Genomic DNA, 46,065 nt, shown 5'->3' on the forward strand with positions numbered 1-46,065 from the left:
CGACGCTTTTCTATACAATGTGCGCCATATTTGGTTATGGGACAGAATATGAAACTGATAATCGGAAACAAAGCCTATTCCAGCTGGTCGATGCGCGGCTGGCTTGCCTGTAAGCAGTCGGGCCTGTCCTTCGAAGAGCTCACCGTGCCATTGTTCGGCGACGATTGGGATCATGTCCGCGAAAGCGAGAATTTCGCCCCGTCGGGCGGTAAAGTGCCGATATTATGGGATGGCGAGACCGTGGTCTGGGATAGTCTGGCGATTATCGACTGGCTAGCGGACAAGACTCACCGGGACCGCTTCTGGCCGAAAGACGAAACCGCACGCGGCATGGCTCGGTCGATGGCTGCGGAAATGCATTCCGGCTTCATGGCGTTGCGTCGGCAGTGCCCGATGAACACTCGGAAAATTTACGAAGGCCTTGCCATTAGCGACGATGTCAAAGCGGACGCTGCCCGGATCATCGAGCTCTGGGCCCAGGCGCGTGCGCGCTTCGGTGGCGGCGGGCCGTTTCTATTCGGCACCTATGGCGCTGCGGATATCATGTATGCGCCTGTCGTTTCGCGGTTCCAGACTTATGGCTTCCGTCTCCCCGGCTTCGCCACCAGCTATATGCAGACCATTCTCGACCATGAATGGACCGCCCAATGGATGGAAGCAGCCGAGGAAGAACCATGGGTGATCGAACGCCTCGAACAACCGGAAAACGCAAAAAACTGATCGGCTGCCAATGACCCGAGCTACGATATTAGACTATGCCAAAAAGTTGATCGCCCAGCCTAGTATCACTCCGGCTACCGGCAGCGTGTTTGACGAGATGGAAGCGATGCTCGAGCCGCTCGGCTTCGAGATATCGCGGTTCATTGCCGGTGATGCACCGGAAGATGCTGAGCTTGGCGGACCAGTCGACAATCTCTTTGCCATCCGCCATGGCGTTCCCGGATCGCGCCATTTTGCCTATGCCGGCCATCTTGACGTTGTCCCGCCCGGTCAGGGCTGGCAGACCGACCCTTTCGTTCCGGAAGAGCGCGGTGACTTGCTCTACGGTCGCGGTGCCGTCGATATGAAAGGCAGTATCGCTGCCTTTGTCGGCGCACTACATCACCTGCCTGATGATCTCGGTACGATCAGCCTGATCATCACCGGCGATGAAGAAGGACCTGCCCGTTTCGGCACCGTCGCGATCATGGACCTGATGGCCGAGCGCGGTCTCACTCCCGACCTCTGTCTTGTCGGCGAGCCCACATCGGTCAATCGGCTCGGCGACATGATGAAAATCGGTCGGCGCGGTTCGGTCAATATGTGGATCACGGTGAACGGCATGCAGGGCCATGTTGCCTATCCGCATAATGCCGACAATCCGATCACCAAGCTCGGCAAGATTCTCAGCGAAATTGACTCGCTGCAGCTCGACGAGGGGACCGACTGGTTCCAGCCGAGCAATATCGAATTTACCGACCTCCACGTTGGCAATCCGGCGCATAATGTCATTCCGGCAAAGGCAGAAGGCCGCCTGTCGATACGGTTCAACGATCACCACAGCGGCGAAAGTCTCAGCGCGATGGTCAAGGAGATCGTCGAGCGGCACGGCGGCGAACTGAAGCCGATCATCTCCGGCGAACCGTTCCTGACCCCGCCGGGCGAATTTTCCGACATCGTCGCCGGCGCGATTCGCGAAGTCACCGGGGTCGACCCCGAATTGTCCACGTCAGGCGGGACCTCTGACGCGCGCTTTCTCGCCAAGATTATGCCGGTGGTGGAATTTGGTCTGTGCAATGCGACCATGCACAAGCTCGACGAAGCGGTGGCGATTGATGATTTGGAAAAGCTGGGCGAGATATTTGCGTTGATCGTCGAGCGGGCGCTACACCGATAGAGCCAGCCGCTGCGATCTTCAGCGCGGCCGCCGCAAAATTATATAGAGCGCACCAGCGCCGCCATGGCGAGGATGGGCACGGCGCACGGCGGCGATACGCGATGCATGGCGGGAAGCCGCTAGCCAGTCCGAAATTGCCGCACGGATCGCCCCGCGACCGCCTTCGCGATGCCGCTCATCCGCGCTGCGCGCCTTGCCGGTAATCAGCAATATCGCTCGATGTCCCGCCGCGATGCTGAGTTCCAGCGCGCTATCGAGCCGTCCGTGAGCAGAAGACAGGGTATAGCCATGGAGATCGATCGTGACATCCGGCTGCACGACGCCCTTTGCCAGACGCCGGTCCCATTGTCCGTCGAGACCGTGCTTCTGGGGAACCGCGACCTGCTCCCTTAGCGGGACCGCCTTGCCGGCGACTCCACCAAAGGTCTCCGCCGTGATCGGACCTATCCGCTCGGGAAGCCTCTTCGCCACGGGCAGCGCGTTCACCCGGCTGACCCGCTTCTGGTCCAGCGGTTTGACCGTCTCGATAAATTTCTGCCAGAGCGCCTTTTCACCAGCAGTAAGCGGTCGATCGGACATTTCTATTCGCTAGGGCTTGCCCGGCGCGCGCGCAATTTGCTAACGCTGCCTTTCGGGAGGAAGATCAACGCCTGCCCCCGTGAAGACATGCCGCCGGCAATCTGGGCTGCTTCTTGGCCTGCACCCCAGAATGTATCAAAACGGTTGGCCCCCTTGATCGCCCCGCCGCTGTCCTGCGCAACCCACAGGCCGTCGGCAATATTATGTTCCATGTCGAGAAAGACCGGTGCTCCCAAGGGAACGAACATCCGGTCGGCCGCCACCGATGTCCGCGCCACCACAGGATGGCCCATCGCACCCAGAGGTCCGGGACCGGTCAGTTCGGTAAAGAAAACATAGCTTTTATTCTCGCGCATGATCCGCATGCCTTCCGCAGGATTGGCGCGCAGCCATTCGACAATGCCCTGCATGTTGGTCTTGCCGTCGGCCAGCAGTCCGCGTTCGCGCATCACCTTTCCGATGCCGGTATAGTCATGACCGTTCTGCCCGGCATAGCCGATCCGCATCACCGATCCGTCGGGCAGCGCCAGACGGCCGCTGCCTTGGATTTGCAGAAAGAAGAAATCGATATAATCCCGGGCCCAGGCGATCTCGAGACCTTGGCCAGCGATGGCGCCATCATCGATCGCGGCACGGTCTTCAAAGGGAACCAGCTTGGTCCCGTCTATCTTGCCGCGGACTCGCTTGTCTTTCAGATCTTCGGAGAACAGGCCGAGGTCAACGTCGATCAAGTTGGCAGGTCGGCGGAAGACCGGTATCTGATAATCTCTATTTCTGACTTTGGAGCCAAGAATCTGTGGTTCGAAATAACCGGTGGCAAAGGCTGTGCCGTCAGCGACTTGAACGGATTCGAAATAGCTTGTGAAAAAGCGTAAAGCGTCATTGGTCTGCCAGTTTTTCGCGGCATCGCAGGATAATTGCCAGTCTGCGCCCTGTGTCAGGCCGCTATTGTCCTCGCGCCGGACAAGCGACGAACAGCTGGTGCGAAAGGATTGCAGAGCGGAGCCCGCTTTGGCCTCCGAAATATTGAGCGTTGCGATGTCGGGCCCTGCCGCAATCCCAGCGCCCAGGGCTCGAGTCGTGTCAGTGCCGATTCTGATCAACTGAGCAGGATCAACCGGCTGAAGCGTACGGGTTGGATATTGCTGCGTCGCGAGCTGCGGAGCGGAGACCTCGGAACTTCCGCCCGTGACCCACTCACCCTCTTGCTGGGTAGCGCGACCTTGTGCGGCACCTTGTGGAATGATCGACATGGAACAAGCACTAAGCAGCGTCATTGCGCCAAAAAGCGCCCCGGTTTTCATGATAATATCCCCAACCGGCCGAGAATCAGGCCTCATCGGTCTCGTCGAGCAGCCAATTGGGGTTGGCGCTGGAGAGATCGCGACTGAAGGTCCAGACATCGTGGGTTTCGGCCGCGTCGGATAGCGAGCCGCCGATCAATTCACCCTTCTTGTCTCTGACCACCGAAGCGATATCCGCATCAAATTGCACCGTGATGCTCGCGACAGGCCGACGATATTCCGCTTCGGAAATGCGCGCATTGTCGATCCGCACCAGCTGGTTTTCGAGCACTTCGCCGCGCTTTTCACGCGCGTCGATAACTTCGACGAAACTTTCGTACACATCATCGTCACACAGGAGTCTCAATTCCTCCTTGTCGCCCTTCCAAAAGGCTTCAAGGACCATGCCATAGGCTGCTCGGGCGCCTTCAACGAACCGGCCGACATCGAAATTGCGGTCTGCGGCCAAGATTTCCCGCATTCCGGCTTCGGCGCTGCTGTCATAGACCATCTCAGGCGTACCGGCAGGTGCAGGTACGATGTCCGGAATGTGCGGCTTGGCATCGTCCAGCGGTCGCCGCTCATTCGCGCGCGGCTCAATGCTCCTCGGCGTATGCTCCTGCTCGTGACCGGTGCGTTTGCCGAGCACAGAGTAGAGGCGCAGGCCGAGAAAGGCCGCTACCATTGCCAATATTACAATTTCGATGGTCACTTTAAAATCCAATCTTTTCGAATGCCCTATACATAGGCAGAAAAAGGGCCGGTTTCAAACGGCATTAAAGAAAAAGCCGCTATACCGCAATCGGCCAAACAATTGTACCGATCAAATTGTGAACCAACACTGACATAATCACCGGAGTGTCGAGCTCTGCAACTCCCGATTACTCTTTATATTGCCCTCGGTTCCGTCCCCTGCTAGGCGCGCTGCGAACGGCGTTGCAATATGCGCCAATGGACATGTTTGACTGATTTTCCGAAAGGACAGGCCCGATGGCTGACGAGAATGACAAAAGTGAATCCGAAGGAAATCCCGTCGGAAATGTGACGACTCCCGATCCACTTGCCAATGGCGCAGATACCCAGCCGCAAATCGGTGTGATTTCACAATATGTGAAGGACCTTTCGGTCGAAAACCCGAATGCGCCGGATGTTTACCAGTGGAACGCCCAGCCGCAGATTGATGTTCAGTTTAATATCGGTTCGTCCAAAGTCTCGGACGAAGTCCATGAAGTTGAACTGAAGATCGAAGTCACCGCCAAAGCCGATGAAGGCGTCGCCTTCGCTGTGGAATTGCTCTATTGTGGTCTCTTCGGTTTGCGCAATGTGTCCGAAGAACAAGCCCATCCGTTTCTGTTCGCGGAAGCGCCGCGGCTGTTGTTCCCCTTTGCCCGGGCCATCATCGCCGATGCCGTGCGTGATGCCGGATTCCAGCCATTGCTGCTCGAACCTATTGATTTCACCGCGCTCTATATGCAGCAGCGCGAGCAGATGGCAGCAGAGCAAGCCGGCGAACAACCGGTTGGCAACGCTTAAACCTCCTTGCTAGGATAGCAGGCATGAACCTGCTGAAATCTACCGGAACAATCGCCGGACTGACATTGGTCAGCCGCGTTTTCGGTTTTGTTCGTGATATTTTGCTGGCCCGGATCCTCGGCGCCGGCGCCGCAGCCGACGCCTGGCAACTCGCGTTTCAACTGCCCAATATATTCCGGCGCTTGTTCGCGGAAGGCGCATTTTCAGCTGCCTTCGTGCCATTGTTCAACCGCAAGATGGCAGCTGACGAGCAGCGCACCGCTGCACAGAATTTCACGATTGACGTGCTGTCGGTTTTCGTCCCCATATTGCTGATCTTCACGGCAGTGATGATGATTGCCATGCCTGGTCTGCTCTGGCTAATCGACGATTTCGGGCGCGGCGGGCGATCGAATAGTTTTTCGTTGTCCCTCGCACGGATAACCTTCCCCTATCTCGGTCTGATCAGCATCACGACGCTGTTCGCCGCGATACTCAACTCGCTCAGCCGGTTCGCAGCAGCAGCAGCGGCACCGATCATGCTCAATATCTGCATGATTGCAGCCTTGCTCGCCGCCCATCTGGTGAACGGCGGAGATGACCCGCGCCAGACCGCCTATTTTCTGGCGATTGCCGTATCGACAGCCGGACTGGTGCAGATGCTATGGCTCTATTATTGGGCGCGAAAGACCGGATTTCGCTTTCCGATCAAAATGCCGAAATTCAATGCCGATGTGAAAGAATTGGGCGTGCTTATCCTGCCAGCGGTTTTCGGCGCCGGCATTTATCAGATCAGCCGTTTCCTTGACCTGTTTTTTCTCGGGCGTCTGCCGGAAGGCTCCTTCGTCTATCTAGCGATGGCCGATCGCCTGAATCAATTGCCTCTGGGCATTATCGGCATTGCTCTCGGGACCGCGATATTGCCAGCCCTGTCCCGTTTCATCGCCAAGGATGATCTCGGCGGTGCTCAAAGATTGCAAAGCAATGCCATAGAACTGGCCATGCTGATCACCATACCGGCAGCCATAGCCCTGTTCTTCGCCGCCGGGCCCTTGGTCACTTCTTTCTATGTCGGCGGCAAATTTACCGCCAGCGATGGCGAGACCACCGCCGCCGTTGTCGCCGCCCTTGTCGTTGGCTTGCCCGCCTATGTGCTGGTGAAGGTCCTGATCCCCGGCTTCTTTGCGCGGAGAGATACCAAGACACCGGTCTATACCGCCGGCCTATCCCTGCTGATCAACGTCATACTCAACCTGCTGCTAATCCCTATCTATGGCATCAAGGGCCTCGCCTTTGCCGGTGCGATTGCCGCCTGGTGCAACTGCATAATGCTTTACACCATGCTGCACCGTCGCGGACATTTTCATCTCGAGTGGACACTGTTGCTCCGGATCGGGCGGATTACATTGTCCGCAGCAGGCATGGCGGCGGTGCTGATTTACGCTGCTCCGATTGGCGAAGGGCTCTATACCGGCACGATCTGGCAGCGGGTTGGATCAATCACCGCTCTGGTCAGCGTCGGCGGGCTGGTTTATGCGGCACTGGCATGGCTGACCGGCGCGGTAGACCGTGACAAGATCACCATGCTGACAAAAAAGAAAGCAGCGGAAGACGCTGCAAGCGAAGGAAACCTATAATATGCGGACGGTATCGGGCATCCAGCCTACGGGAAATCTCCATCTCGGTAATTATCTGGGCGCGATCAAAAACTGGGTGAAGATGCAGGACGAGGGTGAGTGCCTGTTCTTCCTCGCCGATCTCCACGCCATCACTGTCCACAACGACCCCACGGAACTTGCGAGGAACTGCCGCGAAATGGTTGCCGCTCTTGTCGCCGCTGGCGTCGATCCGGAGAAATCGATCCTGTTCAATCAGGCCCGCGTGCCGGCCCATCCCGAACTGGCGTGGATGCTGATCTGCAACACCCCGATGGGCTGGCTGGACCGAATGACCCAGTTCAAGGAAAAGTCGGGCAAGCACAAACAGCGCTCCTCGCTTGGCTTGTACGGATATCCCGTGCTGCAGGCGGCGGACGTCCTGATTTATCAGGCCACCCATGTTCCGGTCGGCGAAGACCAGAAGCAGCATCTTGAACTGGCTCGCGACATTGCGTCAAAATTCAATAGCGATACCGGCACCGAAACCTTCACCCTGCCCGAGCCATTTATCGGCAAAACAGCGGCACGGATCATGAGTCTTCGCGATGGCAACGCAAAAATGAGCAAGTCGGACCCGTCCGATCTCAGCCGGATCAACATGAGCGACGATGACGAGACGATTGCGCGGAAGTTGAAGAAGGCGAAGACCGATCCCGAGCCATTGCCGGACAATATGGCTGATCTCGCCGAGCGACCAGAAGCCAAGAATCTGATCGGTATTTACGCCGCACTCGCTGATCAATCGCAAGACGCCGTGCTCGCTGAATATGCGGGCAAGGGATTTGGTGATTTCAAACCAGCCCTGGCCGATCTGGCGGTAAGCAAATTGTCACCGATCCGTCAGCGGTTCGAGGAATTGCGCAAGGACGAGAGCGCGATTGATGCGATTTTACGCAACGGTTCGGAGAAAGCCTCGGCGATGGCACAACCGACGCTGGAGTCCGCTTATGCGGCACTCGGACTGCTGCGCAACTAGCATTTGACCCCGCACCGCCTGTCAGAATCCACGTATTAGACTTGCCTGCATCGTCAAATTCGACCAATGCTAAGCGATGGATATTATCTCGATACGCGGCGGCAACCGGCTGTCTGGCACCATTCCCATTTCAGGCGCAAAAAATAGCGCGCTGACCCTTCTCCCTTGCGCGCTGCTGACCGAAGAACCGGTCACTTTGCGCAACCTGCCGCGGCTAGCCGATGTCGACAGCTTCGGCCATCTGCTCAATCAACTGGGTGTTTCGACCACCATCGAAGGCGCCAGACCGGAAGATTTCGGCCGCGTCATGACGCTCAAGGCCGGCCGGATCACGTCGACCGAAGCCCCTTATGATATTGTCCGCAAGATGCGGGCATCAATCCTGGTGCTCGGGCCGCTGTTGGCGCGCGCTGGCGAATGCCGGGTCTCGCTGCCCGGCGGCTGCGCGATCGGCAACCGGCCGATCGACCTGCATCTCAAGGCTATCGAAGCGCTTGGCGCAACCATCGAAACAACCAGCGGTTATGTGATCGCACGTGTGCCCGATGGCGGATTGCCCGGAGGGGACTTCTCTTTTCCTGTCGTATCGGTCGGAGCCACTGAAAATGCTTTGATGGCAGCGGTTCTGGCAAACGGCACAAGCATCCTCAAAAATGCCGCGCGCGAACCGGAAATTGTCGACCTGTGCAACATGCTGGTCGCGATGGGCTCCGAAATCGAAGGCATTGGTTCTTCTACATTGATCATCCACGGCGTCGATCGCTTGCACGGCTGCACCTATCGGGTGATGTCGGACCGGATCGAAGCGGGCAGTTACGCCTGCGCGGTTGGCATTGCCGGCGGTGAAGTCGATCTTCTGGCCGCCAAGGCCGACGAAATGGAAGCGACACTCGATGCGCTGCGCCATGCTGGCCTGCAAATCGATGTACATGCCAAGGGGATCAAGGTTTCTTCCGATGGCAAGCTCAAACCGCTAACCCTGTCCACCGCTCCCTATCCAGGCCTCGCCACCGATATGCAGGCGCAGTTGATGGCGATGCTATGTCTAGCCGATGGCGCCAGCGTTCTGACCGAGACGATTTTCGAGAACCGCTACATGCACGTGCCCGAACTCAACCGGATGGGCGCAGACATCGAGACCAAGGGCCGCACCGCCGTCGTACGGGGTGTCAAGAAGCTGACAGGCGCGCCAGTGATGGCGACCGATCTGCGCGCCTCGATGAGTCTGGCGATTGCCGGACTGGCAGCAGAAGGGGAAACCCGGCTGCAACGCATCTATCACCTCGATCGCGGCTATGAACGGCTGGAAGAGAAGCTGGCAGCAGTAGGCGCAGATATCGAACGGATCAGCGGCGACTAGAGATACTCTTGCTCGACACTAACGGGTAAGCGCTTGCAGGAGCCAATCTGGCAAAAAAAAAGGTGACCCGATGGGCCACCTTTAAATGCCGGACAATGTGAAATGCGAAATCCGGCGCTATATTTTCAAATCTAGCGACCGTTGCTGGCGACGATATCGACAACCGTCCCGCCATTGGAGCGTTTGTTGAGCGTGATCACATAGGCGCCGTCGTCGCTGCCTCTGGTGCCGCCGAGAACATGTTCTCCGCCGCGCATCAGATATTCGGCGCTGTAGCCGCCGCGCTTGGCCTGGGTATAATAATAATCCACGACGCTCTTCATTGGCGAGGCGGTGGTGAAGCTGACCACGCGAATATCGCACAGCCCGCCTTCAACGCCGGCTGCTTCCTGGACATTGGCTTTCGGATAGACCGGGAATTCCGGTGGCATGCGATTGGCCCAGCCCATGTCGTAGCTGAGTTTCTGGTCGCACGTACCCTTGCCGCGCTTTGCACTCTGCTGTTCCGCTTTCGCGCCCAGCGTCATGCCTTCGCTTCCGGCACAGCTTGTACATTCATCATCCGATGTCATCTGCCGGGGCTTTGGCGCGCTCAGCATTTTGCCGCCCAGCGCTGCCGTTGCTGCAGCCTTGCCACCTTCGCCCGCACCGGCATAAGTAGCACCGGGAGGGACCGATCCATCCGCCGGGCCATTGGCTCCGCGAATAGCATTGCGGTTCGCCTGATCCGTGAGATCGGGGTCGACCAGGATCGCATCTTCCAGCGCATCATTCATCGCCGGATCAGAAGTCAGATTGGCGTCGAGATTGGCTAGCTCTTCTTCGCTGGCTTCATTGCTGCCGCAAGCGGCAAGCGTCAACGGCAACGCGAAAGCTGCTGCCGACAGCAGAAGGGAACGGGAAATGTAAGACATGCGATTTGCTCCTGAATTTGGCAAAACACATGCATCAAAAAGCGTTAATAATCCGTTAGGGAAATTGGTTAATCCGGTGACTATTCGTTAACCCATTGTCCCATTTCGGGATTCTACGCAAAGGTCGCCGGGCCATCAATTTCACCGAACCGGATCAGGCGGGATGTCAGCACCGCTGCCTGGCGATTGAACACCGCTTTCTTATATTCGGGGTCGGTGACCATTTCCAGAAACGCGCCGCTATTGGGATAGCGGGCAATGAAGGAACTGTCCCACTGCTTGTCATCGGGCCCGATCACCATACATTCCATCTGTCCCCGCCAAAGGATTGTGCCACCGACCCGAGTGAATATCGGACCACTGGTCTTGCCATATTCCTCATAGGCGCGCTCACCGGACCAGCCCTTGGCGGCATGGGGGTGATCTGCCTGATATTGTGCCGAACCGTGAAAGCGCAACAGATTGAGCATGTTGATCGGCACATCGCGGGGCAGCGACTTGAATGCGTCAAAGGCTTCCCTTGTGGGGTCAAGATAGCGATCTTCGGACATGGCCTTCTCCTATTGGAACTGCTTTCGATTCTCGAGCCACTGTTCACGGGATTGTCCCCAGTCGTCAACCCGCGCGTCCTGATATGGTGCCGGTAGCTTGGTCGGCCCTCGATTGGTCGAGCCCACCCGCTCGGCCAGTTTGATCGATGCGAGATTGTCGGGATCAATTGTATGACAGATATCGCTCCAGCCCAGTATATCCACCGCATAGTTCATACTCGCCACCGCGGCTTCCAGAGCATAGCCTTTGCCGGCATATTCGGGAGCTATCCCCCAGCCCACTTCCGTTCCCGGCCAGCTGTCGGGATACCACGGACCGATCCGGCCAATCCATTTATCGCTATCTTTGAGGATCAGCGAGAACATCGCATAGCCGCGCACATGCCAGGCACCGACCATCGAGCACAAATCCCGCCAGCTTTCCGCGCGGCCTTTGACGCCGCCGATAAAGGTCATCGTTTCAGAATCGGACTGAAACTTCGCCCACTCCTCGAAATCATCACCATTGGGCGGCCGCAATATCAACCGCTCGGTTTCAATTCTGATGTTATCGATATCCATGACCTTCCCTCCGCAAGCAGCAATCCTACTACCGCGTTTCAAATTTGGAAACGCTTGAAATACAGGTGCGCTATGCTTATAATACAGTCATGGCTAATCTGATCTCAATCTTCATCGGCGTCATTGCCCTCATCCTCTCCTTCATCGGTCTGGTGCCCCTACTCGGCTGGACCAACTGGCTGATCCTGCCGATCGCCGGCATCGGAGCGCTTTTCGGGCTGATCTCGTCGCGCACCAGCGGCATGTATTTCTGCATTATCGTTATGTGCATATGCGCGTTGCGGCTTTGGATTGGCGGCGGCATTATCTGATCCGATTGCCGGATTTTCCCCGGCCATAGGATTTCTTGATTGCCCGCAGGAACCGGTCGGCTTAAGCGCTGAACAATGTCCATTGCGTCATCCACCAGCCGAATCGGTCTCGTTCAGGCGCTGATCGCGTGCGTGTTCTGGGGCCTGATGCCGGTCTATTTCAAGCTGCTGCAAAGCGTAGACGCACTGGAAGTCGTCGCCCACCGGATCATCTGGTCGGTGCCTCTGCTGCTGATCATTCTCTATTTCCGGAAAAACCTTGTCGGTCTGGCCGTGGCACTGGCCAATTCAAAATTGCGCTGGGCGATGCTGGCCAGTTCCTGTCTCATCGCCGCGAACTGGCTAGTCTATGTCTGGGCCGTGCACGAGAATCATATTCTTGCCGCCAGTCTCGGCTATTTTATCAGCCCGCTGCTCAGCGTTTTCCTTGGCAGGATTGTGCTCAAGGAACAAATGTCCCGCAACAAGTGGATTGCCATTGCGATTGCCGCAGCGGGTGTCTCGGTGCTTGCCGTACAAGCGCTGGACACGCTTTGGATCAGTCTCGCACTGGCGGGATCATGGGCCAGCTATGGGCTGGTTCGCAAGATAGCGGACATCGGACCAATAGTCGGGCTGACGGCAGAGACCGGAATATTGTTCCTTCCGTTCACTCTATTTTTGATCTGGCTGACCTTTGACGCGGCGCCGTCCACAACCAGCCTGCATCTCGGCGATGACCGGATAATTGATCTGTTGCTGATCGGCGGCGCAATCGTCACCGCAGTCCCGCTGCTGCTGTTCGCTTCGGCGGTCAAGAAAATGACCCTCGGCGCTATCGGATTGTTAAATTATCTCGCGCCGACGATCCAGTTTCTGGTGGGTGTTTTTGTCTATAACGAGGCACTGACGCCATCACATATCATATGCTTTGCGTTGATCTGGATCAGTCTGGCCTTCTATTCTAGCGACACCTATCTGGCAGGCAAGGCTGCGCGGAAGGCGATTGCCGGTCAGGTCTGAACGATTTTCCAAGCCAGTTCAGAACCGGCATGGAACGGGACCAGTGTCGAGCCTGCGACCGCGAGGCTATCTGGAATCACCAGACTGTTGCGTTCTAGAGTCACCCGACCTTCATTGAGCGGCAAGCCGTAAAAACGGGGTCCATTTTCAGACGCGAAAGCTTCCAGCCGGTCGAGCGCGCCTTCTTCGTCAAACACGGCAGCATAGCTCTCAAGCGCATATGGCGCGTTGAATATCCCGGCGCAGCCACAGGCCGATTCCTTGGCGTGAACCTCGTGCGGCGCGCTGTCGGTACCGAGAAAATATTTCGCAGACCCGGAAGTCGCTGCCTTGCGAAGCGCCAGCCTGTGCAGTTCCCGCTTCGCCACCGGCAGGCAATAGGCATGGGGACGGATCCCACCAGTGAACATGGCATTGCGATTGATATGCAGATGATGCGGGGTGATCGTTGCCCCGACATTCGGGCCGCAGCTGTCGACAAACTGTACCGCTTGCTCGGTGGTGATATGTTCGAACACGACTTTCAAACCGGGCAATTTCCGAATCAGCCCATCCATGATCTGATCAATAAACACCGCTTCGCGATCAAAAATGTCGATATTGCCATCGGTTACTTCGCCGTGCACGAGCAGCGGCATGCCAATATCCTGCATCCGCTCGAGCACCGGCAAGATATGCGCGACATCGGTCACACCGTGGGCACTGTTGGTCGTGGCATTGGCGGGATAAAGTTTCGCGGCGGTAAAAATGCCCTCGGCATGGCCAGCAGCAATATCATCGGCATCCGCATCATCGGTCAGATAACAGGTCATCAACGGTGTAAAACCCGAATCGTCGGGCAGTGCAGCCATGATGCGTTCCCGGTATGCAGCCGCACTGGCGGCGCTGGTTACCGGCGGCGACAGATTGGGCATGACGATCGCCCGGGCAAATTGCCGGGCGGTAAACGGAGCAACCGCTTCCAGCATGGCCCCGTCACGGAGATGCACGTGCCAGTCATCCGGGCGGCGAATAGTAATCGTGTCGGTCATATAGCTCCGCGCAAGGCTTGGTTTTTCGGTTGGTACACCCTACCTAAATGCCATGACCGAAACCAGACTTAATGACCGCGCCGTCATCCGCCTCTCCGCCACAGAGGCGTCCGAAGACATCGGGGAGTTTCTGCAAGGGCTGGTGACTCAAGATACCACGACAGTTGTAGAGGGCGCTCCGCAATGGTCCGCGCTGCTCTCCGCTCAAGGGAAACTACTGTTCGATTTCTTTCTATGGGCTGACGGCGATGACATATTGATCGACTGCGAAAAGGAGCAGGTCGAGGGACTCGTTCGCCGCCTGAAACTTTATCGGCTGCGGCGGAAAATTGAGATTGCCGAAGACGAGTCGGTCTTGGTTCACTGGGCTTTGACAGCCGATGACCGGCCGACTGATCCCCGGCTAGCAGCCTTGGGACACCGCTGGCTGAGTGATAATAGTGCAGGCGACGGTGCCGATGAAGATTATAAAAAGCACCGCCTGTCCCTCAGCGTAACCGAGGGTACGGCTGAACTGGGCAGCGACAAGACATTATGGCTCGAATGCAACGCGGCAGAACTCAACGGCGTCAGTTTCACCAAGGGCTGTTATGTCGGACAGGAAAATACCGCGCGGATGAATTACCGGCAAAAGGTCAATCGGCGGATGGTGGTGGTACCGATTGAGCAGGCCGATGAAAAGCGCCAGCGTATCGCCTATCCCGTATATGGCCTGTCGGTCGAACATCGGCGCGTCGATGATCTGAAAGCGCTCAGCCTACCCGATTGGCTTGCAGCAGCCATCTAGAGTCGCAATGGCCTGACGAGCGCATCGGCCGAATATCAGTTTCTGACAGTCAGCGACAATGCGGCGGGCGCCAGCGATGGCTGGCATGCCCGTCGCCATTATCTTCAAACCAAGGAGATTTTAGGCGAGATCGCCTTCTTCAGCTGGTTGTGGCTTGGGCACACGTTTTTTGCGCGCCGGTTTCTTTTCAACTTCGACATCCGTCGGCCGTGAAATCGCCGGTGGCAAGGCGCTGGCGTCCAGACCATTGCTCTCGCCGTTCTTTTCCGGTGCTTCGCTGCGGGTTGCTACATTTTCAACCTTGCGCGGACGCCGGCTGCGAACCGGTTTTTTCTCTTCAACCGGGTCACTGGTCGCAACATCGTCGCGATCAACATGATCGTTGCGATCGTCCCGCTGTGGACGATTTTGCTGCGACTGCTGAGGACGACTGCGATTACTGTCGCCGTCATTGTCGCTGGAATCGTCCTGGTTATTATTGTTGTTACGATTGTCAGGACGCGATTCTTCGCGCGCGATCCGCTGTTCTTCACGGCGCGCGATTGTATCGGCGTTGACCCGGAAATAATGATCGGCAAATTGGTGATAATATTCGGCCTGGACGCGGTCGCCATTGACCTGCGCGTCCTGCGCCATTTTCTTGAACTTATCGAGCATCTGCGCTGCATTGCCACGCGCGCGGCTGTCGATCCGGTTTTCACGGTCCGATCCGCCACTGCGGTTGCCCTGAGGCCGGTTATTATTGTTATTGGTGTTCCGGCCACGCCCACGGCGGCCAGGTTGACGATTGTTCATCAAAGTTAAGGTATCCTTATACCGTTAATAAACTTGGTCTTTCTCAAGTTATAGCCACACGCTGGTGACGATTGCGCTGCAGACAACCTGTTTGCAGCGGCCCATACAAGACAAATAGTCGCCGAGAACCAGCAATATTATCGAGTTGGGGGCAGGCCAGCGATTTAGGGAAAAAGCCAGAAATCATCTGGGCCTGAGCGAGTCTTAGCGACTCGCCCCGTCAAAACCAAGCCCTTTTTACCGGCGCAAGATTAACAAACGGTCATTGCCGCCTAAATCTTGTTTTAATTCAGAGTGATAACCGTTCTCCGCCGCTAAATCCGAAACCGGATTTGCTTGATCAAAACCGATTTCGAGCAACGCCGTTCCGGCCGGCGAAAGCAGCTTTACGAGCGCGGGAATGATGATCCGATAGTCATCCAGCCCGTCTTCGCCGGCGAACAAGGCTTGATGAGGTTCGAACCCGGCTACATCCTTGGACAATATGGCGCTGGTCGAAACATAAGGTAGATTGGCAAGGATCAGATCAAAGCCGGATCCGGGAGCGTCAGCCCAATTGGTCGCTGTCCAGTCGAGCAGCAAAAACTTGGCGCGTCCGGCCAGTCCGAGCTTATCGGCATTATTGTGAGCAATCTGCAAGGCGGCGGCACTGGCATCGAGACCGAGGCCGTCCGCTTCTGGAAATTCGCTTAGCGCGGCCAGCAATAGCGCTCCGCTACCCGTACCGAGATCCAGGATTCTCTGCGGATGGCGCGATGCGAATGCACGAACCGCTTCCTCGATCAGCAATTCGCTGTCGGGGCGAGGGATCAGGACATCGGGAGTGACCTGAAAGTCGAGGCCCCAGAACTCCTTCTTGCCGATGATATGGGCGACCGGTTCGGACTGCCGGCGGCGTTCGATAAGCGCAGGAAATTCAGCCGGTGCAGCCAGTTCGGGTAATTTGAGCAGCAGCTCCGCTCTCTCGATCTCTAGCGCATGCGCCATCAACAATTCTGCATCAAGCCGGGGGCTGTCGGAAGTTTCGCTAAGTGCCTGTGTTGCTTCGCGCAATGCTACTGCAGCATCACCCATCCAGATTGGCCAGTCGGCTGGCTTCATCTTCTGCGATCAATGCATCGATCATCTCGCCGAGCGCGCTGCCCTCGATGATTTCGGGAAGCTTGTGCAGCGTCAGGTTGATCCGGTGATCGGTGACCCGGCCCTGGGGATAATTATAGGTGCGGATGCGTTCCGAACGGTCACCGGAACCGACCATCGACTTGCGCGCTTCGGCTTCCTCGCTCTGAACTGCGGCCCGCTCCTGTTCATAGAGTCGCGCCGCCAGCACTTTCATCGCCTGCGCCTTGTTCTTGTGCTGCGATTTGCCGTCCTGACATTGCACGACAAGGCCGGTCGGCAAGTGGGTGATCCGAATCGCGCTATCGGTCTTGTTGACATGCTGTCCACCGGCACCGCTCGCCCGATAGGTATCGATGCGCAGGTCTTCGGTGCGGATCTTGATGTCGACTTCTTCGGGTTCAGGCAGAATCGCAACCGTCGCAGCCGACGTATGGATACGCCCGCCGCTCTCGGTTTCCGGAACCCGCTGTACCCGGTGGACGCCGGATTCAAATTTCAGTTTGGCGAACACGCCCTTGCCCTGGATATTGGCGACGACTTCCTTGAACCCGCCGACTTCCGAGGCATTGGCAGAGATCATCTCAACCTTCCAGCCCTGCAATTCGGCGTGGCGACAATACATGCGGAACAGATCGCCGGCAAAAAGCGCTGCCTCGTCGCCGCCGGTACCGGCGCGGATTTCGATCATCGCCGGGCGGTCATCGGCGCTGTCCTTGGGCAGCAATTGCAACGCAAGCTCACGCTCGGCCTTTTCCATCGCTTTCTTAACGCCATCGACTTCATCGGCAGCCATTGCCTTCATCTCGGGATCATCTCCGGCGAGCATCTCGGCCAGCCCCTGCTGCTCGTCGCGCAGGGCTTTGACTTGCAATGCGGCCTGGGCAACCGGCTCGATTTCGGCATATTCCTTGGACACAGCGACAAATTTATCGCTCTCCAGTTCGCCGGACGCCATCATCGCTTGCAGCTCGGCAAATCGCGCTTCGATTTGCGCGATGCGCTGGGGGGTGATCGTGGTCAATCACTCTCTCCCGACGACTTCACATCCTGTTCCAAAGCCAGAAGGTCGGAGTCGAGATCATCAAGATCATCGGAAAATCTCAGGTCCCACATTTTTTCCATGATCTCTGCAACGTCCAACCCGGTCTGCTCGCCGGTCGCGAGATTTTTGAACTGCAACTTGCCGGAGGCCAGCTCGTCCTCGCCGATGATGATCGCTGCCAGAGCGCCTGCCTGATTGGCGCGCGCCATGCGTTTCTTGAACTTTCCGCTGCCAAAAATATCGGCTGAAAACCCGGTTTTGCGTAATTCGTTTGCTACCGACAGCGCCTTGACCGTGGCATCGTCGCCCATCGGCACAATGGCTAGCTCCAGCGAAGCTTCGGGAACCTCGGTCAGCAACATCCCCAGCCGCTCGATACCGGCTGCCCAACCCACAGCGGGAGTCGCAGGGCCACCTAGCGTCTCGATCAAGCCGTCATAGCGTCCGCCAGCCAGCACCGTACCCTGCGCGCCCAGCCGGTCGGTGACAAATTCAAAGGCGGTATGGCGATAATAATCCAATCCGCGCACCAGACGGCTGTTGCGCGTCCATGCCACGCCGCAAGCGTCGAGACCTTCGGTGACTTGCGCGAAAAATTCTTTCGCCTCGGTCGACAGATAGGCGTCGATATCCGGGGCACTATCAGCGATCGGACGGTCCTGCCGTTCCTTGCTGTCGAGAATGCGCAGCGGATTGCGATCGAGCCGGTCCTGACTGTCTTCCGACAGATCCTTGCGATGCGCCTGGAAATGCTCGACCAAAGCGTCGCGCCAAGCATCGCGGCTTTCGGCATCACCCAATGTATTGAGCTGCAGCGTCACACCATCGGCGATACCCAGTTCCTGCAAAAGCTGATCGGCAAAACAAAGCAATTCAACATCCGCCGTGGCTTCGCTCGCGCCGATAATCTCCGCATCGAGCTGGTGAAACTGGCGATAGCGGCCTTTTTGCGGGCGTTCGTAGCGGAATATGGGGCCGTGCGCCGACAGTTTCAGCGGCATATGCTGCTGCCAGCCATTGGTCAGAAAAGCGCGCGAGATGCCGGCGGTATATTCGGGCCGCAGGGTCAGGCTGTCGCCGCCGCGATCCTCGAAACTGTACATTTCCTTCGACACGACATCGGTGGTTTCGCCAAGCGAGCGGGCAAAGACCGCGGTCGGTTCAAACACCGGCATTTCCACGCCTTTGAAACCATATAGCTGCCGAACGCGTTCAAACGTCTCCACAACATGCTGGAACCGTTCCTGCTCTTCGCCAAATATATCCTGGGTGCCGCGCACCGGCTGGGGTGTCTGTATCTTTGCCATGGGAGCGCTTTAGCCAGAGATAAGGCAAAGCGGAAGTGGCTTATTTCCACCAAGCCTCTAGACGAAAGAAGCAAAAACCGCCATTTGGACGCGCTGGTCACTGAAGGGATTTACTGCGCATGCGTCTGGTTGGCTTAATGGGTCTGGTCTTGACCCTCTCCATTTCCGCGACGGCGGCCGCAATGCCGGACAGCCTCAGCAAACCAAGCTATGTTCCGCCGCAGGAGACGATCCCCGCGCCGCAGGATATTGCCTATCCCGGGACCATGACTTTGAAGGTCGATGCTCGCGATCATGAGCAGGGCATATTCCGCGTCGTCCAGACGATACCCGTCACCAAGGCGGGTCGTCTGACCCTGCTTTACCCCGAATGGCTACCCGGCAATCACGCCCCGCGCGGCGAGATCGAGAAGATCGCCGGTCTGGAATTTACCGCTGGCGGAGAGAAGCTGCCGTGGGTCCGCGACGACGTCGATGTTTTTGCCTTTCACCTGACGATTCCTGAAAATATCAGCACGATTACAGCCACCTTCCAGTTTGTTTCGGCCACCAGCAGCAGTCAGGGCCGGATCGTGATGGCCCCGTCGATGCTCAACCTTCGCTGGCATCAGGTTTCACTCTATCCGGCTGGCTATTATGTCCGCCAGATTCCGGTCGTGGCGACGGCCATCTACCCGGATGGCTGGCAGGCAGCCAGCGCGATGCGTCCGAAATCACAGGCCGGCAGCACGATCGTCTATGAAAAGACCGACTATGACACATTGGTCGACAGTCCGGTTTTTGCCGGGCATTATTTTCAGACCCACCCACTGACCAGCCGCGTGCATCTCAATATCGTGTCGGATGATGCGAAATTCCTGGTGGCGGAAAAGCGACATCTCGCTCCGCATATCAAACTGGTCAAGGAAGCCGAGGCCCTGTTCGGCAGCCATCCCTATGACCGCTATGATTTCCTGCTCGCTCTGACCGAAGATATGGGCGGCATTGGCCTGGAGCATCATCGTTCGTCTGAAAATGGCGTGAACCGCGAATATTTCACCGGTTGGGATAGCGGCCCGGGTCGTCGCAACCTGTTGCCGCATGAACTCACCCATGCCTGGAACGGTAAATATCGCCGCCCGCAGGGTATGTGGACTCCCCCGATTTTCGGCAACCGATGCGCGACAATCTTTTGTGGGTCTATGAAGGGCAGACGCAATTTTGGGGTTATGTCCTCGGCGCCCGGTCCGGACTTTATTCGAAACAGGATACCCTGGATGCATTCGCGGCTATCGCTGGCGGAATGGAACAGAGAGTCGGGCGGAGCTGGCGGCCGTTGATCGACACCACCCATGATCCGATCATCGCTGCCCGGCGAGCCAAACCCTGGACGAGCTGGCAGCGGGCCGAAGATTATTATAATGAAGGGCTGCTGATCTGGCTCGAAGCCGACCAGATCATCCGCCGCGAATCGGGCGGAGAAAAGTCGTTAGAAGATTTTGCCCGTGCCTTTTTCGGCGGCAAAAATGGGGACTGGGGCGTGGCGACCTATGAACAGGCGGATGTCATCGCGGCACTCGCGCAGGTCCAGCCCTATGACTGGGACGGGTTCATCGAAAAGCGGGTCCATCGTACCACAGAGGAAGCCCCTAAGGATGGACTGGTCCTCGGCGGTTACCGGCTGGTCTATGTCGATACGCCAAGCGCCTATATTCTGGCCAATGACAAGCGCCGCAAGCAGATTGATCTCAGCCACAGCGGCGGCCTGATCATGGGCAGCAAGGGAACGATAAAATCTGTGATCTGGGATAGTCCGGCGTTCAAGGCCGGTCTGAAGGCTGGTCTCACCATCTCGGCGGTCAACGGCAAGGCCTATAGCGACGAGGCGCTAAAGCAGGCGATCGAGGATAATCGCGGCGGCGAAGGCAAGATCGATATTTTTGCCAAAAATGGTGAAGCCTATCATAATTTTATGGTCGACCATTCGGATGGCCTGCGCTATCCGGCGCTCGAGAAAATCACCGGAGAGGGTGTTGATCAAGAAGGCGGCATAGACCGGCTATTACAGTCAAAAACCAGATAAGGACCTCCTTTTCCATGGACATTAACAAAATCCCGATCGGCGATAACCCGCCGGAAAGCCTGAACGTCGTTATTGAAGTTCCAGTTGGCGGTGAACCGGTCAAATATGAATTTGACAAGGCATCGGGCGCGCTATTCGTCGACCGTATCCTCCACACCCCGATGCGCTATCCGGCCAATTACGGCTTTGTTCCCCATACTTTGTCACCCGATGGTGACCCGCTCGATGCTCTGGTAGTCGCACGTTCGCCCTTCATGCCAGGCTGCGTCGTGCGCTGCCGGCCGATTGCGGTGCTCAATCTCGAAGACGAGCATGGCGGCGATGAAAAATTGCTCTGCGTTCCGATCGACGCGACTTTTCCTTATTATCGCAAAATCGACGAAGGCAATGACCTTCCCGAAATCGTGATGCAGCAGATCGAGCATTTCTTCACCCATTACAAAGATCTCGAACCCGAAAAATGGGTCCGGGTGGGCAAATGGGGCGATGCCGACGAAGCCAAGCGCGTCATACTCGAAGCGATTGAACTGGCGAAATCCAAGAAATGACCATGATTCGGATAATCTTGGGGGTGACGGCGCTTTCGGCCTTGGCCGCGTGCGCGACCCCCGAGACCCGGGTACGCAACGGATTGATGAGCGCCGGACTGTCGGTGCCGATATCCGCCTGCATGGCCGACCGGATGGTCGACCGCCTGTCGCTGGCCCAGCTCAACAAGCTCAACGGTCTTGGCAAGCTCAAGAAACAGAAGCCGGGCGATGTGACCTTCAATGAATTTGTGAAGCGGACCCGCTCGCTTCAGGATGCGAAAATCGTAGGCGTTGTGACCAGCTCAGGCGTTATTTGCGCGGTCAAATAGCCCTCTGATCAAAAATGCCTGCGGGATTTGCGCCTGTTATCCAAGCGAGGGCTGGAATTCCCTATCCAACTATGCTTTAGCCCTCCACAAGACTCACTATTTCCACCAACGAAAGGCATAGCCTCTCTCCCATGAACATTCACGAATATCAGGGCAAGGAACTGCTTGCCAAACACGGCATCGCCGTCCCCGCCGGTTATGCCGCGCTCTCCGTTGAAGAAGCGGTCGCCGCAGCCGAGAAACTTCCCGGACCGCTTTATGTCGTAAAAGCGCAGATCCACGCGGGCGGACGCGGAAAAGGCAAATATATCGAGCTCGGGCCGGATGCCAAAGGCGGCGTGCGGCTATCAAAATCTATCGATGATGTGCGTACCAACGCAGAAGAGATGCTGGGCAATACGCTGGTTACCATCCAGACCGGCGACGCCGGCAAGCAGGTCAACCGGCTCTATGTGACCGACGGCGTTGATATCGAGAAGGAATTCTACCTCTCGATGCTGGTCGACCGGGCCAGCGGCCGTGTCGCAATTGTCGTTTCCACCGAAGGCGGAATGGATATCGAGGAAGTCGCGCACAGCACTCCGGAAAAAATCAAGACAATCACGATTGATCCTGCCCAGGGCTTCATGCCCCATCACGGCCGGACCATAGCTTTTGCACTGGGGCTTGAAGGCGACCTCAACAAGCAGGCACAGAAGCTTGGCAAGAAACTTTATGACGCGTTCATGGCGATGGATTGCGAAATGGTTGAAATCAATCCACTCGTCGTAACCGAAGATCAGCAGCTGATCGTACTCGACACCAAGATGAGCTTCGACGGCAATGCGCTGATGCGCCATCCCGATCTCGCTGCCCTGCGCGACGAGACCGAAGAAGATCCGGCGGAAGTCGAAGCCAGCAAATCCGATCTCGCCTATATCAAGCTCGACGGCAATATCGGCTGCATGGTCAATGGCGCCGGTCTGGCGATGGCAACGATGGATATCATCAAGCTCAATGGCGCCTTTCCTGCCAACTTCCTCGACGTTGGTGGTGGCGCGACCAAGGAAAAGGTCACAGCAGCGTTCAAGATCATCCTCGCCGATCCTGCGGTTGAGGGCATTCTCGTCAACATCTTTGGCGGCATCATGAAATGCGACATCATTGCCGAAGGCATTGTCGCTGCAGCCAAGGAAGTGGAACTAGATGTGCCGCTGGTCGTTAGACTGGAAGGCACCAATGTTGCGAAGGGCAAGGAAATCCTCGCCAACAGCGGTCTGCCTATCGTGTCGGCCGATGATCTCGGCGATGCCGCGAAGAAGATTGTCGCACAGGTTAAAGCAGCAGCCTGAACGGACGGAAACCAAGGCCGTTCGGCCTGAGCCTGTCGAAGGATGATGGAGCGCGCAATTCCGTACTTCGACAAGCTCGGTACGAACGGGCCTGCCCTTGTGGCAAAATTGACGATGCTGCACCGCAGCGCAAAACTTGACGTTTACGTGAACGTAAGCTAATCGGTTAGTGAAATTTAAAAAAGGAAACAGCAATGAAAATCCTGGTGCCCGTAAAACGGGTCATAGATTATAACGTAAAACCGCGGGTCAAATCCGACGGCAGCGGCGTCGATCTCGCCAATGTCAAAATGTCGATGAACCCGTTTGACGAGATTTCTATCGAAGAAGCCATCCGCCTCAAAGAAGCGGGCAAGGCCGAAGAAGTCATCGCCGTTTCGGTTGGCCCGCAAAAGGCGCAGGAAACCCTGCGTACCGCGCTCGCCATGGGCGCAGACCGCGCAATCCTGGTGGTTACCGACGAAGAAGTCGAGCCGCTCGCGGTTGCCAAGATCCTCGCCAAAATCGTTGCCGACGAATCTCCAAAGCTGGTGATCTGCGGCAAGCAGGCGATCGATGATGATTCGAACCAGACCGGCCAGATGCTCGCAGCATTGCTCGGTTGGGGTCAGGGCACATTCGCCAATGAAGTCGATATTGATGGCGAAAGCATCACCGTCAAACGGGAAATCGATGGCGGCCTGCAGACGGTCAAACTGAACCTGCCCGCTGTGGTCACCACCGACCTGCGACTCAACGAACCGCGTTATGCGTCGCTGCCGAACATCATGAAGGCGAAGAAAAAGCCTATGGATGAAAAAACGCCAGCCGATTACGGCGTCGACATTGCGCCGCGTCTGACCACGATCACGGTTACCGAACCTCCGGTTCGTCAGGCCGGTGAAAAGGTCGAAGACGTCGATGCGCTGGTCGCGAAACTCAAAGCTGTGGGAGCGATCTAATGAAAACTCTTGTACTCGTAGAACATGACAACACGAACATGAAGGACGCGACGCTGGCTGTTGTCACCGCCGCGTCGCAACTGGGCGAAGTCCACGCTCTGGTAATCGGCTCCGGCTGTGCCAGTGTCGGCGAACAGGCGGCTAAGGTCGCTGGCGTCGCCACCGTCCATGTCGCCGACGATCCATCGCTCGCCAACCAGCTCGCGGAAAATGCCGCGCCGCTGATCGCCAGCCTGATGGAAACCCATGACGCGTTCCTCGCGCCAGCCACAACCACCGGCAAGAATATCGCCCCGCGCGTCGCAGCCCTGCTCGACGTCATGCAGATCAGCGACATTCTCTCGGTCGAAAGCGAAGACACTTTCACCCGGCCGATCTACGCCGGCAACGCGATTGCTACGGTCAAATCCTCGGATGCCAAGAAAGTCATCACCGTTCGCGGTACGGCTTTTGACAAGGCAGAGACCGAAGGCGGCTCCGGCACCATCGAAGCCGTTGGCGGCGCCAGCGACGCTGGCCTGTCCAGCTTCGTCAGCGAAGAAATCGCCAAGTCCGAACGCCCCGAACTGACCAGCGCAAAAATCATCGTTTCCGGTGGTCGCGCTCTGGGTTCGTCCGAGAAGTTCGAAGAAGTGATCACGCCACTGGCAGACAAGCTCGGTGCCGGCATCGGTGCCTCGCGCGCTGCGGTCGATGCGGGCTATGTCCCGAACGACTATCAGGTCGGCCAGACCGGCAAGATCGTCGCTCCGGAAGTCTATATCGCCATCGGAATCTCCGGCGCGATCCAGCATCTCGCGGGCATGAAAGACAGCAAGATCATCGTCGCGATCAACAAGGACGAAGACGCCCCGATTTTCCAGGTTGCGGATATCGGGCTTGTGGCGGATCTGTTTGATGCGGTGCCGGAGTTGACAAGCAAGGTTTAAACGCCTTCTCCCTAAAGGAATAGGTGACGATCACAAAAAGGGGCGCGGAGAAAAATCTCCGCGCCCCTTTTTGCACTCACACTCATAGAACAGAGAATCGCCTATCATCTTACTCCGTTCGCACCAACACCATCTCAGACGGCTCTTCGCCGGCGCTGCTCAAATAGGTTTCGGCTCGTTTTACGCGACCGGGTTCTGACAAATCAAACGACAAGCTATGTTGATGATTGTCTGTAGGGTTTACCAAATTGGTCGCGTCCCAGAAATCAAAGACTATTTTCGCTGCTCCATCGGGCGTGCTCATTTTCATGCGTGGTTGATTGCCTTGCGGGCAATAGTGGGTTGCAACCACGTCGGCCTTGTCGCGATGGTAAAGCGTGAGCGAATGGGTTTTGCCGCGGCTGACCCAGCGTTCGACCAGCACGCTGTCGTTGGCGGTCAGTTCAAACTCGATATGGAATTTTGAACCATCCTGACCTTCCCGTTTCCAGTTTCCGACAAGCGTGGACATTTCTTCAAAGGAGGAAGGAGCCGGTGCCAAATCCTTTGCAAGCGCAGGGCTGGCAAGTATGATTGTGGCTGTCAGTGCAAGAGCGGTGATTCTCGTGACCATAATAGTCTCCTATACGGTAAAGGATTCCCCACACCCACACGCCCCTTTGGCGTTCGGATTCTCGAACACGAAGCCAGCGGTGAAATCATCTTCCACCCAGTCCATCGTGCTGCCGATCAGGTAGAGCACCGATCCGCCGTCGACGTAGAATAGCCCGCCGGGAGTCACGATCTTCTCGTCGAACGGGACTTCCTCGGTGATATAATCGACCGAATAGGCCAGGCCCGAGCAACCGCGGCGCGGCGTGGATAGCTTCACGCCGATCGCGTCGTCGGGGGCTTTGGCCATCAGATCGGCGATGCGTTGTTCGGCCCCGGGCGTCAGGATGATCGCCGCCGGAATTTCGCGTGTCTTGGTTTTTGTCTCAGTCATTACAACATCCCCAGTTCGAGCTTCGCCTCGTCGCTCATCTTCTGCGGGTCCCATGGCGGGTCCCAGACGAGAATGACTTCGGCATGGCCGACGCCGGGTACGCTGCCGACCTGCAATTCGATTTCGCCGGGCATCGATTCCGCGACTGGGCAGTTCGGCGTGGTCAGCGTCATCGATACGATCGCATGATTGTCAGGGGTAATCTCGACGCCGTAGATCAGGCCGAGATCATAGATATTCACCGGAATTTCCGGATCATAAATGGATTTCAGCGTGTCGATCACCGCTTCATAGAGATCGCCGCCCGCTTCACCGGCCGGTGTCTCGACCGGCTTTTGCGCCAGAAAACCTTCTAGATAATCGCGCTTGCGATTGAGCTTGCTGGCATCGCTTTCCGCTTCGAAAGGCGATGGCGCCATGACCGGAGCCGGTTTTTCCTCAACCTGAACATCCACCGCGTCCTCGACTTTCGCCAGAGGTGGCTTTGCCACGCTGTCGACTTCCTCGACCAAAATTTTGCGTTCTTCGTTCATATCGTCACCTTACCCAAAAATCTTTCTGACCCGCTCAATACCGCGGACCAGCGCCTCGACATCATCTGCATTGCTGTAAATCCCGAAGCTCGCCCGCGCGGTCGCCGGCACCCCGAGATAGTCCATCAAAGGCTGAGCACAATGATGGCCGGCGCGAATGGCAACGCCGCCTTCGTCCAATATAGTGGCAACGTCGTGCGGATGCACGTCGCCGACCGCAAAACTCAATATGCCCATGCTCTGGTCGGGACCGAAGACCCGCACCGAGTTGATCTGGGACAAGGCTTCCCGCGCCATCGCCAGCGTGGCATTTTCGTGGGCCGAGATTACGTCCAGCCCGATACCTTCGACATATTGGATCGCTGCATCGAGCCCGACCACGCCGACAATATGCGGCGTGCCCGCTTCAAAACGTCCCGGTGGCGGCGCATAGGTCGTGCCGTCAAAAGACACGCGATCGATCATCGACCCGCCCCCCTTCCAGGGCGGCATGGCTTCGAGCGTCGCATAAGGCGCCCACAAGGCACCGATGCCGGTGGGGCCGTAAATCTTGTGTCCCGAGAAAACGTAGAAATCGCAACCAAGGTCCTGGACATCGACCGGCAGACGCGGAGCGGCCTGACAGCCGTCGAGCAACAGCTTCGCGCCAACCTTGTGCGCGATTGCCGCCGCCCGTTTTGCGTCGAGCAGAGACCCGAGCACATTGGAGACATGGGCCAACGCAACCAGCTTATGCTGTTCGGTCAGATTGGCTTCGATCCAGTCGAGATCGATCTGGCCATCATCGGTCAACGGCGCGACATCGATCTGCGCGCCGACCCGCTCGGCCAGCATCTGCCACGGCACGATATTCGAATGATGTTCGAGCTGCGACAGCATGATGCGGTCGCCCTTGGTGATAAACTTGTTACCCCAGCTTTCGGCGACCAGATTGATACTGTCGGTCGCGCCGCTGGTGAAGACGATCTCATTCTCGGACGCGGCGTTCAGGAAACCAGCGACCCGCTTGCGCGCGGCTTCAAAAGCGAGTGTCATGTGCGCCGAGCGCTCGTAGACGCCGCGGTGCACGGTCGCATAATCCGGACCATAAGCGCGGGCGATGGCGTCGAGTACCGGCTTGGCCTTCTGGGCTGTGGCTGCGGTGTCGAGATAATGCCAATCGGCGGCTATGCCGGGGAAGTCGGCGCGGTGCGACACAAGGCTCCGTTCGTCCTGAGCTTGTCGAAGGACAGCTTTCGAACGCACGGGTGCTTCGACAGGCTCAGCACGAACGGGAACCGGGTTGCCAGCATCGCTCACGACAAGGCCTCCAACACCTCAAGCGCCTTGCCCTCGATCACGTCCCGCATCGCATCATCATCAACCGACACGAACGCATCGGCGATAAACGCCTGCAGCATCAATTTCTGCGCTGTCACCGGATCAATCCCGCGCGAGGCCATGTAGAACAAAGCCTGCTTGTCGAGTTCACCGACCGTCGCGCCATGGGCGCATTTCACGTCATCGGCGAAAATCTCGAGCTCGGGCTTGGCATTGGCGGTCGCCGTGCGGTCGAGCAGCATCGCCTTGACCGACTGGGCCGCATCGGTTTTCTGTGCGTGCCGGGCAACATTGATCTTGCCGAGGAAGCTGCCCGTCGCTTTGCCTGCCAACACCGAACGCACAACCTGATTGGAGGTCGCATTGGGCTTCGCATGAATGGTTTCGGTGACAATTTCCAGGGTCTGGGAACCAGAACCCAATATCGCGCCACCCAGTTCGAAATGGGAGCCATCGCCTAGCGTCGCCCTGACCTGAATGCGGCCATAGTCGGCATGATGCGCAAGCACATGGAGTTTGAACGTCGCATTGTCGCCAATGGTGACATCGAGATCGACCATGCCAACGCCGTCGATCACAGGCAGTTCGGTGATCTGACGGGACAGGGTCTCGCCAGCCGGAACATTGATCTGCTCCGGTCCAGCCAGTTTCGCCCAGACGGTTTCGAGCGCCTTGAGATCTGCATAGCGCCAACTCTCGTCACGACGCGTAGGGAGCGGAGCGGTCATATTATTTTCCTCCCTGTGCCAAAGGCATGGGGGGCGTCGGGTTGAATTGCTCCCAGCAATTCAAGGTCAATCCGGGGGATTGACCTTCCCCTCGCCGGACCATGCGCAGCATGGTGGAGGGGTAATGCGCGCAATGCCCCTCCGTCACGCCTGCGGCGCGCCACCTCCCCATGTCCTGCGGACACCGGGAGGAAAGATGTTTCAGACAACATCATGCCGCCTCCGCTATCGCTTCATAGCCTTCATTCTCAAGCTGCAGCGCCAGTTCCGGCCCGCCGGTCTTCACAATCCGGCCATTTGCCAGAACGTGGACAAAATCGGGTTTCACTTCGTCGAGCAGGCGTTGATAATGGGTGATCAGCAATACGGCCTTGTCCGGCTTGCGCATGATCGCGTTGATACCCGAACCCACGGTGCGCAGCGCGTCGATGTCGAGGCCGCTGTCGGTCTCGTCGAGGATCGCCAGCTGGGGATCGAGAATGCCCATCTGGACCATCTCGTTGCGCTTCTTCTCGCCGCCGGAAAAGCCGACATTGACCGCCCGTTTGAGCATATCCATGTCCATCTTCAGCAAGGCTGCCTTTTCCTTGGCGAGCTTGATAAACTCTGCGCCATTAAGCGGATCTTCGCCGCGCTTTGCACGCTGCGCATTCAGGCTCTCGCGCAAGAATTGCAGATTGGACACGCCGGGAATTTCTACCGGATACTGGAAGCCGAGGAAGATACCCGCCGCAGCCCGCTCATGCGGCTCGAGCGCGAGCAAATCCTGCCCGTCAAATGTCACGCTGCCAGCGGTCACTTCATACCCGGGCCGTCCACCCAGCGCATAGGCGAGCGTCGACTTGCCCGCGCCATTGGGGCCCATGATCGCATGGATTTCTCCCGCGTTTAATTCGAGCGAAAGCCCCTTGAGGATTTCGGTGTCGCCGACGGTGGCGTGGAGGTTTTCAATTTTTAGCATGTTGTTTCTTTTCAATTACGAATTTTATGGTTGTGCCCTGAACGGGTGCAAGGCCGGAGATCGCCGCGTATCATCCGACCGATCCTTCCAGCGAAATCGCCAGCAATTTCTGCGCTTCGACCGCAAATTCCATCGGCAGCTGTTTCATCACTTCCTTGGCAAAACCATTCACGATCAGGCTCACCGCCGCTTCGCCGTCGAGGCCGCGTTGCTGAGCGTAGAACATCTGGTCGTCGCTGATCTTGCTGGTCGTCGCTTCATGCTCGATCGTTGCGGTCGGATTCTTGACCTCGATATAGGGCACGGTATGGGCGCCGCTCTGGTCGCCGAGTAGCAATGAATCGCACTGGGTGAAATTGCGGACATTCTCCGCGTTCGGCCCCACCCGCACCAGACCGCGATAAGTGTTGTTGCTATGGCCGGCGCTGATCCCCTTCGAGATAATCGTCGAACGGGTGTTCTTGCCGTTATGAATCATCTTCGTGCCGGTATCGGCCTGCTGGTAATTGTTGGTCAGCGCGACCGAGTAGAATTCGCCGACGCTATTCTCGCCGTTCAGGACGCAGCTTGGATATTTCCAGGTCACCGCGCTGCCGGTCTCGACCTGGGTCCAGCTGATCTTGCTGTTCTTGCCCTGGCAGAGGCCGCGCTTGGTGACGAAATTATAAATGCCGCCCTTGCCATTTTCATCGCCGGGATACCAGTTTTGCACGGTCGAATATTTGATTTCCGCGTCGTCCAACGCAACCAGTTCGACCACGGCGGCGTGGAGCTGGTTCTCGTCGCGCATCGGCGCGGTGCAGCCTTCGAGATAGGAGACGTAGCTGCCCTCTTCGGCGATGATCAGCGTGCGCTCGAACTGACCGGTATTCTCCGCATTGATCCGGAAATAGGTGCTGAGCTCCATCGGGCATTTGACGCCCTTCGGGATATAGACAAAGGTCCCGTCGCTGAACACGGCGCAGTTGAGCGTGGCGAAATAATTGTCGCGCATCGGTACGACTTTGCCCAGATATTTCCGGACTAGGTCAGGATATTGCTTGATTGCTTCCGAAATGGAACGGAAAATCACGCCCGCATCTTCAAGTTCCTTGCGGAAGGTGGTCGCAACCGACACGCTGTCAAACACCGCATCCACGGCGACCTTGCGCGCGCCTTCTACGCCCGCGAGAACCTTCTGCTCCTCGATCGGGATACCGAGCTTTTCATAGACCCGCAGGATTTCAGGATCGACCTCGTCGAGCGAACCCAGCTTTTCCTTGGGCTTTGGCTCAGCATAATAATAAGCGTCCTGATAGTCGATCATCGGAATGTCGAGCTTGGCCCAGTCGGGCGATTCCATCTTTTCCCACATCCGGAAGGCCTTGAGACGCCAGTCGAGCATCCACTCGGGTTCACCCTTCTTGTCGGAGATGAAACGCACCGTGTCTTCGGTCAGGCCCTTGGGCGCAAAATCCTGCTCGATATCGGAAGACCAGCCGAATTCGTAGGTGCTCGCCTTGTCGGCCGCTTCCTGCGCCTCGGCATTCATTTCCTTGCGCTCTGCATCATATTCGGCAGTTTTTACTGAATCACTCATAGCATTATCCCGTTCATGTCGAGCGAAGTCGAGACACTTCGCCCGCTATCACCGTCTCTCGACTTCGTGCGAGACGAACGGTGATCCATATTTGTTGAAGGCAGATTCGACAGGCTCGCCAGACTGACATCGTCCAGCGCCTTGCGGATTGTGCGGTTCACAACGCCCCAATGGGGTTTCACGGTGCAGCCGGTTTCCAGCAGGCAATCATGATTGCCGTCGATAGTACAGCTGGTAATCGCCAGTGGGCCTTCGACCGCTTCGACAATATCAGCGAGGCTGATCGATGACGGAGGCCGGGCGAGACGGATGCCGCCGCCAATACCGCGCGTCGATTCGAACAGCCCAGCGGCTGTCAGGCGGCTGACCAACTTTTTTGCCGTTGGCAGCGGGACGCCGGTTTCCTGCGAGAGTTTGGTCGCGTTGAGCTTTCCTTCCGCGAGCAGCGCAGCACCACAATGGCGCGCGGCGGCGGACATCAGGACAACGGCATAGTCGGCAAGGTTGGAAAGACGCATTTTTCTCGAATCATTGGGGGTTAAAATCTAAACAAGACTGATTTAGTCTCATTTATCCAACATTGCAAGAAGTGCGGCGTTTTTTTGAAGAGTGACAGGAGCGATATCAGCCAATCCGGCGAGCCGCAAACATGCTTCCAAGTCTTCCAGTCAGGTGTCCGAAATCAACGGCGCTATCTTACCCTTGAGGCTGCTGCGCTGATCAATCAACCGGGCAGTTTCGCCCTCACCCACCCGCAACTGAGTCGGGGTGACACCGGCGAAAAACTTCACTTCGCGAATCATATGCGATTGATCGTAAAATGCGTCGACCAGCTCGAGCAATTCTTCCTGATTGTCTTCGGCGTAGGCCCGGGCTGCCCGCAAGGCGCGATATTTGCGCGCCAGATATTTGGGCGGCATGCCATATAGCTTGTTCACGGTCCGCAGCACCTGCCGCGAGCTTTGCGTCGATCGTTCCATCAGGCGACTGACCGGTGGTGAGGGTTCTGAAGACAGCCACTCATCTATCATCTTGGTGAACGCGGCGGTTTCCGGTTTCAGGCGCGATTTCAGCGCCCGGTAGATCTTGTCCGCCCAGGCCACCATCTCTTCCGGGGTCTTGCAACCGCGCAGATATTCGAGATTTTTGTCGATTTCGTGGGTAAAAACATCGGCGGCGTTCACCGCCCGGTCGGTATAGTCTGCAGCCGATTTCTTCGTGGAAATGGCCCAGCCAGCGGGCAATATGCCAACACCGAACATCCGGAATGGACCGGTAACATCAAAGTGCATTGATCCTGTCGAAGGCCCCTGGAGCATCACATCCTTGGCGGGGAAACTGCTGCCATTGGCAAAGCCGATGACCGCGCTCCCTTCGAGCAGAAACCTTAATTGTGCTATTGCGGCTCGCTCGTTATCGGCAAAACGTGGCTGGTCCACCTCGAACAGATAATAGACCGAAACCAGATCCCGGACATCTTCGGCAGGCGCAAAATATCTCAGACTAACCAAATTAGGACCCCTTGATCTGTCCCTCCCCAGGTTCAGATAATATATCGATGCTCCTTTATGGTCGGAAAACAAAGGAAAAAAAAGGCCCGACTAAATTAATAGTCAGGCCGATAAGGAAAAGAACTCGTAAACCATCGAATAACGATGGCGAGAGCCCTTCGGGTCGCACAACGCCTATGCACCCGCCACCGCACAGATGAATTGGATAAAAACGACGGATTCGACGCCAGCGTTTGACTTTTCAGGCCATCGCGGTGGATTGTCGCTTATATTCAGCTGCTCGAAGCAATCCAGGCGTCTACCCGCTCTTCCATGATGTCGAGCGGCACCGGACCGCTCTTCAGAACCACGTCATGGAATTCACCCATTGTGAATTTGTCGCCCAATGCCTGCTGCGCCCGTGACCGCAGCTCGAGTATTTTCAACTTTCCGATCATATATGCGGTCGCCTGCCCGGGATAGACAACATAACGCTCGATTGCCTTGCGGATGTCATCTTCGGGATTGGGGGTATTGAGTGTCAGATAATCAATCGCTTCTTCGCGGCTCCAGCGCTTGTGGTGAATACCGGTGTCGACAACCAGCCGGCAGGCCCGCCACAATTCCATGCCGAGGCGGCCAAAGTCGCTGTAGGGATCTTCATAAAAGCCCATGTCCTTGCCGAGTTCTTCGGAATAGAGGCCCCAGCCTTCGGTATAGGCGGTCCATCCACCAAAGCGCCGGAATGGCGGCACATCGCCAAGCTCAGTCTGGATCGTCCGCTGCAAATGGTGACCCGGCAATCCTTCGTGGAAGGCTAAAGCCTCCAGTTCAATCTTCGACATGCTGCGCAGATTGTAGAGATTGACGTAGTAGGTGCCGGGACGTGAACCATCAGGGGCCGGACCATTGTAAAAGGCTTTGCCCGCCGATTTCTCGCGAAACGCCTCTACCGGTTTGATCACCAGCGAAGCCTTGGGGAATGTATTGAAAAATTCGGGCAGCTTCGCTTCCATCGCCGCCAGCTTGAGATCGACATCCGCCAGATAGGCTTCGCGCGTGTCATAATAAAATTCGTCGCTGGTCCGCAGATGCTGGAAGAAGTCCTGCAAATTGCCTTCAAAACCGACATCGGTCATGATTTTGCGCATCAGCCCGTGAATGCGCTCGACATTGTCGAGACCGATCTGGTGAATTTCGTCGGCTGTCAGATTCGTGGTCGTATAGTTGTTCAAACGCTCGGCATAATAAGCCGCGCCATCCTTCAGCCGCCAGATACCGTCGCCATCGACCGCCGTTGCCTGCTGGCGTTCCATTTCGGCGATCAGTTTTTCATAAGCCGGCTTCAGGCTGTTGTTCAACGCCGCTTCGCCGCGGGTTACCAGATCGTTTTTCTCCGCTTCGGAGATATCCAGCGCAGCAACCTTCTTTTTTAGATCTGCAAAGATCGGCGAATCTTCCCCTTCGCCAAATGGCGCGCCGCTGATCACATTTTTGGCATCGGCGATGACATAGGGGAATACCCAGTCGGGCACGATGATGCCGTCCTTCGCCCGTTCAGCGGACTGGACCACGAGAGACTCGATCAACGGACCTGCTCCGCCAAGACGGCTGACATAGGCCTCTGCATCGGCTTTATTGGCCACCCGGTGAATGTTGATCAGAAACGCAGGTATCTGGCTCTGCGCGCCGTTCATCTGGTCGAATATATAACTGTTGCGGCGGAACGGGAAAGCGCTGGCGGATCGCTTCGCTTGTGCCTGGAACAGGCGATAGCTTAACTGGCTGGCTTCGCTCAGTTGGGCGTCACCAAATTGCGCTTCCATATCTGCAAGCGCGGCCTGACCGAGTTTATATTGCTCGACTTCAGCCGCTTCGCTGGGGTCATCCCATTTGCCATAATCAGCGTCCCGGATGCCGCGATAGGATTTGGAAGTCGGAGAATGCGCCAGTTGCTGATCATCATAATCTTTGAAAAACGTAGACAGCTCGGCATCGACGTCTTGCTTCGCCTGGGTAGCAACTTCGCCGGTCTGCGCGAAGCCGGCAGGCGCGATGACGACGCCGCTCAGGGCCAAAGCGGAAACAGCGGTCAGCAACAAATATCTCATCCAAAATATTCCTTCTTCGATATGAATTTCCGTGGTCCTATCACTCCTTTTCGAATTGCACAAATTGACTAATTTGCCACCGAGACACCAATTATTTACATCCCCGGCCGGACTGACGCTACGACGAGCGGGGCTATTGGCCTGCCCCTTGCACCCGAGCCCGAGGAGGGATAGTTTCGGTAAATAAGGATTGGGAGATTCAAGATGCGCAAATCACTGATGTTGGCGGCCTGTACGGCTGCTCTGGCTTTTTCGGGCTGTTCGAAAATCGATAGCGACGACAGCGACGGCGCAAAGGTAGCCAACACCGAATATCCCGAGCAGGTATTCTGGGGTGATACCCATCTCCACACTGACAATAGCATCGACGCTTTTGGTTTTGGCAACAGGCTGAACGCCGAAGCAGCCCTCAGATTTGCCCGCGGCGAAGAAGTCACGGCAACCAAAGGCGCCAAAGCAAAATTGTCCCGGCCGCTCGATTTTCTGGTGATCGCCGACCACAGCGACGCTATGGGCGCCACCAAGGCGATCATGGAAGCCCCGCGCATCGCACTACTCACCAACAAATTCCTGCTCCGCTGGCACGATATGATGAACGAGAGCGACGAGGGGTCCTTACGGGTAACGGCAGAACTCATCGATGGCGCAGCCAAGGGCACATTGCCTTCGTCTCTGACCGATCCGGAAGAATCAAGAGAACGCACAGCGGACCTCTGGGAAAAACATGGCGAAACCGTGGACCAGTATAATGAGCCCGGAAAATTCACAGCCTTCATGGGCTTTGAATATACGTCAATGCCGGATGGCGATAATCTACATCGGGTTGTGATGTTCCGCGACGGTCCGAAAAAAATGGGGGATACCTTGCCTTATGGTGCTCTGGGCTTGCAGGACCCGGATAAGCTCTGGGCCTACATGGCTGCCTATGAGAAAAAAACTGGCGGCAAGGTTCTGGCCATTCCGCACAACAGCAATGTCTCCAACGGCCGGATGTTCGCGATGAACAAATTTGACGGCAGCCCGATTGACGCGGCCTATGTAAAGACCCGTGCGCTGCGCGAACCGATTGTCGAAGTAACCCAGATCAAGGGTGATAGCGAAGCCCATCCCTTTCTCTCGCCAAATGATGAATTCGCAGATTTCGGTGTAGCCGGCTGGGACAAATGCAATTTGAGCTGCACCAAGGAAATGCCGCCTGAAAGCTATGGTGGCAGCTACGTTCGCGAAGCACTGAAGCGCGGTCTGGAACTGACCCTTTCTGTCGGTGCCAATCCCTTCAAATTCGGTATGATTGGTTCGACCGACAGCCATACCTCGCTAGCCACAGCGGACGAGAATAATTTCTTCGGCAAGCACAGCGGCAATGAAGCGAACAACAAGAATCGCGGGCTCGAACCGCAAAATCTTGGCACTCGCGAAGGCCGGTTCGGCTGGCATTATCTGTCGAGTGGCTATGCTGCGGTCTGGGCGACCAGCAACACGCGCGAGGCCATATTCGACGCGATGATGCGCCGCGAAGTCTATGCGACAACCGGTCCGCGGATGCAGGTCCGCTTCTTTGGCGGATTTGATTTTACCGCCGACGACACAGCAAATCTGGTCAAGACCGGCTATGCCAAGGGCGTTCCGATGGGCGGAGATTTGAGCGGCAGTGACGGCGAAGCACCGAAATTCCTGATCAGCGCGCTGATGGATCCGGAAAGCGCTAGCCTTGATCGAGTCCAGGTGATCAAGGGCTGGGTCGATGCAACCGGCCAAAGTCAGGAAAAAATCTACAATGTCAGCTGGAGCGATGCCGATAGTCGTAAGCTCGGTGCAGACGGAAAGTTGAGCCCTGTGCCCAATACGGTGGATCTGACCAAGGGCACCTGGGACAATGCCACCGGCGCACCGGAACTCGTCACCTTCTGGCAGGATCCGGATTTCGACGCCGGCCAGAACGCATTTTATTATGTGCGCGTTCTGGAAATTCCAACGCCGACATGGCCGGTCTATGACGCGCTGAAGTTCAGCCTCACCCTGCCCGCCGACGTGATCAAGATTCAGCAGGAACGCGCCTATAGCTCGCCGATCTGGTATACGCCGACGGTTTAGGGCCGGCTCCACAGTTCACCCGCAGCCGGTCATTCTTCGATCGACTGGTTGCGGCCGGACATAATGGATTGCACGATATATGTTGCGTAAATTTATTAGAGAACCGCTGTTCCATTTTCTCGGCGGCGCGCTGCTCGTCTTTGCTTTTTTCTGGGCCACTGGCACCGGTCGCGATCCCTCCGATTATGTGATCAGCATCGATGAATCCGACCTCGCCCGGCTTGAGACGGACTGGATACAGAATTTCCGCCGTGCGCCAACACAGCAGGAACTCGACGGGCTGATCGATCAGGAGATCGCCGAAGAAATATATTATCGCGAAGCCCTTCGGCTGGGGCTGGACAAGAATGATCCGGTCATCCGGCGCAGGCTGTACACTAAAATGCGCTTCGTGGACGGCGAAGACACGGATAATGTCGCACCGACCGACGCCATTCTCCAGCAATTGATGGACAAGGATCCTGCAAAATACGCCCTGTCGGCGCTGTATGATTTCGAACAAATCTATCTGGGCCAGATCAGCGCGACGGAAGCTGGCGAGCGGATCAATGAACTGAATGGAGGTGCCAAATCCACCGCCTTCTCCCGGTCCATTTCCCTGCCCAGCACTCTTGAACGGGCCAGCATCACAGATATTGGGCGGCAGTTTGGCGACAAGTTCGCCGGACAATTGGAGGGGCTGGAGACCGGTGTCTGGAGCGGTCCTGTCACTTCGGGCTTTGGTGTACACGCGGTCAAGATCACCGCAAAAGCACCGGGCAAACCTGCTGCTCTGGGCGACGTCCGCCAGCGGGTCGTCAACGAGTGGCGTGCGGCGCAGCAGACCGAACAGAAAGAAAAAGCACTTGCCCGTTATCGGGAGCAATATGAAATCACGGTTTTTGGCCGGCCATGAACCGCTGGCACGCCATCCTGTGGGCTTGTTTGGCGCTGGCTCTGTGTCCGACCAGCGCCCGGGCCGATGAATTGCGCCCGGCCTATATCGAAATGACCGAACAATCGCCGGGCCAATGGTCGCTGCTGTGGAAGGCTTCGGCCAATTCGCGCCTGGGACAGAGTGGTGAAATCATCATCCCGGACAATTGCGAGATTGAAGGGAAAAGCCAGCGCGAATTTGCCGCCAGCAATATTCTTACCCGCCTTTCGCTGCGCTGCGCTGGATCGGTTCAGGGACAGACAATCGGTCTCAAGGGCCTCGAACTGTCATCTACGGACGCGCTGGTCCGCGTTGCTCCGATGGACGAGGCCATGCAGACCCTTCGCCTAACCCCGGACCAGCCGGCCGCCATCCTGGCCAAGCCTTCGGTAATCTCCAATGTCGCCGCGACCTATGCAATTCTTGGTATCGAGCATATTTTGATGGGCTTCGATCATCTGCTGTTCGTACTGGCGCTGGTCCTGCTGTTAAAAGGCGGTTGGCTGATTGCCAAGACCGTCACCGCCTTCACCATCGCGCATAGCCTCACGTTGGTTGGAACAACGCTCGGCCTGCTGTCGCTGCCCTCCCGGCCGGTTGAATCGGTGATCGCGCTGTCGATCGTTTTTCTGGCGGTCGAGATCGTCAAGGCAAAGCCTGGCGATCTCCGTCTCTCAGAACGCTTCCCGTGGATCGTGGCCTTTCTGTTCGGCCTGCTCCACGGCTTCGGCTTTGCCGGTGCACTCGCGGAAATCGGCTTGCCGGAAGGCGACGTTCCATTGGCCTTGCTGACATTCAATCTCGGCGTGGAAATCGGACAGCTGGTGATCGTCGCAGTTGCGCTGGCGGCATTATATGCGCTGCGTCAATATCGGGATCGCTGGTTACAGCCCGCCAAATCAGTCACCGCCTACGGCATCGGGATCATCGCGACCTACTGGTTCATCGAACGAACCTTCGCCTGAAACCACACCCTGCGCCCATTGCTATCGGCCCCTGCCCCGAAAACCGGAGCCGAGACCAATAGCTTTATCCCGCAAAAATCAGGAAGTCTGTTCGGTCAACATCGCCTGCCAGCGCTGCATCCCGGCGAGCCAGCGTTCGGGGTCCGCGCCCTTCTGCTTGACATAATCGCCCACTTTCGGGTGCGGCAGGATCAGGAAGCGCTCGTCGTCGATCGCCGCCACGCAGATATCTGCAACATGCTCTGCGCTGACGATCCCGTCCTTGGCCACGGTCGATGTATCGGCACCTGCGATCATCGGCGTATCGACGCCTTGCGGGCATAATACCGAGACTTTCAATCCTTCGGCGCCATGGGTGATTTTGAGCCATTCGGCGAAACTCACCGCTGCATGTTTGGTGACGGAATATGGCGCTGATCCGATTTGCGCCAACAGGCCGGCGGCCGATGCGGTGTTAAGCAAATACCCGCCCCCGCGTTCGAGCATTTTGGGGACCAGTATCCGGGCGACCCGGATGTGGGCCAGAACATTGATGTCCCAGATATTCTGCCAGTCCGCATCGCCCACTTCGACACCGCCACCGACGATCACCCCGGCGTTGGAGACGAACAGGTCAATCGGCCCGATATCGGATTCGACGGTTTCAATCAGCTGACTGATATCTTCGGCCAGAGACACGTCGGTTTTGATCGCCACGCCGCCAATTTCATCGGCGACCGCCTGCGCACCAGCCAGGTCACGATCCGCGCAGACGACTTTCTTTGCGCCTTCCGCTGCAAACCGCCGGGCCATTGCCGCGCCGATACCGCTGGCGCCGCCGGTGATGACGATGATTTTGTCTCTGATTTCCATATTCGCTTACCGCTCCTCTTGAATAAATTAATCACTCGCTTAAAGATGCGAACCGGCTAGAACAAGAGCAAGATTGCCTTCAGGCCGATGCTCACCCAAAAGTCTGGCCCGGAATAAAGCTACAACGGCCATGAAACGGCTGACAAAGTCGAAAGCGCAGGTTTATTGCGGTTTATCGAGAATGAAACAAAGGAGAATGATATGTTTAGTCACATGATGGTCGGGTCGGACGATATGGACCGCTCTAAGAAATTCTATGATGCCTTGTTCCAGAGCATCGGTGGCAAAGAGGCCATCGTCGATCCGAAGGGTCGTTTGATGTATCTGCATAATGACAGCATTTTCCTCGTCACACCGCCAATCAACGGCGAAAAGGCGAGCTGTGGTAACGGCATGACCATTGGCTTTGCCATGGAAAACCCTGCTCAGGCCGATGCCTGGCACAAAGCTGGTGTGGAAGCTGGCGGCACTGCGATCGAAGACCCCCCAGGAGTTCGCGATAATCCGGGCATGAAGCTCTATCTCGCTTATTTGCGCGATCCTGATGGCAACAAGCTCTGCGCTTTGCACCGTATGGATTGAAACAAATGCCGGACAGAATAATACGCATTGGCGGTGCGAGTGGTTTTTGGGGCGAAAGCGCCATGGCCACTCCGCAGCTGCTCGGTGCGGGCGTCGATTATCTGGTCTATGATTATCTCGCCGAGATAACCATGTCGATCATGGCGAGGGCTCATGCCAAGGATCCTGCAGCTGGCTTTGCCGGCGATTTCATCAGCGCGGTCCTGAAACCGCATGCCAAAGCCATTGCCGCACAGGGGGTGAAGGTGATTGCCAACGCAGGCGGGGTCAACCCAGCCGCTTGCGGCGAAGCGGCCCGCGCTCTGATCAAGGAGCAAGGACTGGATCTGAAAGTTGCCGTGATCACCGGCGACAATTTGCTGGCCGATCTGGACGCTATCGCAGCCGATGCGCCAACCGAAATGTTCACCGGCGCGGCCTTCCCGGATAAAAGCAAAATCGCCAGCATCAACGCCTATCTGGGAGCGTTCCCGATTGCGCGGGCGCTGGCAGAGGGTGCCGATATCGTCATCACCGGCCGCTGCGTCGACAGCGCCGTAACACTCGGCGCCTGCATCCACGAATTCGGTTGGTCCGCGACCGACTATGATCTGCTCGCCAGCGGCAGCCTCGCCGGTCACTTGCTCGAATGTGGTCCGCAAGCCACCGGCGGCAATTATACCGACTGGGAAGACGCCGGCGATATCGCCAATATCGGCTATCCGATCGGCACCGTTTCGGCCGACGGATCGTTCACGGTCACCAAGCCTGAGGGCACTGCAGGCTGCGTGACCGTCGGCACGGTTTCTGAGCAAATGCTCTACGAAATTGGCGATCCTCAGGCCTATATGCTGCCCGACGTGGTCTGTGATTTTTCGAAGGTCGAGATTGTCCAGACTGGCCCGAACATGGTCCAAGTCTCTCCCGCGCAGGGCTACCCCGCGCCGGATCATTACAAGACCTGCCTGACCTATGGCGAAGGCTTCCGCGGCGGGACATCGGTAAGCTTTTACGGCTTTGACGCCGCCAGAAAAGCACAGAAATTCTGCGACAATGTCCTTGTCCGCGCCAACAATATCCTGCGCGGCCAAAATCTCGGTGACTATAGCGAGACCAGCGTCGAGATCATCGGCGCGGGCAGCCAGTTTGGTGATTTTGCGCTAAGCCATGAACCCCGCGAAGTGGTGGCCAAGATCGCTGCCAAACATAGCGAAGCGGTGGCCATCGGGATATTGCTCCGCGAGCTCACCGGCCTTGGCCTTGCAACCCCTCCCGGACTCAGCGGCTTTTCCGGCGCGCGCGCAAAACCGTCCCCCGTCGTGCGGCTGTTTTCCTATCTCACGCCGAAAAATAACCTGCCCGTCGAAATCGATGTCGACGGCAAGACAATCGCGTTTCAGGATGCCGACGGTGCGGCTTTTGATCCCACAGCCATCCAGCGGCCACAGCCTCCTCAAGCGCCGGACGGACAAGATGCCGTTACCAATGTACCGCTGATCCGGTTGGCCTGGGCCCGCTCCGGTGACAAAGGCAATAAGGCCAATATTGGCGTAATCGCGCGCGACCCCGCCTATCTACCCTATATCTGGGCCGCTCTGACCCCGGCCTCCGTGGCCGAACATTTTGGCCATTTTATCGAAGGCGGCGCCGATGCTGCCAAGGTGGAGAAATATAGCCTGCCGGGCTCCCACGCGATCAATTTCCTGATCGACACGATACTCGGCGGCGGCGGTATGGCGAGCATAAGAAACGACGCCCAAGGCAAAGGCTATGGCCAGATATTGCTCGCCCATCCGGTTGCCATACCGGCCGCACTGGCAGATAAGCTGGACGATCAATAAGGAATATCTCGATGATGCAGGAAGCCCAGGATTTCAAAGACGAGAGCGATACGCTCGCCGCCGTGCTCGGCAATGCTGGTGAAGACCTGTTTGCCACAGTCACCCAGTTCAAGAGCTGGACGATCGAGGATGTCATCGGCCATCTGCATATCTGGAACGCAGCCGCCCTGATGACGCTTCAGGATCCGGATGCCTTCAGGCAATTCCTCAGTGATATCATGGGCGCCTTCAAAACCGGCAAAGGCCATGTCGAGGTGCAATATGAATGGCTGGACGCAAATGCGGGCGGGATTCGCGGCAAGGCTCTGTTCGATGCATATTGCGACTATTATCCAAAGCTCGCCGCTGCCTATGGCGAAGCCGATCCCGAGGCCCGCGTGGCCTGGGCCGGACCTGACATGACCACGCGCTCGAAAATCATCGCTCGCCAGATGGAAACATGGTCCCATGGTCAGGAGATATTCGACATATTGGGCAAAGAGCGCCCCGATGGCGACCGCATTCGCAATATCGCCCATCTTGGCATCACCACCTATGGCTGGACCTTCCGCAACCGCCGTCAGGAACCGCCCGCACCAAAACCTTTTGTCCAGCTGACCGCGCCATCCGGTGCGCTGTGGGAGTGGAATGATCCGCAAGAGGATAATATGGTCCGAGGAAGCGCGATCGAATTTGCGCAGGTGGTGACCCAGACCCGCAATATTGACGACACCGCATTGGAAACCGTCGGCACTACTGCCCGCCAATGGATGGAGATCGCCCAATGCTTTGCCGGCGCTCCGGAAAGGCCGCCTGCCAAGGGAACGCGGACTATCGCGACCGGCTGACATGGAGGAGATGATGACAGCCAGCGACCGCATCGCCACCCTCGCCTCGTTTTTTTCCTGCTCGCCGGAAGAAGCGGCCAAGGTCGACGCGGCAACCCGGCTGGCGCATTACGGCCACAAGGATATTCTAGCCCATCAGGGTGATCTCGGGGCCAAGCTGTGGATCGTGCTCGAAGGCCGTGCCCAGCTGCAAATCATCGGCATGGATGGCCAGACCAAATTGCTCGCGTCCCACGGACCCGGAGAATTATTCGGGGCTTTCCCGCACGAACGCGTGGTGATTTCCGATGTTGTTGCGCAGAATCGGCTGTCGGTTCTCGAGATTTCTACCGCAAAAATGACCTCCTTGTTGCAGGAAGACGCGCGAATAGGCAGTGGTCTGTCGCGGATTTTGGGGCGGCAATATAACGCAGTGCTCGACCGGATGGCGGCGCGGATCACCCTGACCGCCAACGGCCGGGTCTATGCCGAATTGCTGCGCGAAGCGGGCGAGGAAGGCCGGATATCACCGCCGCCGGTGATCGCCGCACTGGCGTTATCCGCCCAGACCACACGCGAAACCGGTTCACGGGCAATCAGTGCACTGGAACGACGCGGGATCATCCGGCGCGACGATGAACGGCTGGAAATCATCTCGCACGGCCTGCTCGAAGAACTGGTCGTCTGATCCGCCCCGCCTAGGCCAGCGACCATAAGGGCACCGGACCGTAAGCGGTCTGCAATTCGCCTATTTCCTCGATCGCATGCCCCCCCGGTTCAAGCGTCAAAATCATCGCAGATTTATAGTCGGTCAGAACCGCTCCTCCGCCTGAGGCACGCGCCATGTTACCGGCCAGTTCGAACAACGAGGCTGCGGGCCTTTGCCGGTCCATGATATCGATCAGCAGACTGATCCGGTGGTCTACGTTGTGCTGCAGCAGCGATCGACTGGTAGCGAGCAACTCCGCAATATTGGTTGAAATCTTGTATCGGGCATCGCTGACCGAGTGAAACGCGGGAGTGACCTCCGGAAGCTGCGCCAGCCCATCGCTGTCAAGACCATCAACCCACAGTATCCCGGCAATCTCGTTCGCCTCCTCGCCCGAGGGTGCAGTGATCGATTGATGCTCCGCCTTGCGAGCGACCGATATGGAAAATTGATCGTGACCACTATCAGGCCAGACCAGATTCTGGTGGCGCGGTGCATCACCGATCCCGCTGATCGTGAGCGCCTTGGGCCGGCTCTTCAGCACTCCGGCATTACGGACGCATTGACCCATGGCGACCAGATCAGCCAGTTCCACAGCAACCCCAATCGACCGCTCTTCCTCGTGGGGTAATTCGGTCAGCACCTCCAACCGGGCCGCCACATCGATCAGCGCATCAAAACGGGCGAGCCAGTGGTCACCAAAAGGCGCCACCGACAATTCGCGGAAGCGGGCAACCGGATAGGGCAATATGATGTGAAGCTCCGCACCCGATTTGTGCAGCGCCTCGGCGATCAATATGTCCGCCCCCGCTGCCAGCGCACCAAAACCGAAGCCCGGCTTTTCCCGCGCGATGATCGCGTCGATATCTTCGGCAATTTCCGGATCATGCTCGTCAAGCCCGATGATCCCGCTGAAATAGAGGCTGGATGGCGGACGGTGGCGGTCGAGCCAAGCGGCACCCTTCCCCTGCTCTGCGAGGATCAACTCGAACTGGCCGATGGTCGCGGCATGGTCTTCCCAGGCATAAGGCAGTTTCGCGATCCCGGCGGTCAGCGCGGCTCGGGCGCCGGTTGCATCGCCGAGCAACAGCAAGGCCTCCGCCCTTGTCGCTTCGCGCCAATAAGCATTTTCGCCCTGGTCGGGATCGCTGTCGAGAAGCGCCAAAGTTTCTTGCGCAAGCGAACGGGCCCGTTCCGGCTTGCCGCCAAGCAGCGCCAACGCAGCGGCGTTGATCAGCGGGTAGCTGTCATGCTCCAACCCCGCAGCAGCGGCATAAGCAGAAGCCGCTTCACCATAAAGCCGGGCGCGGTCAGCCCCATCAGCGGCCTTCGCCCGATCCTTGAGCAATCGCCCCTTGAGCGTCAGCGCTTTCGGATCATCCCCTCGCTCATCCCAGCCCGAAGAATGAAACAAGGCCCAGGCCCGCGCCGGATTCCCGGTGCGCGCGAGGGAGATGATTTGAATGAGGGGGGTCAAATAGCTAGCCGCCCGCGCTTATGGATAATTTCCACCGGGATGGCCTATGTCGCCGCTTCCGGGGAAAAACGGCTCTTTGGCAGCTTCAAGGTGGAAGGAATATGTGTATGGCTTGCTCCCACGATCCCGAGCTGCGATCGTTCCTTTGTAAGAGAGAACAGCCAACTGACAGTGAGGTCCGTTGTTGTTAGCAGAAAATTTATCAATCTCTTCCAGATCACCAGACTGTTCCACGAAAAAAAGCCTAGGATTAATCATTATCGATCGGTCTAACTTTGTGAAAGGCACTTTTTGGGGATCGAAATCCGCCATGCCTTTTGGAATATAGAAAATCACCTCGGTATCAGACCCGTTGCATCCAAGTGATGTTATGGTCAAATTCCTGCTACTGTCCTGAATGAAGGTTGGCCTTCGCGTTTGTTCAGGGTGACCGTTATTCTTAATTATCTCTTTGATCATTGCTCTGAAATCAGGGTCCGATTTGTAGGGGGATTGCAGGATCTCATGATAGAATATTTTAGCCTCTAGATTCGCCCTAACCTCCAGATAAAGTATCTGGGCCGGGTTGAATGAAGATCCCTGTTCCTGCTGTGATGCGCTAGTCATTTTCTTACTCCTCTCGGTTGATCAATTTTTCGGTACGTTTCCTCCAATCCGCATATCGGGCATTATCCGGATCGTGTCTGACAAGTTGATTGGCGATTCCATAGGATTTCCGAGCATATGTACGGGCCTCATTCTGTCTCTTATTCTCAAACAGCAGTTCGGCGTAACTCAGCTGCGTCACTGCCCATTGTTCCCGCCAGCTTAGATTATCTGGATCCTCGTCGACCAAGGAATTAACCAGGCGAAGTTGTTCGCCGCGATGGGCAAACCCCTTGCCGATTTGCTTGTTGGCAAAATAGGCGTCTGCCAGCCATGCATGTCGGTTGGCCAGATCTGAAAGCACCTGCCGATCATTTGGTAGAAGCGTCCACAGCACTTCGATATATTCCAGAGCCTGAGAACATTCCTGCAGGGCAGATTCCGGATCCGTCGCAGTAGTGATCAATCGGGCGCAGTCACTGCCATGACTATAGCCTGCATGACGGACCCAATCGGCCTGCTTGTTGGGGTTCTGCATCAGTTTTTTGATAAGACTTTTATTCATGACCGTCCGGGACGCTGCTTCCGCATAATCTTTGCGCCAATAGGCTAGGTGCCCCAGCCAGTTTTCACTCTTCGCATGGGCAAATATCCGGTCCGAGTTATTCGGGTCCCGTCTCAGCAAAGCCTCCGTCACCCGGTGCGCCTCGGTGAACTTCGCCAGCGCCTTGTCCAGATCACCCCGCTTCTCGTCATCCTCGCC

General features: G+C 57.1%; 45 protein-coding genes and 2 pseudogenes. 22 read left to right on the plus strand and 25 right to left on the minus strand.

The window, feature by feature from the left end:
- Window positions 1–48 precede the first annotated feature (48 nt).
- Both V7680_RS06260 and dapE read left to right on the plus strand, forming a co-directional pair.
- Window positions 49–720: a glutathione S-transferase family protein gene (locus tag V7680_RS06260; RefSeq protein WP_335652431.1), complete on the plus strand. Its 672-nt coding sequence runs from the start codon at window positions 49–51 to the stop codon at window positions 718–720.
- A gap of 10 nt (window positions 721–730) precedes the next feature.
- A complete protein-coding gene (gene dapE, locus V7680_RS06265; RefSeq protein ID WP_335652432.1) occupies window positions 731–1,876 on the plus strand; it encodes a succinyl-diaminopimelate desuccinylase in 1,146 nt (381 codons plus the stop codon).
- Window positions 1,877–1,894: 18 nt separating this feature from the next.
- Here dapE and V7680_RS06270 read toward each other — a convergent pair whose 3' ends face one another.
- From V7680_RS06270 to V7680_RS06280, 3 genes are read right to left on the minus strand one after another with little or no spacing between them, the layout of a single operon-like run.
- Complete coding sequence (locus tag V7680_RS06270) at window positions 1,895–2,455, minus strand: Smr/MutS family protein (protein WP_335652433.1); 561 nt, start codon at window positions 2,453–2,455, stop codon at window positions 1,895–1,897.
- A 2-nt stretch (window positions 2,456–2,457) separates the two neighbouring features.
- Window positions 2,458–3,759, minus strand: a complete 1,302-nt coding sequence (gene mltA, locus V7680_RS06275; RefSeq protein ID WP_335652434.1) for a murein transglycosylase A — start codon at window positions 3,757–3,759, stop codon at window positions 2,458–2,460.
- A gap of 25 nt (window positions 3,760–3,784) precedes the next feature.
- Window positions 3,785–4,450, minus strand: coding sequence for a Tim44/TimA family putative adaptor protein (locus V7680_RS06280; RefSeq protein ID WP_335652435.1), 666 nt, complete (start codon window positions 4,448–4,450; stop codon window positions 3,785–3,787).
- Window positions 4,451–4,728: 278 nt separating this feature from the next.
- On the opposite strand from V7680_RS06280, the gene secB reads away from it, so the two are divergent.
- The 4 genes from secB (at window position 4,729) to murA (ending at window position 9,244) form a co-directional block, all read left to right on the plus strand.
- Window positions 4,729–5,271 carry a protein-export chaperone SecB gene (gene secB, locus V7680_RS06285; protein ID WP_335652436.1) on the plus strand — a complete coding sequence of 181 codons (543 nt, stop codon included), beginning with the start codon at window positions 4,729–4,731 and terminating at the stop codon, window positions 5,269–5,271.
- Between the two features lie 23 nt (window positions 5,272–5,294).
- The gene (gene murJ / locus V7680_RS06290) at window positions 5,295–6,887 is read left to right on the plus strand and encodes a murein biosynthesis integral membrane protein MurJ (protein ID WP_335652437.1); all 1,593 of its coding nucleotides are present in this window, start codon (window positions 5,295–5,297) and stop codon (window positions 6,885–6,887) included.
- A gap of 1 nt (window position 6,888) precedes the next feature.
- Window positions 6,889–7,884 (plus strand): tryptophan--tRNA ligase, encoded by a 996-nt coding sequence (trpS, locus tag V7680_RS06295; protein ID WP_335652438.1) that lies wholly within the window; start codon window positions 6,889–6,891, stop codon window positions 7,882–7,884.
- 76 nt (window positions 7,885–7,960) lie between these two features.
- Window positions 7,961–9,244, plus strand: a complete 1,284-nt coding sequence (gene murA, locus V7680_RS06300; RefSeq protein ID WP_335652439.1) for a UDP-N-acetylglucosamine 1-carboxyvinyltransferase — start codon at window positions 7,961–7,963, stop codon at window positions 9,242–9,244.
- Window positions 9,245–9,375: 131 nt separating this feature from the next.
- Here murA and V7680_RS06305 read toward each other — a convergent pair whose 3' ends face one another.
- The 3 genes from V7680_RS06305 to V7680_RS06315 form a co-directional block, all read right to left on the minus strand.
- Window positions 9,376–10,158: a hypothetical protein gene (locus V7680_RS06305; protein ID WP_335652440.1), complete on the minus strand. Its 783-nt coding sequence runs from the start codon at window positions 10,156–10,158 to the stop codon at window positions 9,376–9,378.
- A gap of 113 nt (window positions 10,159–10,271) precedes the next feature.
- The gene (locus V7680_RS06310) at window positions 10,272–10,709 is read right to left on the minus strand and encodes a DUF1330 domain-containing protein (protein ID WP_335652441.1); all 438 of its coding nucleotides are present in this window, start codon (window positions 10,707–10,709) and stop codon (window positions 10,272–10,274) included.
- A gap of 9 nt (window positions 10,710–10,718) precedes the next feature.
- A complete protein-coding gene (locus V7680_RS06315) occupies window positions 10,719–11,270 on the minus strand; it encodes a GNAT family N-acetyltransferase (protein WP_335652442.1) in 552 nt (183 codons plus the stop codon).
- 44 nt (window positions 11,271–11,314) lie between these two features.
- Between V7680_RS06315 and V7680_RS06320 the strand changes: the two genes are divergently transcribed.
- Window positions 11,315–11,581: a hypothetical protein gene (locus V7680_RS06320; protein ID WP_335652443.1), complete on the plus strand. Its 267-nt coding sequence runs from the start codon at window positions 11,315–11,317 to the stop codon at window positions 11,579–11,581.
- A gap of 75 nt (window positions 11,582–11,656) precedes the next feature.
- The gene (gene rarD / locus V7680_RS06325; RefSeq protein WP_335652444.1) at window positions 11,657–12,583 is read left to right on the plus strand and encodes an EamA family transporter RarD; all 927 of its coding nucleotides are present in this window, start codon (window positions 11,657–11,659) and stop codon (window positions 12,581–12,583) included.
- Here the strand turns inward: rarD and pyrC are convergent.
- Complete coding sequence (gene pyrC, locus V7680_RS06330) at window positions 12,574–13,614, minus strand: dihydroorotase (protein ID WP_335652445.1); 1,041 nt, start codon at window positions 13,612–13,614, stop codon at window positions 12,574–12,576. The genes rarD and pyrC overlap by 10 nt on opposite strands.
- Before the next feature lie 52 nt (window positions 13,615–13,666).
- On the opposite strand from pyrC, the gene ygfZ reads away from it, so the two are divergent.
- On the plus strand, window positions 13,667–14,401 hold the full coding sequence (gene ygfZ, locus V7680_RS06335) for a CAF17-like 4Fe-4S cluster assembly/insertion protein YgfZ (RefSeq protein ID WP_335652446.1): 735 nt from the start codon (window positions 13,667–13,669) through the stop codon (window positions 14,399–14,401).
- A gap of 120 nt (window positions 14,402–14,521) precedes the next feature.
- Here ygfZ and V7680_RS06340 read toward each other — a convergent pair whose 3' ends face one another.
- From V7680_RS06340 to hisS, 4 genes are all read right to left on the minus strand, one after another.
- Entirely contained in the window at window positions 14,522–15,196 is a 675-nt protein-coding gene (locus V7680_RS06340) for a DUF4167 domain-containing protein (RefSeq protein ID WP_335652447.1), read from the minus strand.
- A 237-nt stretch (window positions 15,197–15,433) separates the two neighbouring features.
- A complete protein-coding gene (prmC, locus tag V7680_RS06345) occupies window positions 15,434–16,270 on the minus strand; it encodes a peptide chain release factor N(5)-glutamine methyltransferase (protein WP_335652448.1) in 837 nt (278 codons plus the stop codon).
- Complete coding sequence (gene prfA / locus V7680_RS06350) at window positions 16,263–17,339, minus strand: peptide chain release factor 1 (RefSeq protein WP_335652449.1); 1,077 nt, start codon at window positions 17,337–17,339, stop codon at window positions 16,263–16,265. Before prfA ends, prmC begins: the two co-directional genes overlap by 8 nt.
- A complete protein-coding gene (gene hisS / locus V7680_RS06355; RefSeq protein ID WP_335652450.1) occupies window positions 17,336–18,667 on the minus strand; it encodes a histidine--tRNA ligase in 1,332 nt (443 codons plus the stop codon). Before hisS ends, prfA begins: the two co-directional genes overlap by 4 nt.
- A gap of 119 nt (window positions 18,668–18,786) precedes the next feature.
- Between hisS and V7680_RS15740 the strand changes: the two are divergent.
- The 6 genes and pseudogenes from V7680_RS15740 to V7680_RS06390 all read left to right on the plus strand — a co-directional run bounded on the left by V7680_RS15740 (window position 18,787) and on the right by V7680_RS06390 (window position 24,789).
- Window positions 18,787–20,729 (plus strand): annotated as a pseudogene (locus V7680_RS15740) (M61 family metallopeptidase).
- A gap of 14 nt (window positions 20,730–20,743) precedes the next feature.
- Window positions 20,744–21,277 (plus strand): inorganic diphosphatase, encoded by a 534-nt coding sequence (gene ppa, locus V7680_RS06370; RefSeq protein ID WP_335652452.1) that lies wholly within the window; start codon window positions 20,744–20,746, stop codon window positions 21,275–21,277.
- A gap of 2 nt (window positions 21,278–21,279) precedes the next feature.
- Window positions 21,280–21,588, plus strand: coding sequence for a hypothetical protein (locus tag V7680_RS06375; protein ID WP_335652453.1), 309 nt, complete (start codon window positions 21,280–21,282; stop codon window positions 21,586–21,588).
- A 131-nt stretch (window positions 21,589–21,719) separates the two neighbouring features.
- Window positions 21,720–22,919, plus strand: a complete 1,200-nt coding sequence (gene sucC, locus V7680_RS06380) for an ADP-forming succinate--CoA ligase subunit beta (protein ID WP_335652454.1) — start codon at window positions 21,720–21,722, stop codon at window positions 22,917–22,919.
- Between the two features lie 194 nt (window positions 22,920–23,113).
- On the plus strand, window positions 23,114–23,860 hold the full coding sequence (locus V7680_RS06385) for an electron transfer flavoprotein subunit beta/FixA family protein (RefSeq protein ID WP_335652455.1): 747 nt from the start codon (window positions 23,114–23,116) through the stop codon (window positions 23,858–23,860).
- Window positions 23,860–24,789, plus strand: a complete 930-nt coding sequence (locus V7680_RS06390; protein ID WP_335652456.1) for an electron transfer flavoprotein subunit alpha/FixB family protein — start codon at window positions 23,860–23,862, stop codon at window positions 24,787–24,789. The genes V7680_RS06385 and V7680_RS06390 overlap by 1 nt, the downstream gene beginning before the upstream one ends.
- A gap of 109 nt (window positions 24,790–24,898) precedes the next feature.
- On the opposite strand, the gene V7680_RS06395 is transcribed toward V7680_RS06390, so the two are convergent.
- From V7680_RS06395 to V7680_RS06440, 10 genes are all read right to left on the minus strand, one after another.
- Window positions 24,899–25,402 (minus strand): hypothetical protein, encoded by a 504-nt coding sequence (locus V7680_RS06395; RefSeq protein ID WP_335652457.1) that lies wholly within the window; start codon window positions 25,400–25,402, stop codon window positions 24,899–24,901.
- 9 nt (window positions 25,403–25,411) lie between these two features.
- A complete protein-coding gene (locus V7680_RS06400) occupies window positions 25,412–25,774 on the minus strand; it encodes a HesB/IscA family protein (protein ID WP_335652458.1) in 363 nt (120 codons plus the stop codon).
- Window positions 25,774–26,307: an SUF system Fe-S cluster assembly protein gene (locus V7680_RS06405; protein WP_335652459.1), complete on the minus strand. Its 534-nt coding sequence runs from the start codon at window positions 26,305–26,307 to the stop codon at window positions 25,774–25,776. Before V7680_RS06405 ends, V7680_RS06400 begins: the two co-directional genes overlap by 1 nt.
- Window positions 26,308–26,316: 9 nt before the next feature.
- Window positions 26,317–27,552, minus strand: coding sequence for an aminotransferase class V-fold PLP-dependent enzyme (locus V7680_RS06410; protein WP_442954982.1), 1,236 nt, complete (start codon window positions 27,550–27,552; stop codon window positions 26,317–26,319).
- 50 nt (window positions 27,553–27,602) lie between these two features.
- Window positions 27,603–28,355 (minus strand): SufD family Fe-S cluster assembly protein, encoded by a 753-nt coding sequence (locus V7680_RS06415; protein ID WP_335652460.1) that lies wholly within the window; start codon window positions 28,353–28,355, stop codon window positions 27,603–27,605.
- Window positions 28,356–28,566: 211 nt separating this feature from the next.
- Entirely contained in the window at window positions 28,567–29,316 is a 750-nt protein-coding gene (sufC, locus tag V7680_RS06420) for a Fe-S cluster assembly ATPase SufC (RefSeq protein ID WP_335652461.1), read from the minus strand.
- Window positions 29,317–29,386: 70 nt separating this feature from the next.
- Window positions 29,387–30,847 (minus strand): Fe-S cluster assembly protein SufB, encoded by a 1,461-nt coding sequence (sufB, locus tag V7680_RS06425; protein ID WP_335652476.1) that lies wholly within the window; start codon window positions 30,845–30,847, stop codon window positions 29,387–29,389.
- A 44-nt stretch (window positions 30,848–30,891) separates the two neighbouring features.
- Window positions 30,892–31,413, minus strand: coding sequence for an SUF system Fe-S cluster assembly regulator (locus V7680_RS06430; protein ID WP_335652462.1), 522 nt, complete (start codon window positions 31,411–31,413; stop codon window positions 30,892–30,894).
- Window positions 31,414–31,563: 150 nt separating this feature from the next.
- On the minus strand, window positions 31,564–32,406 hold the full coding sequence (locus V7680_RS06435) for a DUF6597 domain-containing transcriptional factor (protein WP_335652463.1): 843 nt from the start codon (window positions 32,404–32,406) through the stop codon (window positions 31,564–31,566).
- A gap of 272 nt (window positions 32,407–32,678) precedes the next feature.
- Window positions 32,679–34,496 (minus strand): DUF885 domain-containing protein, encoded by a 1,818-nt coding sequence (locus V7680_RS06440; protein WP_335652464.1) that lies wholly within the window; start codon window positions 34,494–34,496, stop codon window positions 32,679–32,681.
- Window positions 34,497–34,700: 204 nt separating this feature from the next.
- On the opposite strand from V7680_RS06440, the gene V7680_RS06445 reads away from it, so the two are divergent.
- The 3 genes from V7680_RS06445 to V7680_RS06455 all read left to right on the plus strand — a co-directional run bounded on the left by V7680_RS06445 (window position 34,701) and on the right by V7680_RS06455 (window position 38,471).
- Entirely contained in the window at window positions 34,701–36,590 is a 1,890-nt protein-coding gene (locus V7680_RS06445; RefSeq protein ID WP_335652465.1) for a DUF3604 domain-containing protein, read from the plus strand.
- A gap of 79 nt (window positions 36,591–36,669) precedes the next feature.
- Entirely contained in the window at window positions 36,670–37,485 is an 816-nt protein-coding gene (locus V7680_RS06450) for a peptidylprolyl isomerase (RefSeq protein ID WP_335652466.1), read from the plus strand.
- Window positions 37,482–38,471 carry a HupE/UreJ family protein gene (locus tag V7680_RS06455; RefSeq protein WP_335652467.1) on the plus strand — a complete coding sequence of 330 codons (990 nt, stop codon included), beginning with the start codon at window positions 37,482–37,484 and terminating at the stop codon, window positions 38,469–38,471. The genes V7680_RS06450 and V7680_RS06455 overlap by 4 nt, the downstream gene beginning before the upstream one ends.
- A gap of 78 nt (window positions 38,472–38,549) precedes the next feature.
- Here V7680_RS06455 and V7680_RS06460 read toward each other — a convergent pair whose 3' ends face one another.
- Entirely contained in the window at window positions 38,550–39,323 is a 774-nt protein-coding gene (locus V7680_RS06460) for an SDR family oxidoreductase (RefSeq protein WP_335652468.1), read from the minus strand.
- 201 nt (window positions 39,324–39,524) lie between these two features.
- Between V7680_RS06460 and V7680_RS06465 the strand changes: the two genes are divergently transcribed.
- The 4 genes from V7680_RS06465 to V7680_RS06480 are packed head-to-tail and all read left to right on the plus strand — an operon-like array spanning window position 39,525 to window position 43,219.
- Window positions 39,525–39,905 (plus strand): VOC family protein, encoded by a 381-nt coding sequence (locus tag V7680_RS06465; protein WP_335652469.1) that lies wholly within the window; start codon window positions 39,525–39,527, stop codon window positions 39,903–39,905.
- A gap of 5 nt (window positions 39,906–39,910) precedes the next feature.
- Window positions 39,911–41,725, plus strand: coding sequence for an acyclic terpene utilization AtuA family protein (locus V7680_RS06470; RefSeq protein ID WP_335652470.1), 1,815 nt, complete (start codon window positions 39,911–39,913; stop codon window positions 41,723–41,725).
- A gap of 11 nt (window positions 41,726–41,736) precedes the next feature.
- Window positions 41,737–42,552, plus strand: coding sequence for a TIGR03084 family metal-binding protein (locus V7680_RS06475; protein WP_335652471.1), 816 nt, complete (start codon window positions 41,737–41,739; stop codon window positions 42,550–42,552).
- A 10-nt stretch (window positions 42,553–42,562) separates the two neighbouring features.
- On the plus strand, window positions 42,563–43,219 hold the full coding sequence (locus V7680_RS06480) for a Crp/Fnr family transcriptional regulator (protein WP_335652472.1): 657 nt from the start codon (window positions 42,563–42,565) through the stop codon (window positions 43,217–43,219).
- A 10-nt stretch (window positions 43,220–43,229) separates the two neighbouring features.
- Here the strand turns inward: V7680_RS06480 and V7680_RS06485 are convergent, their stop codons facing one another.
- From V7680_RS06485 to V7680_RS06495, 3 genes and pseudogenes are all read right to left on the minus strand, one after another.
- Window positions 43,230–44,717 (minus strand): tetratricopeptide repeat-containing protein, encoded by a 1,488-nt coding sequence (locus V7680_RS06485; RefSeq protein ID WP_335652473.1) that lies wholly within the window; start codon window positions 44,715–44,717, stop codon window positions 43,230–43,232.
- A gap of 18 nt (window positions 44,718–44,735) precedes the next feature.
- A complete protein-coding gene (locus V7680_RS06490) occupies window positions 44,736–45,323 on the minus strand; it encodes a hypothetical protein (protein ID WP_335652474.1) in 588 nt (195 codons plus the stop codon).
- 4 nt (window positions 45,324–45,327) lie between these two features.
- Window positions 45,328–46,065, minus strand: a pseudogene (locus V7680_RS06495) (hypothetical protein); the annotation flags it as partial.

Origin of the sequence: Parasphingorhabdus sp. (genome assembly GCF_036963705.1) — a bacterium.
Taxonomy (GTDB): domain Bacteria; phylum Pseudomonadota; class Alphaproteobacteria; order Sphingomonadales; family Sphingomonadaceae; genus Parasphingorhabdus.

What these genes read in the sequence shown, in the direction of transcription:
- V7680_RS06260 (WP_335652431.1), top strand. Translation starts at nt 49, where the DNA reads ATGAAACTGATAATCGGAAACAAAGCCTATTCCAGCTGGTCGATGCGC.
- dapE (WP_335652432.1), top strand. Translation starts at nt 731, where the DNA reads ATGACCCGAGCTACGATATTAGACTATGCCAAAAAGTTGATCGCCCAG.
- V7680_RS06270 (WP_335652433.1), bottom strand. Translation starts at nt 2,455, where the DNA reads ATGTCCGATCGACCGCTTACTGCTGGTGAAAAGGCGCTCTGGCAGAAA.
- mltA (WP_335652434.1), bottom strand. Translation starts at nt 3,759, where the DNA reads ATGAAAACCGGGGCGCTTTTTGGCGCAATGACGCTGCTTAGTGCTTGT.
- secB (WP_335652436.1), top strand. Translation starts at nt 4,729, where the DNA reads ATGGCTGACGAGAATGACAAAAGTGAATCCGAAGGAAATCCCGTCGGA.
- murJ (WP_335652437.1), top strand. Translation starts at nt 5,295, where the DNA reads ATGAACCTGCTGAAATCTACCGGAACAATCGCCGGACTGACATTGGTC.
- trpS (WP_335652438.1), top strand. Translation starts at nt 6,889, where the DNA reads ATGCGGACGGTATCGGGCATCCAGCCTACGGGAAATCTCCATCTCGGT.
- murA (WP_335652439.1), top strand. Translation starts at nt 7,961, where the DNA reads ATGGATATTATCTCGATACGCGGCGGCAACCGGCTGTCTGGCACCATT.
- V7680_RS06305 (WP_335652440.1), bottom strand. Translation starts at nt 10,158, where the DNA reads ATGTCTTACATTTCCCGTTCCCTTCTGCTGTCGGCAGCAGCTTTCGCG.
- V7680_RS06310 (WP_335652441.1), bottom strand. Translation starts at nt 10,709, where the DNA reads ATGTCCGAAGATCGCTATCTTGACCCCACAAGGGAAGCCTTTGACGCA.
- V7680_RS06315 (WP_335652442.1), bottom strand. Translation starts at nt 11,270, where the DNA reads ATGGATATCGATAACATCAGAATTGAAACCGAGCGGTTGATATTGCGG.
- rarD (WP_335652444.1), top strand. Translation starts at nt 11,657, where the DNA reads ATGTCCATTGCGTCATCCACCAGCCGAATCGGTCTCGTTCAGGCGCTG.
- pyrC (WP_335652445.1), bottom strand. Translation starts at nt 13,614, where the DNA reads ATGACCGACACGATTACTATTCGCCGCCCGGATGACTGGCACGTGCAT.
- ygfZ (WP_335652446.1), top strand. Translation starts at nt 13,667, where the DNA reads ATGACCGAAACCAGACTTAATGACCGCGCCGTCATCCGCCTCTCCGCC.
- V7680_RS06340 (WP_335652447.1), bottom strand. Translation starts at nt 15,196, where the DNA reads ATGAACAATCGTCAACCTGGCCGCCGTGGGCGTGGCCGGAACACCAAT.
- prmC (WP_335652448.1), bottom strand. Translation starts at nt 16,270, where the DNA reads ATGGGTGATGCTGCAGTAGCATTGCGCGAAGCAACACAGGCACTTAGC.
- hisS (WP_335652450.1), bottom strand. Translation starts at nt 18,667, where the DNA reads ATGGCAAAGATACAGACACCCCAGCCGGTGCGCGGCACCCAGGATATA.
- ppa (WP_335652452.1), top strand. Translation starts at nt 20,744, where the DNA reads ATGGACATTAACAAAATCCCGATCGGCGATAACCCGCCGGAAAGCCTG.
- V7680_RS06375 (WP_335652453.1), top strand. Translation starts at nt 21,280, where the DNA reads ATGATTCGGATAATCTTGGGGGTGACGGCGCTTTCGGCCTTGGCCGCG.
- sucC (WP_335652454.1), top strand. Translation starts at nt 21,720, where the DNA reads ATGAACATTCACGAATATCAGGGCAAGGAACTGCTTGCCAAACACGGC.
- V7680_RS06385 (WP_335652455.1), top strand. Translation starts at nt 23,114, where the DNA reads ATGAAAATCCTGGTGCCCGTAAAACGGGTCATAGATTATAACGTAAAA.
- V7680_RS06390 (WP_335652456.1), top strand. Translation starts at nt 23,860, where the DNA reads ATGAAAACTCTTGTACTCGTAGAACATGACAACACGAACATGAAGGAC.
- V7680_RS06395 (WP_335652457.1), bottom strand. Translation starts at nt 25,402, where the DNA reads ATGGTCACGAGAATCACCGCTCTTGCACTGACAGCCACAATCATACTT.
- V7680_RS06400 (WP_335652458.1), bottom strand. Translation starts at nt 25,774, where the DNA reads ATGACTGAGACAAAAACCAAGACACGCGAAATTCCGGCGGCGATCATC.
- V7680_RS06405 (WP_335652459.1), bottom strand. Translation starts at nt 26,307, where the DNA reads ATGAACGAAGAACGCAAAATTTTGGTCGAGGAAGTCGACAGCGTGGCA.
- V7680_RS06415 (WP_335652460.1), bottom strand. Translation starts at nt 28,355, where the DNA reads ATGACCGCTCCGCTCCCTACGCGTCGTGACGAGAGTTGGCGCTATGCA.
- sufC (WP_335652461.1), bottom strand. Translation starts at nt 29,316, where the DNA reads ATGCTAAAAATTGAAAACCTCCACGCCACCGTCGGCGACACCGAAATC.
- sufB (WP_335652476.1), bottom strand. Translation starts at nt 30,847, where the DNA reads ATGAATGCCGAGGCGCAGGAAGCGGCCGACAAGGCGAGCACCTACGAA.
- V7680_RS06430 (WP_335652462.1), bottom strand. Translation starts at nt 31,413, where the DNA reads ATGCGTCTTTCCAACCTTGCCGACTATGCCGTTGTCCTGATGTCCGCC.
- V7680_RS06440 (WP_335652464.1), bottom strand. Translation starts at nt 34,496, where the DNA reads ATGAGATATTTGTTGCTGACCGCTGTTTCCGCTTTGGCCCTGAGCGGC.
- V7680_RS06445 (WP_335652465.1), top strand. Translation starts at nt 34,701, where the DNA reads ATGCGCAAATCACTGATGTTGGCGGCCTGTACGGCTGCTCTGGCTTTT.
- V7680_RS06450 (WP_335652466.1), top strand. Translation starts at nt 36,670, where the DNA reads ATGTTGCGTAAATTTATTAGAGAACCGCTGTTCCATTTTCTCGGCGGC.
- V7680_RS06455 (WP_335652467.1), top strand. Translation starts at nt 37,482, where the DNA reads ATGAACCGCTGGCACGCCATCCTGTGGGCTTGTTTGGCGCTGGCTCTG.
- V7680_RS06460 (WP_335652468.1), bottom strand. Translation starts at nt 39,323, where the DNA reads ATGGAAATCAGAGACAAAATCATCGTCATCACCGGCGGCGCCAGCGGT.
- V7680_RS06465 (WP_335652469.1), top strand. Translation starts at nt 39,525, where the DNA reads ATGTTTAGTCACATGATGGTCGGGTCGGACGATATGGACCGCTCTAAG.
- V7680_RS06470 (WP_335652470.1), top strand. Translation starts at nt 39,911, where the DNA reads ATGCCGGACAGAATAATACGCATTGGCGGTGCGAGTGGTTTTTGGGGC.
- V7680_RS06475 (WP_335652471.1), top strand. Translation starts at nt 41,737, where the DNA reads ATGATGCAGGAAGCCCAGGATTTCAAAGACGAGAGCGATACGCTCGCC.
- V7680_RS06480 (WP_335652472.1), top strand. Translation starts at nt 42,563, where the DNA reads ATGATGACAGCCAGCGACCGCATCGCCACCCTCGCCTCGTTTTTTTCC.
- V7680_RS06490 (WP_335652474.1), bottom strand. Translation starts at nt 45,323, where the DNA reads ATGACTAGCGCATCACAGCAGGAACAGGGATCTTCATTCAACCCGGCC.